The sequence below is a fragment of the Microvirga lotononidis genome (assembly GCF_034627025.1).
Taxonomy (GTDB): domain Bacteria; phylum Pseudomonadota; class Alphaproteobacteria; order Rhizobiales; family Beijerinckiaceae; genus Microvirga; species Microvirga lotononidis.
The window spans coordinates 279,972-333,686 of the sequence record NZ_CP141050.1 but is presented as its reverse complement, the minus strand read 5'-3'; the positions used below and the strand labels follow the sequence as shown (position 1 = coordinate 333,686).

Annotated in this window: 66 protein-coding genes and 3 pseudogenes (2 of these 69 running past the window's edge); 27 read left to right on the top strand and 42 right to left on the bottom strand. The window is 60.7% G+C overall.

Annotated features, from left to right (window positions below; all coding sequences use genetic code 11):
- Positions 1-1,283, bottom strand: the 5' portion of a protein-coding gene (locus U0023_RS31265; protein ID WP_009490389.1) for an autotransporter family protein. 1,492 nt of this gene lie to the left of the window's left edge; 1,283 of the gene's 2,775 nt are visible here — the first part of the coding sequence; the start codon lies at positions 1,281-1,283; the stop codon falls past the left edge of the window.
- Between the two features lie 892 nt (positions 1,284-2,175).
- Positions 2,176-2,277 (bottom strand): hypothetical protein, encoded by a 102-nt coding sequence (locus tag U0023_RS35820; protein ID WP_407667469.1) that lies wholly within the window; start codon positions 2,275-2,277, stop codon positions 2,176-2,178.
- A 213-nt stretch (positions 2,278-2,490) separates the two neighbouring features.
- Here U0023_RS35820 and U0023_RS31260 point away from each other — a divergent pair, with 213 nt between their 5' ends.
- The 6 genes from U0023_RS31260 (at position 2,491) to U0023_RS31235 (ending at position 7,969) form a co-directional block, all read left to right on the top strand.
- Positions 2,491-3,468 carry an AraC family transcriptional regulator gene (locus tag U0023_RS31260; RefSeq protein ID WP_083861336.1) on the top strand — a complete coding sequence of 326 codons (978 nt, stop codon included), beginning with the start codon at positions 2,491-2,493 and terminating at the stop codon, positions 3,466-3,468.
- Between the two features lie 84 nt (positions 3,469-3,552).
- Complete coding sequence (locus U0023_RS31255; protein WP_009490391.1) at positions 3,553-4,629, top strand: ABC transporter substrate-binding protein; 1,077 nt, start codon at positions 3,553-3,555, stop codon at positions 4,627-4,629.
- 82 nt (positions 4,630-4,711) lie between these two features.
- Positions 4,712-5,536 carry an ATP-binding cassette domain-containing protein gene (locus U0023_RS31250; protein ID WP_009490392.1) on the top strand — a complete coding sequence of 275 codons (825 nt, stop codon included), beginning with the start codon at positions 4,712-4,714 and terminating at the stop codon, positions 5,534-5,536.
- Complete coding sequence (locus U0023_RS31245) at positions 5,533-6,792, top strand: sugar ABC transporter permease (protein ID WP_009490393.1); 1,260 nt, start codon at positions 5,533-5,535, stop codon at positions 6,790-6,792. Before U0023_RS31250 ends, U0023_RS31245 begins: the two co-directional genes overlap by 4 nt.
- Before the next feature lie 21 nt (positions 6,793-6,813).
- The gene (locus tag U0023_RS31240; protein ID WP_009490394.1) at positions 6,814-7,542 is read left to right on the top strand and encodes an SDR family oxidoreductase; all 729 of its coding nucleotides are present in this window, start codon (positions 6,814-6,816) and stop codon (positions 7,540-7,542) included.
- A 106-nt stretch (positions 7,543-7,648) separates the two neighbouring features.
- Positions 7,649-7,969 carry a hypothetical protein gene (locus U0023_RS31235; protein WP_009490395.1) on the top strand — a complete coding sequence of 107 codons (321 nt, stop codon included), beginning with the start codon at positions 7,649-7,651 and terminating at the stop codon, positions 7,967-7,969.
- A gap of 161 nt (positions 7,970-8,130) precedes the next feature.
- Here U0023_RS31235 and U0023_RS31230 read toward each other — a convergent pair whose 3' ends face one another.
- On the bottom strand, positions 8,131-8,415 hold the full coding sequence (locus U0023_RS31230; RefSeq protein WP_009490396.1) for a response regulator: 285 nt from the start codon (positions 8,413-8,415) through the stop codon (positions 8,131-8,133).
- A gap of 103 nt (positions 8,416-8,518) precedes the next feature.
- Here U0023_RS31230 and U0023_RS31225 point away from each other — a divergent pair, with 103 nt between their 5' ends.
- Entirely contained in the window at positions 8,519-9,724 is a 1,206-nt protein-coding gene (locus U0023_RS31225; protein ID WP_009490397.1) for an IS701 family transposase, read from the top strand.
- Between the two features lie 159 nt (positions 9,725-9,883).
- On the opposite strand, the gene U0023_RS31220 is transcribed toward U0023_RS31225, so the two are convergent.
- Positions 9,884-10,189, bottom strand: coding sequence for a hypothetical protein (locus U0023_RS31220; RefSeq protein ID WP_009489038.1), 306 nt, complete (start codon positions 10,187-10,189; stop codon positions 9,884-9,886).
- 254 nt (positions 10,190-10,443) lie between these two features.
- On the opposite strand from U0023_RS31220, the gene U0023_RS31215 reads away from it, so the two are divergent.
- From U0023_RS31215 to U0023_RS31205, 3 genes are all read left to right on the top strand, one after another.
- Positions 10,444-11,667: a lanthionine synthetase C family protein gene (locus tag U0023_RS31215; RefSeq protein WP_009489037.1), complete on the top strand. Its 1,224-nt coding sequence runs from the start codon at positions 10,444-10,446 to the stop codon at positions 11,665-11,667.
- Positions 11,668-12,569: 902 nt separating this feature from the next.
- Entirely contained in the window at positions 12,570-12,713 is a 144-nt protein-coding gene (locus tag U0023_RS31210; protein WP_009489035.1) for a hypothetical protein, read from the top strand.
- A gap of 337 nt (positions 12,714-13,050) precedes the next feature.
- Complete coding sequence (locus U0023_RS31205; protein WP_083861264.1) at positions 13,051-13,266, top strand: HNH endonuclease signature motif containing protein; 216 nt, start codon at positions 13,051-13,053, stop codon at positions 13,264-13,266.
- Between the two features lie 702 nt (positions 13,267-13,968).
- Here the strand turns inward: U0023_RS31205 and U0023_RS31200 are convergent.
- Positions 13,969-14,367 (bottom strand): annotated as a pseudogene (locus U0023_RS31200) (IS256 family transposase); the annotation flags it as partial.
- A 542-nt stretch (positions 14,368-14,909) separates the two neighbouring features.
- Here U0023_RS31200 and U0023_RS31195 point away from each other — a divergent pair.
- Complete coding sequence (locus U0023_RS31195) at positions 14,910-15,248, top strand: hypothetical protein (RefSeq protein ID WP_040637815.1); 339 nt, start codon at positions 14,910-14,912, stop codon at positions 15,246-15,248.
- Between the two features lie 596 nt (positions 15,249-15,844).
- Positions 15,845-16,489: a recombinase family protein gene (locus U0023_RS31190; protein ID WP_009489032.1), complete on the top strand. Its 645-nt coding sequence runs from the start codon at positions 15,845-15,847 to the stop codon at positions 16,487-16,489.
- Positions 16,490-16,491: 2 nt separating this feature from the next.
- Here U0023_RS31190 and U0023_RS31185 read toward each other — a convergent pair whose 3' ends face one another.
- From U0023_RS31185 to U0023_RS31160, 6 genes are all read right to left on the bottom strand, one after another.
- Positions 16,492-16,749 carry a hypothetical protein gene (locus tag U0023_RS31185; RefSeq protein WP_009489031.1) on the bottom strand — a complete coding sequence of 86 codons (258 nt, stop codon included), beginning with the start codon at positions 16,747-16,749 and terminating at the stop codon, positions 16,492-16,494.
- A 353-nt stretch (positions 16,750-17,102) separates the two neighbouring features.
- On the bottom strand, positions 17,103-17,387 hold the full coding sequence (gene hfq, locus U0023_RS31180; protein ID WP_009489030.1) for an RNA chaperone Hfq: 285 nt from the start codon (positions 17,385-17,387) through the stop codon (positions 17,103-17,105).
- Between the two features lie 81 nt (positions 17,388-17,468).
- Positions 17,469-17,675, bottom strand: coding sequence for a hypothetical protein (locus U0023_RS31175; protein ID WP_009489029.1), 207 nt, complete (start codon positions 17,673-17,675; stop codon positions 17,469-17,471).
- Positions 17,676-17,970: 295 nt separating this feature from the next.
- A complete protein-coding gene (locus U0023_RS31170) occupies positions 17,971-18,192 on the bottom strand; it encodes a hypothetical protein (RefSeq protein WP_009489028.1) in 222 nt (73 codons plus the stop codon).
- A gap of 88 nt (positions 18,193-18,280) precedes the next feature.
- Positions 18,281-18,787: a hypothetical protein gene (locus U0023_RS31165; protein ID WP_009489027.1), complete on the bottom strand. Its 507-nt coding sequence runs from the start codon at positions 18,785-18,787 to the stop codon at positions 18,281-18,283.
- A gap of 121 nt (positions 18,788-18,908) precedes the next feature.
- Positions 18,909-19,424 (bottom strand): hypothetical protein, encoded by a 516-nt coding sequence (locus U0023_RS31160; RefSeq protein WP_009489026.1) that lies wholly within the window; start codon positions 19,422-19,424, stop codon positions 18,909-18,911.
- 489 nt (positions 19,425-19,913) lie between these two features.
- Here U0023_RS31160 and U0023_RS31155 point away from each other — a divergent pair, with 489 nt between their 5' ends.
- Positions 19,914-20,249: a hypothetical protein gene (locus U0023_RS31155; protein WP_009489024.1), complete on the top strand. Its 336-nt coding sequence runs from the start codon at positions 19,914-19,916 to the stop codon at positions 20,247-20,249.
- Between the two features lie 21 nt (positions 20,250-20,270).
- Entirely contained in the window at positions 20,271-20,522 is a 252-nt protein-coding gene (locus tag U0023_RS31150; RefSeq protein ID WP_009489023.1) for a hypothetical protein, read from the top strand.
- A gap of 579 nt (positions 20,523-21,101) precedes the next feature.
- On the opposite strand, the gene U0023_RS35815 is transcribed toward U0023_RS31150, so the two are convergent.
- The 10 genes and pseudogenes from U0023_RS35815 to U0023_RS31110 form a co-directional block, all read right to left on the bottom strand.
- Positions 21,102-21,563: a sigma factor-like helix-turn-helix DNA-binding protein gene (locus U0023_RS35815; RefSeq protein WP_407667468.1), complete on the bottom strand. Its 462-nt coding sequence runs from the start codon at positions 21,561-21,563 to the stop codon at positions 21,102-21,104.
- 57 nt (positions 21,564-21,620) lie between these two features.
- Positions 21,621-21,788: a sigma factor gene (locus tag U0023_RS31145; RefSeq protein ID WP_280940643.1), complete on the bottom strand. Its 168-nt coding sequence runs from the start codon at positions 21,786-21,788 to the stop codon at positions 21,621-21,623.
- A gap of 24 nt (positions 21,789-21,812) precedes the next feature.
- Positions 21,813-22,052 (bottom strand): hypothetical protein, encoded by a 240-nt coding sequence (locus U0023_RS31140; RefSeq protein WP_040637813.1) that lies wholly within the window; start codon positions 22,050-22,052, stop codon positions 21,813-21,815.
- Positions 22,053-22,113: 61 nt separating this feature from the next.
- Positions 22,114-22,575: a YbhB/YbcL family Raf kinase inhibitor-like protein gene (locus tag U0023_RS31135; protein ID WP_009489020.1), complete on the bottom strand. Its 462-nt coding sequence runs from the start codon at positions 22,573-22,575 to the stop codon at positions 22,114-22,116.
- An 18-nt stretch (positions 22,576-22,593) separates the two neighbouring features.
- Positions 22,594-23,001 (bottom strand): annotated as a pseudogene (locus U0023_RS31130) (YciE/YciF ferroxidase family protein); the annotation flags it as partial.
- Positions 23,002-23,038: 37 nt separating this feature from the next.
- Positions 23,039-23,716, bottom strand: a complete 678-nt coding sequence (locus tag U0023_RS31125) for a phosphoribosyltransferase (RefSeq protein ID WP_009489018.1) — start codon at positions 23,714-23,716, stop codon at positions 23,039-23,041.
- 2 nt (positions 23,717-23,718) lie between these two features.
- Positions 23,719-23,880 carry a hypothetical protein gene (locus tag U0023_RS35810; RefSeq protein ID WP_245272837.1) on the bottom strand — a complete coding sequence of 54 codons (162 nt, stop codon included), beginning with the start codon at positions 23,878-23,880 and terminating at the stop codon, positions 23,719-23,721.
- A 23-nt stretch (positions 23,881-23,903) separates the two neighbouring features.
- Positions 23,904-24,335, bottom strand: coding sequence for a dienelactone hydrolase family protein (locus tag U0023_RS35805; RefSeq protein WP_009489016.1), 432 nt, complete (start codon positions 24,333-24,335; stop codon positions 23,904-23,906).
- A gap of 14 nt (positions 24,336-24,349) precedes the next feature.
- Entirely contained in the window at positions 24,350-24,805 is a 456-nt protein-coding gene (locus tag U0023_RS31115; protein WP_009489015.1) for a CBS domain-containing protein, read from the bottom strand.
- 53 nt (positions 24,806-24,858) lie between these two features.
- Complete coding sequence (locus tag U0023_RS31110) at positions 24,859-25,446, bottom strand: PRC-barrel domain-containing protein (protein WP_009489014.1); 588 nt, start codon at positions 25,444-25,446, stop codon at positions 24,859-24,861.
- A 505-nt stretch (positions 25,447-25,951) separates the two neighbouring features.
- Here U0023_RS31110 and U0023_RS31105 point away from each other — a divergent pair.
- Together U0023_RS31105 and U0023_RS31100 are read left to right on the top strand one after the other, a co-directional pair.
- Entirely contained in the window at positions 25,952-26,731 is a 780-nt protein-coding gene (locus U0023_RS31105; RefSeq protein ID WP_009489013.1) for an NAD-dependent epimerase/dehydratase family protein, read from the top strand.
- Positions 26,732-27,245: 514 nt separating this feature from the next.
- Positions 27,246-27,461, top strand: a complete 216-nt coding sequence (locus U0023_RS31100; RefSeq protein ID WP_009490398.1) for a hypothetical protein — start codon at positions 27,246-27,248, stop codon at positions 27,459-27,461.
- A gap of 460 nt (positions 27,462-27,921) precedes the next feature.
- Here U0023_RS31100 and U0023_RS31095 read toward each other — a convergent pair whose 3' ends face one another.
- From U0023_RS31095 to U0023_RS31070, 6 genes are all read right to left on the bottom strand, one after another.
- The gene (locus U0023_RS31095; protein WP_009489009.1) at positions 27,922-28,170 is read right to left on the bottom strand and encodes a hypothetical protein; all 249 of its coding nucleotides are present in this window, start codon (positions 28,168-28,170) and stop codon (positions 27,922-27,924) included.
- A gap of 18 nt (positions 28,171-28,188) precedes the next feature.
- Entirely contained in the window at positions 28,189-29,874 is a 1,686-nt protein-coding gene (gene tnpC / locus U0023_RS31090) for an IS66 family transposase (RefSeq protein WP_009489008.1), read from the bottom strand.
- Positions 29,875-29,919: 45 nt separating this feature from the next.
- Positions 29,920-30,273: an IS66 family insertion sequence element accessory protein TnpB gene (gene tnpB / locus U0023_RS31085; protein WP_009489007.1), complete on the bottom strand. Its 354-nt coding sequence runs from the start codon at positions 30,271-30,273 to the stop codon at positions 29,920-29,922.
- The gene (gene tnpA, locus U0023_RS31080; protein WP_040637810.1) at positions 30,270-30,698 is read right to left on the bottom strand and encodes an IS66-like element accessory protein TnpA; all 429 of its coding nucleotides are present in this window, start codon (positions 30,696-30,698) and stop codon (positions 30,270-30,272) included. The genes tnpB and tnpA overlap by 4 nt, the downstream gene beginning before the upstream one ends.
- Positions 30,699-31,276: 578 nt before the next feature.
- Entirely contained in the window at positions 31,277-31,618 is a 342-nt protein-coding gene (locus tag U0023_RS31075) for a cupin domain-containing protein (protein ID WP_009489005.1), read from the bottom strand.
- Positions 31,619-31,697: 79 nt separating this feature from the next.
- Positions 31,698-32,165, bottom strand: coding sequence for a low affinity iron permease family protein (locus tag U0023_RS31070; RefSeq protein WP_009489004.1), 468 nt, complete (start codon positions 32,163-32,165; stop codon positions 31,698-31,700).
- A gap of 382 nt (positions 32,166-32,547) precedes the next feature.
- Here U0023_RS31070 and U0023_RS31065 point away from each other — a divergent pair, with 382 nt between their 5' ends.
- Both U0023_RS31065 and U0023_RS31060 read left to right on the top strand, forming a co-directional pair.
- Positions 32,548-33,117, top strand: coding sequence for a PRC-barrel domain-containing protein (locus U0023_RS31065; RefSeq protein WP_009489003.1), 570 nt, complete (start codon positions 32,548-32,550; stop codon positions 33,115-33,117).
- Positions 33,118-33,995: 878 nt separating this feature from the next.
- Entirely contained in the window at positions 33,996-34,313 is a 318-nt protein-coding gene (locus U0023_RS31060; RefSeq protein ID WP_009489002.1) for a DUF1330 domain-containing protein, read from the top strand.
- 76 nt (positions 34,314-34,389) lie between these two features.
- Here the strand turns inward: U0023_RS31060 and U0023_RS31055 are convergent.
- Positions 34,390-34,872, bottom strand: a pseudogene (locus U0023_RS31055) (low molecular weight phosphatase family protein); the annotation flags it as partial.
- A 248-nt stretch (positions 34,873-35,120) separates the two neighbouring features.
- Positions 35,121-35,582, bottom strand: a complete 462-nt coding sequence (locus U0023_RS31050) for a YybH family protein (RefSeq protein WP_009488999.1) — start codon at positions 35,580-35,582, stop codon at positions 35,121-35,123.
- A gap of 155 nt (positions 35,583-35,737) precedes the next feature.
- Between U0023_RS31050 and U0023_RS31045 the strand changes: the two genes are divergently transcribed.
- The 3 genes from U0023_RS31045 (at position 35,738) to U0023_RS31035 (ending at position 37,810) form a co-directional block, all read left to right on the top strand.
- Entirely contained in the window at positions 35,738-36,445 is a 708-nt protein-coding gene (locus tag U0023_RS31045; protein WP_009488998.1) for a sigma-70 family RNA polymerase sigma factor, read from the top strand.
- Positions 36,446-36,478: 33 nt separating this feature from the next.
- A complete protein-coding gene (locus U0023_RS31040; RefSeq protein ID WP_009488997.1) occupies positions 36,479-36,790 on the top strand; it encodes an SWIB/MDM2 domain-containing protein in 312 nt (103 codons plus the stop codon).
- Positions 36,791-37,606: 816 nt separating this feature from the next.
- Positions 37,607-37,810: a hypothetical protein gene (locus tag U0023_RS31035; RefSeq protein ID WP_009488994.1), complete on the top strand. Its 204-nt coding sequence runs from the start codon at positions 37,607-37,609 to the stop codon at positions 37,808-37,810.
- A 227-nt stretch (positions 37,811-38,037) separates the two neighbouring features.
- Here the strand turns inward: U0023_RS31035 and U0023_RS31030 are convergent, their stop codons facing one another.
- The 3 genes from U0023_RS31030 to U0023_RS31020 all read right to left on the bottom strand — a co-directional run bounded on the left by U0023_RS31030 (position 38,038) and on the right by U0023_RS31020 (position 39,760).
- Positions 38,038-38,262 (bottom strand): hypothetical protein, encoded by a 225-nt coding sequence (locus tag U0023_RS31030; RefSeq protein WP_040637807.1) that lies wholly within the window; start codon positions 38,260-38,262, stop codon positions 38,038-38,040.
- A 437-nt stretch (positions 38,263-38,699) separates the two neighbouring features.
- The gene (locus U0023_RS31025; RefSeq protein ID WP_009488993.1) at positions 38,700-38,897 is read right to left on the bottom strand and encodes a transposase; all 198 of its coding nucleotides are present in this window, start codon (positions 38,895-38,897) and stop codon (positions 38,700-38,702) included.
- An 86-nt stretch (positions 38,898-38,983) separates the two neighbouring features.
- A complete protein-coding gene (locus U0023_RS31020) occupies positions 38,984-39,760 on the bottom strand; it encodes a hypothetical protein (protein ID WP_009488992.1) in 777 nt (258 codons plus the stop codon).
- Positions 39,761-40,230: 470 nt separating this feature from the next.
- Here U0023_RS31020 and U0023_RS31015 point away from each other — a divergent pair, with 470 nt between their 5' ends.
- Positions 40,231-41,508, top strand: a complete 1,278-nt coding sequence (locus U0023_RS31015; protein WP_009488991.1) for a type IV secretory system conjugative DNA transfer family protein — start codon at positions 40,231-40,233, stop codon at positions 41,506-41,508.
- A gap of 781 nt (positions 41,509-42,289) precedes the next feature.
- Here the strand turns inward: U0023_RS31015 and U0023_RS31010 are convergent.
- The 4 genes from U0023_RS31010 to U0023_RS30995 all read right to left on the bottom strand — a co-directional run bounded on the left by U0023_RS31010 (position 42,290) and on the right by U0023_RS30995 (position 44,723).
- Positions 42,290-42,484 carry a hypothetical protein gene (locus tag U0023_RS31010; RefSeq protein WP_009488990.1) on the bottom strand — a complete coding sequence of 65 codons (195 nt, stop codon included), beginning with the start codon at positions 42,482-42,484 and terminating at the stop codon, positions 42,290-42,292.
- 469 nt (positions 42,485-42,953) lie between these two features.
- The gene (locus U0023_RS31005) at positions 42,954-43,256 is read right to left on the bottom strand and encodes a hypothetical protein (RefSeq protein WP_009488989.1); all 303 of its coding nucleotides are present in this window, start codon (positions 43,254-43,256) and stop codon (positions 42,954-42,956) included.
- A 527-nt stretch (positions 43,257-43,783) separates the two neighbouring features.
- Positions 43,784-44,494, bottom strand: a complete 711-nt coding sequence (locus tag U0023_RS31000) for an IS6 family transposase (protein ID WP_009488988.1) — start codon at positions 44,492-44,494, stop codon at positions 43,784-43,786.
- Between the two features lie 58 nt (positions 44,495-44,552).
- On the bottom strand, positions 44,553-44,723 hold the full coding sequence (locus U0023_RS30995) for a CsbD family protein (RefSeq protein ID WP_009488987.1): 171 nt from the start codon (positions 44,721-44,723) through the stop codon (positions 44,553-44,555).
- Between the two features lie 159 nt (positions 44,724-44,882).
- Between U0023_RS30995 and U0023_RS30990 the strand changes: the two genes are divergently transcribed.
- Positions 44,883-45,260, top strand: a complete 378-nt coding sequence (locus U0023_RS30990) for a hypothetical protein (protein ID WP_009488986.1) — start codon at positions 44,883-44,885, stop codon at positions 45,258-45,260.
- A 65-nt stretch (positions 45,261-45,325) separates the two neighbouring features.
- A complete protein-coding gene (locus U0023_RS30985; protein ID WP_009488985.1) occupies positions 45,326-45,526 on the top strand; it encodes a hypothetical protein in 201 nt (66 codons plus the stop codon).
- Positions 45,527-45,557: 31 nt separating this feature from the next.
- Here the strand turns inward: U0023_RS30985 and U0023_RS30980 are convergent, their stop codons facing one another.
- Positions 45,558-46,712 carry a sensor histidine kinase gene (locus U0023_RS30980; protein WP_009488984.1) on the bottom strand — a complete coding sequence of 385 codons (1,155 nt, stop codon included), beginning with the start codon at positions 46,710-46,712 and terminating at the stop codon, positions 45,558-45,560.
- Between the two features lie 82 nt (positions 46,713-46,794).
- The gene (locus U0023_RS30975) at positions 46,795-47,172 is read right to left on the bottom strand and encodes a response regulator (protein ID WP_009488983.1); all 378 of its coding nucleotides are present in this window, start codon (positions 47,170-47,172) and stop codon (positions 46,795-46,797) included.
- Positions 47,173-47,640: 468 nt separating this feature from the next.
- Here U0023_RS30975 and U0023_RS30970 point away from each other — a divergent pair, with 468 nt between their 5' ends.
- The 3 genes from U0023_RS30970 (at position 47,641) to U0023_RS30960 (ending at position 51,466) form a co-directional block, all read left to right on the top strand.
- A complete protein-coding gene (locus U0023_RS30970) occupies positions 47,641-48,084 on the top strand; it encodes a GNAT family N-acetyltransferase (RefSeq protein ID WP_009488982.1) in 444 nt (147 codons plus the stop codon).
- 652 nt (positions 48,085-48,736) lie between these two features.
- On the top strand, positions 48,737-49,933 hold the full coding sequence (locus U0023_RS30965) for an IS256 family transposase (protein ID WP_009489732.1): 1,197 nt from the start codon (positions 48,737-48,739) through the stop codon (positions 49,931-49,933).
- A gap of 1,305 nt (positions 49,934-51,238) precedes the next feature.
- Positions 51,239-51,466, top strand: a complete 228-nt coding sequence (locus U0023_RS30960) for a hypothetical protein (RefSeq protein ID WP_154660883.1) — start codon at positions 51,239-51,241, stop codon at positions 51,464-51,466.
- A 31-nt stretch (positions 51,467-51,497) separates the two neighbouring features.
- Here U0023_RS30960 and U0023_RS30955 read toward each other — a convergent pair whose 3' ends face one another.
- The 4 genes from U0023_RS30955 to U0023_RS30940 form a co-directional block, all read right to left on the bottom strand.
- A complete protein-coding gene (locus U0023_RS30955; protein WP_009488980.1) occupies positions 51,498-52,013 on the bottom strand; it encodes a hypothetical protein in 516 nt (171 codons plus the stop codon).
- Positions 52,006-52,497, bottom strand: a complete 492-nt coding sequence (locus tag U0023_RS30950) for a LuxR C-terminal-related transcriptional regulator (protein ID WP_195904135.1) — start codon at positions 52,495-52,497, stop codon at positions 52,006-52,008. Before U0023_RS30950 ends, U0023_RS30955 begins: the two co-directional genes overlap by 8 nt.
- A 545-nt stretch (positions 52,498-53,042) precedes the next feature.
- Positions 53,043-53,318 (bottom strand): hypothetical protein, encoded by a 276-nt coding sequence (locus U0023_RS30945; RefSeq protein ID WP_322883903.1) that lies wholly within the window; start codon positions 53,316-53,318, stop codon positions 53,043-53,045.
- Positions 53,319-53,646: 328 nt separating this feature from the next.
- Positions 53,647-53,715: the 3' portion of a hypothetical protein gene (locus U0023_RS30940; RefSeq protein ID WP_009488977.1), read on the bottom strand. The gene runs 321 nt beyond the window's last position; 69 of the gene's 390 nt are visible here — the last part of the coding sequence; its start codon lies beyond the right edge, outside the window; it ends in the stop codon at positions 53,647-53,649.

Genomic DNA, 53,715 nt, shown 5'->3' with positions numbered 1-53,715 from the left:
AGTGTGCCGATCGAGTTGCCTGGGGCGACCATGCCGCCACTCTGGACCGCGATCCCGCCCACTGTACCGCTGCCGCTCAATGAGCCGCCTGAGACCGTGATGATGGACTGTGACAGCGAGCCGTCCACTGCTAGGCGGCCCTCGTCGATGATGGTGGTTCCGGAAAAGCTGCTTGGCCCAGTCAGGGTCAATACGCCTAGTCCGTTCTTGGTGAGAGAGCCGGAGCCAGAAATGCCGCCTTGTAGCGTCTGACCAGACGCGTTTGTAACCGTAAGACTGCCCGTGGCGAGGTTCACCCCTCCGTTGATAACGGAGCCGTCCATGAGGGTGAGCGTATTGGTTCCGCCCGTGAAGTTGATTGCGGTCCCGTAGGTCATGCCAACGTTGTAGCCACCCGAGATCTTGCCAGAGTTGGTGATCGACAGGTCTGCTCCTGCAATACCAGCACCGGCAATTCCGTTGATACCGGGATCGCGCGGGCCTTTTGCACCGTATCCGGCATCGCCGCCGAGGACGGTGCCCTGGTTGGTGATGACGGTGTGGCTGGCTTCGATGCCCGCCCCACCATCTCCTCCGTCGCCGGCTTGCCAAAGAAATGCATCGCCACCTGTGCCACCACTTCCGCCCGCTACGGTGCCGGAGCGTGTGACCATAACAGTGTTAGAAGCGCCCTCAAGATAAAGGCCGACCCCACCATCCCCGCCTGCACCACCAAGATCCCCTCTACCGCCCCAGCCGCCGCTGCCGCCGACGTAATCGTGACCGACAATCACGTGTGCTGTGGACCTGACGACCGCACCGAACCCGCCGGCCCCGCCTCCACCGCCGCCAGCCCCCATACTGTCTCCGCCGTTGCCGCCTCTGCCACCCCAGAGATCTCGGGTCGGCAGGGGACCTGCTGCAACATCAGCCGCGTGCGCGCCCCCGCCCCCGCCCCCGCCCCCGGTGTAGGCATCGGAAGACGAAACACCATTGGCGCCACGCGAAGAGCCCGCCGTTCCGCCGGCGCCGCCAGCGGACGGGTTGCGCGGGAGGCCTTCGCGTGTGCCGGGCTGGCCGCCCTTACCGCCGCCAGCCGCTCCTCCGCCCCCGCCCCCGCCGCCATCAGCGCCAGCCTGCCACTCGGCGCCGATCCCGCCGTTTGCTCCAGTGCTGCCACTGCCTCCGGACCCACCGGATACCTTGCCGGCCGAATCGCCAGCGCCGCCGCGGCCGCCATCCGCCCTCGCCGACATGGGGCTGGTAGCGGCAAGGATGACGATGCCCACCAGAGCAGTTGTCATGAACAGCGCGTGGCGGAACGCACGTCGCAGACGCAGCGCCGCTGCTGGCCTGACAAGGTGGGCACCAGGAGTGCTTACTCTCAGAGGGAAAAATGATAACTGGTCCTGCGAGTTGCGGTTGTGCCCCACGCTTGCCCCCGTTCGGAAAACTCTGTTCGCTCATACCTTCGCGGCGAATGGCCGCGACGCGTTTGGCGAGCTTTGGAGGCGCTATAGCACTATTTTCCTGAGACCACTTGTCCGTGCGCCTCAGGAACTTGTTCGTATACCTCAAAATAAGTGTCTGAGCGTGTCTGTCTCGATTAGCGGATGAAGAATTCGACCGAACTTGCCCTGGGGCTTATTGCGTCATCGCCAGTCGGATCGGTGGTTGCAGCCAAATTTTTGCGCTTTTGTGGAGATCATCCTAGGACATGAGAGCCGCGGGAGTGCCGAGCGCCTTCGAATACGACGGCGACGAGCGACCCGCGGCTGGCCTATCGCGTCGCTCCTTTGCCCCGGAGATCCTGGTGGCGGAGTCGTTCGGCCCCAGGATAGAGTGGAGGGCGCTCCTGCCAGCCTGACGTTCCTGACATACTCATCCCAGTAGACCAGCGGCCTCATCACGTGGATGCTGCTAAGGTCTGGATCGGGTCAAAATTTCACGTTCCGGCCGCTTTGCGAACGTCGGCACTTCAGTGTGCTACTCAAAGGTGGCGTGGCGCAGGTGATGTGCGGCGTCGCGGCTACGCACCACTACGATTCCTTTGCGTTCCGTGAATATGCCGGTCTACGACGGAGATAGTTCTTGGATTGCCAGGGCGCGATGGCCTTTTCTTAATATTATAACAGATACGAAGGACTCGGAACATCTTGGGTGGTCACGAGGGTATCGATGGCGCCAGCCGGTTGCCTAAGGCAACGTGAGCACGACAAGGAGAATACGGGCCAAATGGAGGAGTGCGATTGCGTGAGCATCGCCGTCCTTGTCCTCACAAGCAATCACCGTCTCCATCAGGCCGCCCGGCCTTCCGGAAAAGCATGCTGCATCCATATTGATGAGATCTTCGTCGCCGAATGTCAAAAAAGTATCGGCGAGAACTTAAAAACGTGCTGGCACGTGCCGGTGCCGGAGATTACCGTCAGTGCCAGCAAGAGCCGAGACAAAGTCGGCCGGCTGGGAGCGAAGGGCGCTGCGGCCATCCGCATCGACCTGGAGGAAACGGACATGGAGCCGGATCTAGAAGTCGTTCAGATAAGGCCTGGCGAGTCGTTCGCCGCCTGGTCGCACGGCTATCCCTATCGCACGGTGCGCTGGCACTTTCATCCCGAATACGAACTGCATCAGGTGGTTGCCACCAAGGGGCGCTATTTCGTCGGCGACTTCATCGGCGAATTCGATCCCTGCAATCTGGTGCTCACCGGACCGAACCTTCCGCACAACTGGGTGAGCGATGTTCCAAAGGACAGGGTCGTTCCCCTCCGCTGCCGCATCATCCAGTTCAGCGAGGGCTTCATCAGCGGAGCCATGACGGCGCTGCCTGAACTCGCAGCGCTGTCGCCGGTCCTGGAATCCTCCCGGCGCGGGGTTCTCTTCAGCCGGGAGACGAGCCATGAGATTGCTCCTCTGATGGCCGAGATGATGGACGCACAGGGCGTGCGCCGCATTGAATTGTTCATGTTGATCGCCGGATTGCTGAGCCGTGTGACGGGATCGCGGATGCTGGCCAGCGCCAGCTACCTGCCTGACCCGTCGGGGTACATGTCTGTCGGGATTAACAAGGCGCTTGCCTTTATCCGCGAGAACCTGACACAGCCCTTCGGCGAGGCGAATCTTGCGGCGATTGCCAGCCAATCGACAAGCAGTTTCTCGCGCGCCTTTCGCCAGCACACGGGCATGTCCCTGGTGCAGTACGTCAAGCGATTACGCATCAATCTCGCATGCCAAATCCTGATGAGTGACGAGCAGGCCTCGATCATCAGCATCTGCTATGAGGTCGGCTACAATAATCTGTCCAATTTCAACCGCCAATTCTTGGCCGAAAAAGGCATGACGCCCTCTCAGTTCCGGCGTCTTCTGCTCGACAACGGCAACGCGGCCAAGACGGCCATGTCTTCTCAGGGAGGCGCCAGACAATACCACCTCAATCCACGAGAGAACGGCCGGGCCCCGCACGAGGGCCCGCAGGAAGAAGTGCTCTGCTGAGGGCGCACCGGGGAGCGGCATGGTCCTGTCCACGAGACAGGCGGTTCGCCTGCCCTACAACAAGTACAAATGGGAGAGAAACGAATGATCAAGTCTTCATGGAAACTCGGCGGCCTCGCGACGCTGACTCTGTCCCTGCTCGTCGGAACCGGCGTTGCCATGGCCCAGAACGCGAAGCTGACCAACGCCACGGTGGCGTTCCTGATGCCCGATCAGGCCTCCACCCGCTATGAGGAGCACGACTTCCCCGGCTTCAAGGCCGAGATGGAAAAGCTCTGCCCGACCTGCAAGGTCATCTATCAGAATGCCGATGCGAACGTGTCGCGCCAGCAGCAGCAATTCAACTCCGCGGTCTCGCAGGGTGCGAAGGTGATCGTGCTCGACCCGGTCGATTCCGCCGCAGCCGCCTCGCTGGTGAAGCAAGCGCAGGGCCAGGGCATCAAGGTGATTGCCTATGATCGCCCAATCCCCGATGCGAAGGCCGATTTCTACGTCTCGTTCGACAATCAGGCCATCGGCAAGTCCATCGCGGATTCGCTGGTGCAGCACCTGAAGAAATCCAATGTCACGGCCGGGAGCGGCATGGGAGTTCTGCAGATCAACGGCTCACCGACCGACGCGGCTGCGGGCCTGATCAAGAAGGGTATCCACGAGGGTCTCGACAACAGCGGCTACCCGATACTGGCGGAATTCGACACGCCGGAATGGGCGCCCCCGAAGGCGCAGCAATGGGCCAGCGGCCAGATCACCCGCTTCAACAAGAACATTCTCGGCGTGGTGGCGGCAAATGACGGCACGGCAGGCGGCGCCATCGCGGCGTTCAAGGCTGCCGGCATGAACCCGGTTCCGCCCGTCACCGGCAACGATGCGACGATTGCGGCCCTGCAGCTGATCATCGCCGGCGATCAGTACAACACGATCTCCAAGCCGAGCGAGATCGTGGCCGCCGCCGCTGCGAATGTCGCCATTCAACTCCTGGGCGGCGAAACGCCGAAAGCCGACACGACGCTCTTCAACACGCCGTCCAAGCTGTTCGTGCCTGCCGTAATCACGGCGGATAACCTGAAGGCGGAGATCATCAACAAGAACATCAATACAGCCGAACAGCTCTGCTCGGGCCGTTATGCGGAAGGCTGCAAGAAGCTGGGCATCACCCAGTAAACAGCGAACTCCGTCCGGCTGCCTTACGGGCAGCCGGACGTCATGCGTGGCGCCGGCAAGGCGCTTGCGGAGTTGAGGAAGAATGGCCAGAACCCAGGAGCCGCGCAATACGCGCGAACCAGTGCTCAGCCTGCGCGGCATCTCGAAGCATTTCGGTGCCGTTTCGGCTTTGACCGACATCGATCTGGACGTGCATGCAGGTGAGGTCGTGGCCCTTGTCGGCGACAACGGCGCGGGCAAGTCGACGCTCGTCAAGATCCTGGCGGGAGTGCACCAGCCGAGCTCCGGATCGATCACCTTCCGCGGCAAGCCGGTGACACTCCCCGATCCCAGCGCGGCGCTCGCCCTCGGGATCGCGACCGTATTTCAGGATCTCGCCCTGTGCGAAAACCTCGATGTGGTCGCCAACATCTTCCTCGGCCGCGAGCTCAGCCCCTACCGGCTCGACGAGGTGTCCATGGAGCTGAAGGCTTGGACCCTGCTCAACGAATTGTCCGCGCGCATCCCCAGCGTGCGGGAGCCCGTAGCCTCCCTCTCGGGCGGCCAGCGCCAAACCGTCGCCATCGCGCGCTCGCTGCTGCTCGAGCCCAAGCTCATTCTGCTGGACGAGCCCACGGCCGCCCTCGGCGTCGCGCAGACGGCCGAGGTGCTCGACCTGATCGAGCGCATCAGCGATCGGGGCCTCGGGGTCATCATGATCAGCCACAACATGGAGGACGTGCGCGCCGTCGCGGACCGCATCGTCGTGCTCAGGCTCGGCCGCAACAACGGCGTCTTCGAGCCCGATTCGTCGAACCAGGAACTCGTCAGCGCCATCACGGGCGCGGCGAACAACTCGGTCTCGCGCCGCGCCAGCCGACGCCAAGCGCAAAGCACGCAAGGCCCGGCACTGGAGGAACGCCCATGACCAAGGGTGCAGAGCAGAACGCGCAGGCCGCTCCGCTTCTCGACCGCAGGGACGAGCGCGTGAAGCACGCGGAAGGCATCGGTGGCTCGGCCCGCGCTTTTTGGGACAGGATCCGCTCCGGCGATCTCGGCTCGCTTCCGGTGGTGGTCGGCCTGGCGATCATCTGGACAGTCTTTCAAAGCCTCAATCCGGTGTTCTTGGCGCCGAACAATCTCGTCAATCTTCTGTTCGATTGCTCGACGGTCGGCGTGATCGCGCTCGGAATCGTGTGCATCCTGATTGTCGGCGAAATCGATCTGTCGGTGGGATCGGTCAGCGGATTCGCATCCGCGCTCATCGGCGTGCTGTGGGTCAACCAGGGCTGGCCCGTCGCGATCGCTATTCTGGCGGCGCTCGTCTTCGGCGTTCTGATAGGCGCGCTCTATGCGGTCCTGTTCAACCGCTTCGGTATGCCGAGCTTCGTGGTGACCCTCGCGGGCCTTCTGTCCATCCTGGGCCTGCAGCTCTACCTGCTCGGCTCCACCGGCTCGATCAACCTGCCCTATGAAGCGCCCCTGGTGAACTTCGGCCAGTTGCTCGTGATGCCGGATCCCGTTTCCTACGCCCTTGCGGCTCTCCCCGGGATCGTGATGTTCGTGCTGGGCTACCGCACTGCAGCCCGGAGGCGCGAAGCAGGATTGTCGCCTCAGCCGCTGACCAGCCTGCTCCTGCGCTGCGTTCTGGTCACCGTCGTTCTCGGATTCGTCGTCTATTACCTCAACCTCGATCGCGGTATCCCGTGGATGTTCGGCCTCTTCGTGGGCCTCGTCGTGATAATGAACTATGCCCTCACGCGCACGAAATGGGGCCGCCAGATGCTGGCGGTCGGCGGCAATCGTGAGGCCGCGCGCCGCGCGGGCATCAATGTGCGCTTCATCTACATGACCGCGTTCATGCTCTGCTCGGGCCTTGCCGCGGCCGGAGGCATTCTCTCCGCCGCGCGTCTTGCGTCCGCGAGCCAGCAGGCGGGCACCGGCGACATCAATCTGAACGCCATCGCCGCCGCCGTCATCGGTGGGACCAGCCTGTTCGGCGGCCGCGGCAGCGCCTATTCGGCCCTGCTCGGCATCATCGTCATCCAGTCGATCGCAAGCGGACTGACGCTCCTCGATCTCTCCTCATCGCTCCGGTACATGATCACTGGCGCCGTGCTGGCCATTGCAGTCATCGTCGACTCCTTAGCGCGTCGCTCGCGCGTATCCCATGGTCGGGCCTGAAACCAAGACGAAGGAAAAATCATGAGTGAGAAACTATCCGGAAAAGTTGCCGCCATCACCGGAGCGGCCTCCGGCATCGGCCTCGAATGCGCCCGGATCCTCCTCGCCGAAGGTGCGCGGGTCGTGCTGGTCGACCGCGACGAGGAAGCGTTGAAAACCGTCTGCGCCGAACTTGGCCCGCAGGCCCTTCCCCTGCGCACCGACGTCACCGATCCGGCGAGCGTCTCGCGCATGATGCCGCAGATCCTCGAGCAGGCAGGCCAGCTCGACATCTTTCACGCTAATGCCGGCTCCTATGTTGGCGGTGAGATTCTGAAAGGCGATCCCGATGCTTGGGACCGCATGCTGAATCTCAACATCAATGCTGTGTTCCGCTCCGTCCATGCCGTGCTTCCGCATATGGTGGAGCGCAAGACCGGCGACATCATCGTGACAAGCTCCATCGCAGGCCTGGTCCCCGTGGTGTGGGAGCCGATCTACACCGCCTCCAAACACGCCATACAGGCCTTCGTGCATACGGTCCGACGACAGGTCGCCCCGTACGGCCTACGCGTCGGCGCCGTCGCACCCGGACCTGTGGTCACGGCCCTGATCAAGGACTGGCCAAAGGACAAGCTGGATGCGGAGCTGGCCGCAGGCGGCCTGATGCAGCCCATGGAAGTGGCCGAAGCGGTCCTCTTCATGCTGACGAGACCCCGCAACGTCACCATTCGCGATCTAGTCATCCTGCCGCAGAGCAACGACCTGTAGTGCGCGCCTGCGCAAGACATCGTCTCTCACAACCTTCTCTGGATGAGTGAACGCTCATGGCAAACCATTTTCTCGGCATCGATGTCGGCACCGGTAGGAGAAAGCCATGTTCACCCTTGAGATCGACGGTACGGCCATCGCCATCACGGATGCGAACGGGTCCCTGGCATGGGAGATCGTCAACAGCAATGCCTTCCGGCAGGACCTGATGGCGATGACCAGCGACGGGACGCCGCTGTGGGACGGGCGAGTCCCAATGGTCATCCGGCCGGCCCCACCGCAGGAGACCGAAGCCTTCGGCGCTCCGAGTCTCGACCTTGACGGGACGGACGGCGACGAGGATGGCGTGTTCATGATCTTCCTCGTGCCGATCGACCACGATCATGAACCGACGTCCGCCATTCCGCCAGAGCTTCGGGGGTCATGAGCCGACAGCCCGGCGGAGAGGTTCTCCCGGACGTCAGGCCTGATCCAAGGGCAGGAGTGTTTTGAGCAGCCGCACGAGCGTCTCGGGATGAACCGGCTTGCCGAGGAACAGGGCTCCTTCCGGCAGGTCACCGGCTTTGGGCGCGGCTCGTCCCGACGCGATCAGGACCCGATGTCCTGCCGATCCAAACAGACCCTGCGGGCCAGCTCAAAGCCATCGATGCTGCCCCGTGGTATCTCCACGTCGGTGACCACCGCATGGATGTCGGAGACGGTACTCAGCACCCGCAGCGCCTCGTCGGCATGAGCGGCCTCGATCACCTTGAAGCCGACATCTTCCAGCACATCCACGAGGGTCATCCGGACGAGTGTCTCGTCCTCGACGACCAGAATGAGAGCACGCGGGTGGGGATTCGGGCCAGGCATGCCCGACGAAAGCGCAAGCAACGGTCTTTGTTCCTAAGGGCTAGATCTCAAACAATGCCTCCTAATACTACAGCGGGACTACAGCGGGGTTTGTGCGTTGTCTTTGACACGGAGGTGTCAGGCCATGACGCGCACAAGCGAGGTCCATCGTTGGGCCGATCAGTTGGATGATCTGTGCAGCCGCCTTGCTCCCCGGTTCAGCCGGGTCGAGCCGCGCCGACGAGCCCGCGCCTATTTGCAGGGCCTGCTTGCGCCGCTCGAGCGCAAGAACGGCTGGCACCTGGCGGAAGCCGCCGGCGACATGACGCCGGATGGCGTGCAGGATTTCCTCGCCCGCATGCACTGGGATGCCGATGCGGTCCGCGATGACCTACAGGCTTATGTGGTCGAGCATCTCGGCGATCCTGACGCCGTGCTGGTGCTGGATGAGACCGGCTTTCTCAAGAAGGGCGACAAGTCGGCCGGCGTCAAACGCCAGTACTCCGGCACCGCCGGCCGCATCGAGAACAGCCAGATTGGAGTATTCCTCGCCTATGCCAGCCGGCATGGCCATGCGCTGATCGACCGGGCGCTGTACCTGCCCGAGACCTGGGCCTTCGATGCGGCCCGCCGTGCGGAAGCGGGCGTGCCGGAGGAGATCAGCTTCACCACCAAGCCGAAGCTCGGACAGGCGATGCTCAAGCGCGCGTTCGAGGCCGGCGTGCCCTGCCGGTGGGTGGTGGGCAACTGCGTGTACGGCGCCGATTCTCAGACGCGGCGCCTGATCGAGGCGCACGGGCGCGGCTACGTGCTGGCGGTCACCTCGGCCCAGCGGCTCGGGTTCAAGCCTGTCGAGGACTGGCTTGAGGATGTGCCGGCGCGAGGGTGGAAACGCCTGAGTGCGGGTGATGGGGCCAAGGGCCCGCGGCTGTATGACTGGGCCTATCTGCCGTATCGCACGCCGCCGGTGCCGGGCTGGAAGACCGGCCTGCTGATCCGCCGCAAGAAGGGCCAGCCGCATCAGTTCACGTTCTATCTCACCCGTTCGCCGGAAGAGACCTCTCTCGCCGAGCTGGTGCAGATTGCGGGAATGCGCTGGCGGATCGAGAGCTGCTTTGAGGAGGCTAAAGGCGAGACCGGACTGGACGAATACGAGGTGCGCTCGTGGACGGGCTGGCACCGGCACATCACCCTCTCCATGCTGGCGCATGCCTATCTCACCATCGTGCGTCAGCACGCCATCGGGGGGAGAAGCCCCCGTCGTGCAGGCCGCGGGGCTGCTGCCGTTCACCGTGCCCGAAGTGCGGCGGCTGCTCTGGCATCTGGTGTGGGAGCGGCCGCCTTCGGTTGAGGCGGTCGAGCACTGGTCCGTCTGGCGCCGGCGGCATCAGCAGCGCGCTCGCGAATGTCACTGGCGCCAACGCACCCGCCGCCGACGTAAATCCCGGCTGTAGTATTAGGCCCGGCGACATGATCGCGCGGGGCTTTTTCATGAGCCTCAGTCTCTCATTCACCAGCCACGGCCGTAGTACTCGCGCCCTTCCCAGTATGGCCGCTCGTAACTGCGATGCCACCAGGGCCGCGCCCATGGCGGAGGGCCATCGCCGCGGCGCCAGTACGGACGTTCATAGTAGCCACGCGGTGGGCCTTCGTACCGCCGCTCATAACGAGGCGGGTCGTAGTACTGGATGCTCTGCACCAAAGCACGCGAAGCCTCGGGGATCACGGCAGGGCTGCCTAGCGGGTTCGCAGAGGCTGCCTGGGCTCCGAAGCCGGCGGCGGAAAGCGCGAGAGCAAAGACCACTTTCTTCAACATGTTACCCTCCTCAAGGGATGCACAGAGATTGCTCCCGAAGGAGTGAACCCACTCTGAATATACCTCTGTCTAAGCGTTCATCTTTCCTCATACCCAATCGCGAAACCTGCCGCCGAGACGACAGCTGTCTCATGATAGAGATCTGTCGTCATAAGGTCGACGAGGATCGTTGGGCTCAGAATATGGTGGTTGAGCTTTAGAGGGAGTGATATGAAGTCCTCGCAAAGGCCCCCTCAGGTAAACTTGTAGCGGCAATGGCGGCACTATTCGACCCATCTCGTCACCAGCCAATCGAGGCCATTGTATGGGATCCAAGTGTCGCTAGGGATGCCATCGAGCGCATCGTCACAGACACTCGCGATACTTTCACTACGAAAGAGCTGTGGCCCATCCATCCCAACGATCAAGAAGGAAATGAGACGGGCCCACATACACCACTTTATTTCGGCGCTGCTGGCGTAGTGTGGGGGCTCGATCATCTAGTTCGAGAGGGTGCAGCAAGCCCAGGAAGGTGTTTCGCCGAGTTCCTTCCAGACATTCAGCGCCGGAACCGCCAAATGCTTGAAAGCGAGGCATGGCGAAAGGCTCTTGGGACTGGATGGCAAACCCGTTCGTGGTTGCTGGGCGACGCTGGCATCCTGTTCACAGACTGGAAGATCTCGCTGTCTGATGAGATCCTGTTACACCTCGCAGATACGGTTGCGAAGAATACAGACGATCCATCGTTAGAGCTTATGTGGGGAGCTCCGGGCACGATGCTCGTTGCTCTCGAAGTGTACCGGTCAACCAACTCGGCCAAGTGGCGAGATCTTTATTGCGCAGGAGCTGGATCACTCGAGGCTTCGTTCGCATATGATGAGCGAGTAGGCTGCCATATATGGACACAGATCCTTTATGGCAGAAGCGGGCAATACCTTGGTCCCGTGCACGGATATGCCGGGAACGCCTACGTTCTGAATAAGGGAAGAGACCTCTTAGGCGAAGGGCGTTGGACTCAACTTTCAACTCAGATTGCACGGACTCTCGAAGTTACAGCGATCAGAAGCTCGCAGGGTGTGAATTGGGCCCCACGGGCAGGAGCCGAGCGGGCCGACGCCCCTCCCTTAGTTCAGCATTGCCATGGAGCTCCTGGAATGGTGACGGCTCTCGCTGGTTTAGACCAGCCCATCGATGAGTTGCTCTTAGGTGGCGGTGAGTTGACTTGGAACGCCGGTCCACTGGCGAAGGGATCAAATCTCTGCCATGGAACTGCGGGCAATGGATTTGCTTTTCTAAAGCTCTTCGACCGGACTGGGGATAGCAGGTGGCTCGATAGAGCTCGGTCGTTTGCAATGCACGCTATCATGCAAAGCGACGCTGAAGCTTCTCAGTTCGGGCGCCGCCGTTTCTCGTTGTGGACAGGGGATATCGGGCTGGCTTGTTTCCTCTGGGAGTGTATTCAAGAAAAGGCAAGGTTCCCCACTGTCGACGTGCTTTAAACAAGAGCGTTCAGACAGTAGGAACAGCCTGTTGATCGCCTCGACCTCTACGTGGAAGAGAGCATGGCTGAGGAGCTGGGTCTCCTTCGTTTAGAGGCTTGGAGCGTAAAGCAGATAAGCCCATCCGCATATCGAAGCGAGTACAAGTACAGCTAGCCAGTTCAATGAGCGGTCAAACCAAAGATTGAACGTAGCTTCATGTGAGCGTGACGGCATTCTACTTGGTGGCATATCGACGGGCATAACAGAGCCTCATATTGGTAGGGGAGAAAGGGTGCCGACCATCTTCAAGCGGGATTGGGATTGTCTGGACCAACTGGTGGCGTGCAGCAACCAACCATCTTTTCATTGTACCAGAGTTCGACACGGCAGGTGTGCGCGAGGCTACAGGCCCACTCTCGAGCCTGCACTTCGGTGTCCCAAACCATAGTTTTGATCGTAGCGAGCCCAGTTGATGGGTCCACAAGGACGGCTTGGTAGGGTTGCGCTGATTTAGAAGAATTGTTCATAGCACACCTCTGAGCCTGAAAAGCTTCGAGGTGCGAGATTGCGCCCAAAAGGGCAGCGGTCGACTAGGGAGCCGCTGATCCCGATACCTTAGGCGAACAATACGCCTTTTGAAAGGCTCGATCGCGACGGTGGAGCTATTATGGTAGAGCTTAGCCCAGGATGTAGAATATGCCCGACAGGCACAGGAGCGCGCCGGAGAGGAGGCCGAGCCGATTCAGCGACCAGAAAAACAGCTGCCTCGTAGCTTCTCTTCTGGTCGGCACTCCGTCGCGCATGTCTACCTCAAGGCTGGAAAAACCTGCGAGGCGAAAGTACGCCCAAAAGGTCAACGGTCAGATAAAGGCCCGCTGATTTCTCCACATATCGTAGCAACGAGTCTATTTGAGGGCGCCATGGACATCCGTCGTCGCTTCCTCACCCGTTCATTCAGGGAAAACCTGAAAGAGCTACGTCGCTCCGAGATGCTGAAGAAGCAGAAGCACATGATCCAGTTCGACAACTGGCAGACCATAAAGCGGGAACTGAAGCTCACCTAAAGGAGCACATGCAACGCCCTGGTTCTGACGTCACCCTCCTTCAGCGTGAGGGAAAGCGCCGCCCGAGTATCTTCGTTGACTGCGTGGCCATGACAGGTGTCGTGAGCGCCGAGTATACGGTGGTCAGATGGGCGACATGCCTACCTTGACGATCAAGGTGATCATCCCGAAGCTCGGTTACGGGAAGCCCAGAGTAAGGCGCAAGTGCTTGACCCGCCCTCACGTTGCCTGAATGCTCAAGCCCTTCAACTTCTAGTCAAGGCCAAGAGAGAGCAGAGGCTCAGCCCGAGAGAGAGGCTACACCACACGCTGGGACAAAGCCCGCAAGACCTACCTGATGAGCCATCCCCTGTGCGTCATGTGCAAGAAGGATGGGCGAGTAACGCCGGCAACCGTGGTCGATCACATCATTCCCCATAAGGGCGATCAGCAGTTGTTCTGGGATACGAGCAACTGGCAGAGCCTCTGCGCTCCGCACCATAACGGAGACAAGCAACGAGAGGAGCGAGGACGCTTCCAGGCTGTGGGAGAGGATGGATGGCCTTCAAGTTAGGAGACTCGAGCGAATGCCTCTATGGTGACTCTGGGGCAGCCTGAAGAGCTCCGGAAGGAACATTCCAATGCGGGTTCTCCCGATCGTCGTTATCATTACTTCGGCCGTGTTGTCGCATGCAGCACTTGCCAATGACAAGACAGCCACCGGAACTGCACTGCAAAAGCCGGTAGCGCAGACTTACTCGGCGGAGGAGTCTTCGGCAGCTGGTGCCGCCCGTCGAAAGGCTGATGAACAACAACGCGCATGGGATAGGAAGACAAAGAGCATCACGCGCGGCATCTGCATCGGATGTTAGTCAAGGCAAGGGGACCCGGATCTTAGCCCTATTTAAGTATCCAAGAGGGTGCATCAGTACCATACGTCCAAGCAGTATAGATGTGGCCGTCTTCATCCGCGGCCATAACCCGAGCGTGCCCATGCAAGCGTCCTGCTTCGCTTGCCGCTGCTACCGCCTCGCCCATGGCATGGGCTTTCGAGCTATATGGGCCGAAGTGCTTCTCATGGTGAGAGTACTCCCATCGGCCGTCTTTAAAGGCCACAAAGAACGTTCGGTCGGCCATGAGCGAACTCCATACGCCACAATGCTACTAAGTAGCGTGCGCCTGAATTATGGCCGGAGGGGGGCGCCGGTCGCTTCGCTGATTTCGCGGGCGAACGGATGGCCTGCAAGGGGAATGCAGACATTGCGGAGTAGGACAGTGAGACCTGGCTCTTGGAGATGCCGGACGCGCCCATGGCTTTGACCAGATCGTCCACGGCGCGGGTCGAGATGCCCTGGACATAGGCTTCCTGGGTCACGGCGATGAGCGCCTTCTCGGCGATGCGACGCGGCTCGAGAAAGACTGGAAAGTAGGAGCCCTTGCGCAGCTTGGGGATGGCAAGATCGATCCGGCCGGCGCGGGTGTCCCAGGCGCGCTCGCGATAGCCATTGCGGTGAGTGAGACGATCCGGACCGCGCACGCCAGCCGGGGCGCCGGTCAGGGCCTCCACCTCCAGGTTCATCAGGCGGTCGGCGGCAAAGGCGAGCATGTCGCGGATCAGATCGGCATCGGCCCCCTTTTCGATCAGCTCGATCAGGGCCATTCTCTCGTCGGTCATCGTCGTCTCCGGGGTCAGGATCAGGTGTCGCAACCCGAATTCTAACCGAAGACTGGCGATGTCCACCTCCCGGGCGGCATGCTGCGCTATGGGGAGCTTCGCACGCCGCCCTCGCGGCCTGCTCCTACACCACGTCCCGGGACGCTACCCAGGCACCTGCCGCCGCGCCCGCCCTTCAACCCCTCCGGTATAGACAAAGCCACCCAGCCGCGACCCACGGATCCAGGCCACCCCAGGCGCGGCGCCAAACGGGATCGAGTCACGCGCGAGGTCACGCCCGAGCCGAAGCGCCACCCGGCTCGCGCTTCAAAGGCTGCAAGGGGGTGATCAGTGGGTCACTTCCACCCCACAGCGGCCTCATGGAGTTCTTACAGACCTTCTCTCCCGGCCGGTACCCTGAGTGCGATGGAATGCTCTGGAGCAGTGCAGGCGCGTTTTTCGGATGCCTATAAGGCGCTCGGCTTCGATCCCGTATGCGCTGAAATTTACCTCCATCCGTGTACAGTGCCGCGAGGTCCGCTCACACTCGACAGGAAAGTATCATGAAAAGAATCGTGTTGCCGGTAATTGCTTTGGGGTTCGCAGGGCCCGTGTGGGCACAAGATAATCAAGCTGGCATGATCCCAATCGTCAGCACAAAATACGGTGAGAAGATTTGTGGTTACAAAGTAAATCTGGAAAAGCTAGCAGATCACATTGAGCGAGTGTCAGGCAACCCTGTGGTCTCTGCTTTCACAGATCCTGATCTGCCAGAGATAATGGATCGAATGTGGAAGCAATATAATGAGATTGGCAAGGCGAAAGCTTGCTCTGGGATACTTAAGGAGTATGGGCCTCGAGGCACCGTGGCCCGGGGGATCGTTAGTGGCAGCAGTCGCTAATTAAATATCAATCGGTATCAAGCCAGGCGAGAAGGCATACGAGCATTCCCATTAGAAAAGCCATATTGGGTCGATTGTCTACTCACGCACTGTAGGTCGTCTTGTCACGGTTTCTGAGGAGACCGCAACTTTCTCGAGATCAGGCTAGAAGCGCCCTCTGCGCTCGTACTCTCGCCTGAGTTCATCAAGCTTCCGGGTCAGTCCTTCGATGGCCCGTGTGACATCCCGAACATCATCATGGGTGATTGAGCCTGTTTGGTCAGGAGGAGACAAGGATGGGTTTGTCTCCTGTCTCGCATCGGGACAGTCTGGCAGCCCATCCCGCTGATAGCGGAGGCTGAGGGTGTCCCCGAGCTTGAGGTAGGTGCATCCACCTTCAGGATCTCGCCACACCGACGGAGCCTCCTGAGCAGTGGCAGGAGCGACGCTGAGAAGGCTAGCAACGAGGATCACGGTTCGCATCGTCCCAGCATGAACCGACAACCCGGCCCCGTCTAACATTCTCATGGGTAAGAGCACCCTTGGCACCGGTTCTGGGGATGTCACCTTCGCCGCAACGAACGAACATTGCTTCAGATGCGACGAGGGAGGATGCCATGGCCGAAGGCCGGTTCGTGTCGTATCTGCCGGTATCCACGGCCAAGCAGGGCCGCAGCGATCTCGGGCTGGAGGCGCAGCGCCAGGCGGTGGCCGACTACCTGAACGGTGGGCAATGGCAGCTCGTCACCGAGGTGCTGGAGATCGAGAGCGGCAAGCGGGCTGACCGGCTCAGGCTGGCTGAGGCGCTGCGATTATGCCGCCTGCACCAGGCCGCCCTTGTCATCGCCAAGCTGGATCGCCTCAGCCGCGATGCGCATTTCCTGCTCGGGTTGAAGAAGGCCGGCGTGGATTTCGTGGCGGCCGACATGCAAAGCGCCAGTCGTCTGACGGTCGGCATCATGGCTATGGTGGACGAGGAGCGGAGGATGATCTCCAAGTGCACCAAGGGCGCTCTGGCCGCTGCCAAGGCCCGGGCGATTAGCCTCGCGACACGCCAGGCCAAGGCTCGGAGCTGCGCCACGGACTTGGCTCTGATCATCGAGGAGCTGCGGACCTCTGGTACTGTCACGCTCCAGCGGATCGCCGAGGGACTGAATGCCAAGGGGCTCAGGACGGCCCGCGGTGGCGCATGGAGCCGCGAACAGGTGCGGCGGGTGCTCGATAGGACTGTCGCAGGGGGGATGAGGTGGGTTGGGCCTTGATCTTAGCCACGCAACTTCACGTTATCCACGCCGCTGGAAAGTTGACACTCACCTTTCATATGTTTCGCGATGGCCGACATGACGCTGTCGAGTGAGGAGAAGGTGGCAGTCTCCATTCCCGCCAGCCCAGGATTGCCCTCTGCATGGATGATAAAGAGGGACAGAGAGACTTCCGTAATGGTTCCAAGAGGGCGCTGGAGCCTATCGCTCAATATCCAAGTGCCTGGTCTGAACTCCGCAGGCGTCACGACCACATCCACGGCAACTTCTCCGTCAAGGCAGGATAATGTAGATGCCCGCTGCGCTAGCTTTTTCCAGGGAAGCGTTGCTCCAGTGATACGGGTTATGGGCATGAAAAAGCCACGTTGGGATTGGTCTGAACGGGGCTGAGTTTACGGAGGTTGTGTGCCTGTTCACGCACAAGGAAGGGCCTTTGCGCTACTCCAACTCCCACCCTCTCGGAGATTTGCATCACGATGCTGGTGCGCAGGCATGCTGTTCTCGATCCGATCACCGGCAATCGCGTCGCAAGCGACACCTCGAGCAGTCCCTGCCGCTGGAATCCTGAGCACCTGGAAGGTGGTGATGAAACGATCCTATCTCGGGTGAGCGCTTATTGTACCTTGTGTTCCAGATCCGGGTGTGACCGATCATCGTCACTCTCGGCTTCCGGAACAAACAGGGGGATCGGCTCTGCCGGGAGAATGGTCGAAATGGCATGCTTGTAGACGACCTGCGAGCTGCTGCCTCGCACAAGCTGAACCGTGAAGCTGTCAAACCGTTTGATCCAGCCCAGAAGCCTGATCCCGTTCACGAGGAACATCGTCACCTCGATGTTGCCGTCGCGCAGGTGCTGGAGGAGCGTATCCTGCAGGGGTGAGGTGCTTTTTGCGGTCACGGTCTGCTCCTTCGTGTCCTTTTATTAGGATATTCCACGAGAGGATGGCGAGATCCCAGAACTGACCGAGATGGCGTACGATCAGAGGGTCGAGCCCTTGCGGGCCTTTTCCTGCTGGATCAGTTCCTGCAAGAGTTGGTGGGCCAGGGTGTCGTGCGCCACCCGCGGGGCGATCTCAGCCGACTTCCGGCCGTAGGGCGTTGTGACGGTGAGAATCTTGCGGTCGATCTGGTAGGTGCCCGCGTAGGTTCGTCCATCGATCTTGATGTGAATGGCATGGCCTGACATGGGAAAAGACCTCCTCATGAGAGCTTACCCAACGCCTGAGCACGAGCATACGATCTCAAAGGATGGCAGACCACAGGACAGGAGCCGCACTAGCGCGCGCGTGGCACCGAACAGTCGCTTGGAGCGGAGTTGGCTTCGTTTAAGTCTTTATCGAGTCATGGTCTGTCCTACAGCATGACCGTGGGAAGGTCCGCATTTCACTCCTGACCTGCCCTCCCCCGATCGCCGCAGCGGAAGTAGCATGGCTCCCGGCAAGGAATGGGAGCGAAGCGGGTCCGACAAACCGTTCGCTGCTCTAATGCTCAGGCCTTGCGCTGATCCTCTCCTCAGGATTGAACCGCTGGATGTCCAGCGTGTAGCGCTCGCCGACGTGCAAATCGACCTCCTGGGCATCGATGTTGTTCAGGATCAGGGTGACCTCCTGTCCACCTTCGGCTCCGGTTCCCTCGAACTCGGCTTCGGTGCGGTGCTCGTCCTGAACCATGCGAACGAGCTTGAAAGCCGTCAGAGTTTTCATGGGCGTGATCTCCTGTCAGAAAGACAGCCAGCCCAGACCAGATCAGGTTCGTGAATGAGCCCCGCGCAGTGGCAACCGCGACTAGCTCCTAAAAAATACCAGCGAACCACCCCTGGAATTGGGAGCACAGAGGATACTCCTCCACAGAGGTGGCTGTTGCCGCATTCTGCTGGACTGTCGCCATCCGGCTGCTGATCACCTCCGGCCTCGACATGTCAGCCGGCCGGCCGATCGCGAGGGCGCCTTCGAGAATGGCCAGCCGGTCCCGGAAGGATAGACGCCAGCTCAAGCGCGCGGCGATGTAGGCCTCCCGCTCCTGCTCCACCGGTGGTGTATCGGCACAGGCCAGGCGGGTGACGAACGGCAGCAGGAGCTGCCGCTCCTCATCGTCGGCCTCATCGTTCAGGTGCATCGCGAACCGACAGATCGGGCGCGAGAAGCAGTCCGGCATGGTCTCGACCGACCCGACCGGTTGGTACGGAAAGCCCGCCGCGACAACGGCCGCCTCGTTGATGCAGGTGCCGCCGTCTTGGCCCGGGAACGTGTGCGAGCCTTGCTTCAGCTTCCAGTGCAGGATGTGGTCGAAGCGGTCCATCGTAGCCATCCTTGTGGCGCACCCCCACGTGGAGAGGGTGCTCCTTGGGCGCTAGTCCTGTCAATCGATCGGGCGCACGTTCATCCGGCCCCTCGTTTCGCACCGGACTAATCCTGGGCGGCTATCGACCGAGCTGGAATGTGTCGAGCTTTGGCGGATTGCCGTCGGTCACGAACGCTCCCTCATACAGACCTGCCCGGGTATGGGCCACGCACTCGATCGTCGAGCCTCTCTCGGTCATATCGCTAAAACGGCAGAAGCCGATTGCTGTCTCCTCCGTAGCATCCTCTTCCTGGGCAGGCTTCGCTGTGTCGGTCAGGAACACCCGCTCGATGGACTGGATCACATGGCCGGAGGCTTGTTCAAGCCGGCGGGCGCCGTCGCCGGCAAAGGACACAATGCTGTTGCCGGTCATGAACCAATACCCGCTCACGCCCGTGCTGTAGTTCGTATTCACCAGGATGTTCTTGCATCCCGCGACGGGCTGCCCGGCCTGAACCAGTCGGGTGCATTCCCCGGAAACGGTAACTGTCTGGGCGAGCTGACCAGCTCTGGGTGTCGTCTTCGACTTTGCCGGGGCGGCATCCGCACCGAGTGTGGCTGCCAAGAAAAATGCGAGCGCAAGAGACAGCGTCATCGCCTGCCTCCATCCTAACCCAGCCCTAGATACTATAGATGCGTCTGACATCTGCTGTCGATCCGACGGAACGAGCGAGCATCTTGGCTCATGATCGAAGAGGAGGGGGATGAATGACCGAGAGTTTCTCTCCGGTGATCCTTCTTTATGGGATGGCCATCATCCTTGCGGTCGGTAAGGCCTGTACGCTGTTCATCTGGCAGGCCCTGCCCAAGCCGAGGCCACCCTTGCGGCAGGAGATGATCGAGGTATGGCGCGGCTGGAGGACCCGCATTCGGGCATCGGACGTGGCCAGGCCCGATCCTCAAGGCCCAGCCTCGGATCAGCGCCCTGACGTGTCGGCCTCTGAGGCATCCGTGGCTGATGTACACGGACGAGCGACACAGGGGTGTTGAGAAGAATGCGTCCGCCACCAGACGATCAGGGGAACGGTGGCCGGTGAGGCCGCGTTGGAGAACAGAGCTTAACATGAGTTTAGGGAGGCCACACATGCGCCTCAAACCAAGACAGCTTTGGCTGACTACAATCGTCATGGCTGGCGGGGTCGCCAGCACGCCCCTGGCACATGCACAGGGCCAGCCTCAGACCTCCGAGACGCTCAAAACCGAGAGCACCGGGCCACAGGATCCCCGCTCCACCGGCTCAGTGGGTCGCTCGACCGCGCCGCTGAGCGACAAACTGGAACGTACAGACGGCATGATCCGCCCGCCGGCCGACATCGCCTCCGACATGGCGGTCCGCCCGCCGGTGCCGAATCCCGGCACGACGCGGGTCATCCCGCCTCCAGGATCGCCTGGCGGCGATCAGTCCATTGAGCCGAAGTGACAAACGCCTCCTGAATCCGCCATGCCGATCGCCCCTGACGCTGCCCCGCTCGACCACATCAGCGAACTCGCCAACGGAATCATCGACGCGTGCCCGTCCTGCGCGAGCACAGCGCCGGAGATTGTCATGTGGGTCAACGAGATCCGGGAACGCCGGCCCGGCCGCGAGGAGCTGACAGCTCTGGTTGATACCACCTACCCCGGCCTACCGGCCGATCAGAGGGCGCTGCTGATCGCCGGTCTGCGGGCGTTTGTTCGCTTCGCCGAGACCTGAACCGTTCCGCGGAACAGGTTCTGGACCGGTCCGGTTTGGCGCCTGAGGGCTGTCCCAAAGGCCCATCATGACGCCCGCCGGGCTATAGCGTGCAATCAGGCGAGGCAGGTTTGGCGAACGAACCGCCGCGTGGTCGGCGATGGCACAGAGCAAACAATAAGAGTTGGCGTTCTGGAGGAGAGTTGCGGCTTCCATTTCATCCACGTCAGGGGACAGTTCATGGTCGACCTGGGCTCATGGCACGACATCGTCCTCCTTGGTGGCGCCGTCCTCGTCATGGTGGCGATCTGCAGCCTGGAAGGATGGATGCGGTAGCCGAAAGCACCTTGGATGGATCGCGAAGACGGCAGGAGACAGCCGGGCCGCGCTCGACGAACCGAACCAGAGGAGGGCTGGACTCACATTCGAAGCAGTCGATGCTGATGGAACGTCATCCGCCGCGGAGGCCTATCACGATGCCGGCGCGATCCACCTCAATGTTCTGCCGATCAGCATTGAGGTCGGTCGTGTAGGCGCGCCCCGGCTCGATCGTTTGGACCTCGCGAGCCCCGACTGCCCCGGCGGGCTCTCTCGGCCAGCTCAGGCGAGTAGTGTTGCCCGATGATGGCTTGAGCCTCGCCCCTCGCACAGGCCTGCCGATCCGGAGCCGGTTGGGCGTGCCCTCCGACCGGGACCAGAGCGAGAGTGGTCAGAAGGACCGCCGAGAACCGGACTACACGCACGCTCATGCGATGCCTTTGCTCCCAGATCAACCGAGGTGATGCAAGCTCTCTGCGCCTCGGCGTCCGCCCGCTCAGGGTGCGAGAACCGGCTGCCGATGGCATCATCTGGTCCCAGACTAAGGATCTGTGCGAGATGGTGACGCACGCGGTTGACCCGGCTGTTGACGGTGCCCACCGTGACATGCTGACGGGCGGCAATTTCCTCGTAGCTCAGGCCCTCCACACCAACCAGCAGGAGGACCTCGCGCTGCCACGCTGGTAGCTTCGACAGTGCCTGCAAGAGATCCTGGAGCTCCAGCTCATCCAGCTGCTCCGGCAGTGCAATCAGGCCCGCGGCATAGGCGCCTTCGACATCCTCGACCTCCCGCTGCCGTTTTCAGTGCTCGGTGTGAAAGTCGTTCTTCAGGATCGTAAAGAGCCAGGCTTGAAGGCAGGTGCCCGGCTCGAACCGGTTGCGCCGGTCACAGGCTTTCAGCAGCGTGCTCTGCAACAGGTCTTCCGCACGGTTCACGTCATGGGTGAGCGAAATAGCAAAGGCACGCAGGTGACAGATGGAGTTCAGGAGATCCTAGACGAAGCCTGGATCATGCGGATCGTGGGGGATCCGGATGGAATTCTCCAGGCGTCCGATCAGCCTGACCAGATCCGAAGGCAGATCGGAGACCATCAAGTCGGAATAGACGCCACGCAACTGTTGTCCCAGGTGCTCCCGGACCACGTCGCCAAGAGCAATGGGGTTGGGTGGCCTGAACTTGGAGCCAGCCATAAGAAAGAGATGTTGTCCGATCTTTGCGACATCAACCTGCAAGCCTGTGGCAAGCTCACGCAGTCTCCTGCAGGACCGACAACACCCTGGCGCCTCATCAGCTTTACCGCTCGTAGACGCCGACCACCTCCGCCTCGGCGATGATGTGGGGCTGCACCTTCGCCCAGACGTCCTCGGCCCTTGTCGAAGCTGGGATGTCGAGCCTTGGCGCATCAAGGGCGGCCAAGCGGAAATGGTAGTGATGCGGCCCATGACCCTTTGGTGGCTGGGGACCGTCATAGCGGGTTTTCCCAAACCCGTTCACACACTCCCCTGCTCCGCGCAGAACCTGGGCAGATGTTCCCTCCGGCAGGCCCGTTTCGCCAGCTGGAATGTTGTACAACACCCAATGCCGGAACGTACCCGAGGGCGCGTCGGGATCCTCGACGATCAGCACGTAGCTCCTGGTTTCGGGCGGAGCATCTCGCCACGCCAGCGGCGGCGACAGGTTCTCGCCGTCGCGGGTGTGCCGGATCGGGATGACCTCGCCGTCCCGGAAAGCCGGACTAGTGATGGTAAGCGACATGGCTCCTCTCCTTCAGCGTTAGGTCGCGGCATCCGGATTGATCATGCGCTTGGCGAGCAGGCTCAGCCGCCCGTCCGTGCGTTTCTCCTCCAGGATGGCCAACAGCGCCTGCACATCCTCGTCTAGCCCGAGCTGCTTGGCCCAGCTTGCAAGCGAACCGTACACCGCGATCTCGTAGTGCTCGACCCGCTGCGTCGAGGCGATGATGCCGGCATCGCGCAGACCACGGTCCTGGACTATGGCCTGGTCGACGTGCTCGCGCGGCTCGGGCTTGTGCCGGCGCAGGATCTCCTCCACGCGGGATTGCTGCGCGCGGGTCTCCTCCAGGTGGGTTTGGATCCCCTGCCTGAGTTCGGCATGGCCGACCACATCGGCCATCCGCGGCAGAGCCGCGACGAGCTGCTCCTCGACGCTGCGGATTTCCTGGAGCTCGGCATGTACAGGTCACGCAGACTGGTGACGTTCATGGGACATCCTCCCTTTTCCAGCGTTGGGCCTCGTCCAGAAGCCTCATGACCTCCCGGTCCGAGATCTGGCGGAAGTCATCGTAATACTCGCCGACGGCGTAAAATTCCTCTGGTGTCATCAGGCAGATCACCTCGTCGGCTTCGCTCGCGAGGCGCGCGAGGGTGTCCTGTGGCGCGACCGGAACGGTCAGGACAAGGCGGGCCGGCCGGGCACGGGACAGGCCCTTCAAGGCCGCCCGAACGGTGCTGCCCGTGGCGATCCCATCGTCGACCACGATAGCGATACGCCCCTCCACGTCGACCGGGCGCCGGCCCGCCAGATAGTGCTCGCGTCGCCGTTCGATCTCCTTCAGCTGCCGTTCGGTTTCGTCTTCGATGTAGCCTGGCGGCACTTTGACGTGGCGAAGGGCCTCTTCATTGAGCACGACCTGGGGGTGGGCGCCGTCGACCACCGCGCCGAGGCCGAATTCGGCGTGGCCAGGAGCCCCGATCTTGCGCACGAAGATGAGGTCGAGCGGTGCCTGCAAAGCCTGGGCTATCTCGAATGCCACTGGTACGCCGCCGCGTGGAAGCGCCAGTACAATGGGGTTCTCAGCCACAAAGGCCATCAGACGCGGAACGAGTTGGCGGCCGGCCTCGGCGCGGTTGCGAAAGCTCAGATCATCCGGCTGCATGTTCAACCTCTCTGGCTCAGGCGCGGGACGAACCAACCGCGTGCCAAGATCACCACCTGATCGAGCGTGCCGGGCTCCTCGAACAGATGCCCGGCCCCGGGCACAATCGCCATGTGCTTCTCGCAGGTGAGCTGCTCAAGTGGTTCCTCGTTCAGATCGATCACCCCATGATCGTCGCCGCCAACAATCAGGAGCGTTGGCGCCCGGACCCGCGGCAGCGCTGCGCCCGCCAAATCCGGGCGGCGGCCGCGCCCGTGCTCGCCCCAAAATAGCCGATGGGCCTGTTGCGCAACTCTCCGGAGCGAACCCAGTCCGTCGCAAGCGCCAGCCGCTCGGCGAGCAGGCGGATGTCGAAGACGTGGCCGCGGTTGCTCGCCTCCTCACGCTGGAGTAGATCGAACAGCAGCGTGCCGAGCCCTGCCCTTTGCAGGCGCTCGGCCACCAGCCGGTTGCGCGGGCTCAGGCGGCTGCTGCCGCTGCCATGGGCGAACAGGACAATGCCCTGCCCGGCTGCCGGATGCACCAGCGTTCCCGGCAGGCTAAGCGGCGCAATCGAGACCTCGACCTCAGACCGGTCGTTCCGCTGGTCCAACGGCGCGTTGCGGTTCCCGCCTGTCATGGCAAGTGTCCGGGCTATGCCGATCTCGCTGTACCAAGACTCAGGGCTGGGGGACTGCCGGTTTGGCTGTGCTGACCGCCAGGCTGCGAAATGCCGGCTACGGCTTCGCCGGCCTTGCCAGCCTCGTCCGACACCGCCATGTCGCCGAGCGAGATGATGCCGACCAGGCGCTTGTCCCGGGCGAGCACCGGCAGGCGGCGGACCCGGATGTCAGCCCTGTTGCGAGCGACGTTCTCCGTGTCGTCGTCCTCGTAGCAATACTTCACGTCCTGCGTCATCACCTCGCGGATCGGTGTCTCGGGTCCCCTCCCTTCGGCGACGACCCTGACCGCAATATCCCGGTTGGTGATCATGCCGACCAGCCGATCACCCTCACGGGTGGGCATGATGCCGGCATCCATCTTGGCCATCAGCTTCGCCGCCTCGCGGATGGTCTGGGTGGGCTCGATCAGCCGCACGTCCCGTGTCATGACATCACTGACTTTCCTGGCTTCCTCTTCTTGAGCGCCTCTGCCAGGCTTGGTTACGGCGGTTCAGACTGCCCCCTGGGCAGGTCGCGCCAATAATCCCACAGCTCCTGCTCACGCTTCTTGTCGGGCCAGACCTCGTCCTCGCCATGGAAGGCGGGAGCGCCACGAACCTGCTCTTCGGTGATGTCGGTGCGATACCCGTGAAGTCCTGTCTCGTAAGTGAGCTTCTCCCATGGAATGGTGTGATGGTGGACACCAACACCCAGGAAGCCGCCGAACGTCACATCGACGTACACCACCCGGCCGCTCACCTTCTCGATCAGCAGCCGCTTGATGGCCCCGATCCGATGCCCCTGGAGATCGAACACTGCGGTGCCCTCGACACGGTCACTTTCGATGACAGGCTTGGATGAGGCATGTTGGGGGATCAGACCCCAGAGATAGAAGCCGTTCTCCAGAATCCCGAACTCCACGACGTGTTCGTTGACGTCGAGGGGCCAAGGCCTGTCTGGATCGATCTGCCGCTCACGGTTCCAGGGCCCGTCCGAAGCGGGGAGCGTGGCACCGTCCGGATCGCCGGTGATCCCGCGCAGATCAGGTGCCGTTGTCGAGTGGAACACGTAACACGTGGTTCGTTTCATGAGCACCTCCCTTGCTCGGGATGGATCGCCTCTGGGCATCAACTCATGATCGAAATGATAACGCAAAGGCTGGTCCTTCGGGTCCGGTCGCGAGAATCAGAAATCCGGCAGTCCAGCCCCGCCATACCGGTTGCGAAGATGATGGGGATCCCGCGGCCGCGGATTACCGCAGCGACGGGATAGCTGAGCCTTCCATTCAGATCGAGAACGGCGACGTCGAACTCGGCATCCTGGGCCAGTGGCAGAGCCGTCTCGAAGACGGCACGGCCCGATGGGGCTCTCTTCACCGGCGACGTTGATCCGATTGCTCAAGACGCTTCTGCCCCAGTCCAATGTCAAAAGCCTGACGCGCCTCAACCAGCCTCCGCCCATTGAACCGCCCCTCAAGTCGATAGAATCCGATCAACCGCGCAGAGAGGCTCTGCCATCCGTGAGCGGAGGGCCAAGTTAGTCAGAACTGATGCCAATAGGTTTGCATTGATCCGGGTAGGGCACGGCGGCAGCGATGCAGCACGTCACGGTTTTCGGCGGGTCGGGCTTTCTCGGTCGGCACTTGGTCGAGCATCTCGCCAGAACGGGAGCGTCCGTGCGGATCGCGGCGCGCCATCCGCTCACCACAGCAGAGCCTCCGAGGCTGGCCCGGATCCAATACGTCGCGGCCGACATTCTCGATGATGCGGCGGTGCAGGCGGCGATCCAAGAAGCCGACACGGTCATCAACCTGGTCGGCATTCTCTCGCAGGTACGCCGGCAAACCTTCACGGCCCTTTATGAGGAGGGAGCTCGCCGGGTGGCCGCCACCGCTGGGCGCTTGCGGGTCCGGCAACTGGTGCACGTGTCGGCGCTTGGGGCCAGCCGCACGGCACCCGCGCTGGCGGACCGCTCCAAAGCGGCCGGCGAAGCGGCGGTGCGTGCCGCTTTCCTCGGGGCGACGATCATCCGGCCCAGCCTGGTTTACGGACCAGACGATCACTTTTTCAACGGCTTTGCCGCGCTGGCGCTGCCGCTGATCGGCAGCGGACGAACGCGATTTCAGCCCGTCTATGTTGAGGATTTGGTGGCGGGCGTTGGGCCATTCTGGCAAACCCCGCCAGCCGCAGCCAAACCTACGAGTTCGGCGGCCCCCGGGTCTATACCTTCAAAGAGCTGCTTGAGTTTGTCTGCGCGACCATCGGCGCCCGGCCGCTGCTGGTGTCCCTGCGGTTCTGGGCGGCTGAGCTGTTGGGCTGGTTGCTGCAGGTGTTCCCCCATGCGCCGCTCACTCGCGATCAGGTCCGGCTGCTGAGGACCGACAAGGTGGTCAGCGGTTCCGGGCCGACGCTTGGTGACCTTGGTGTCAAGCCCCAAGCGCTCGAGACGATCGTCCCTGAGTATCTCGCGGCCTATCGACAAGTAGGATGGGGCTGACGTCTCAGGCCTAAAAGGCAGACTCTCATATCCGTGCACAGGCTTACTGAACCCTCTGGACCATCCTGTCGATCTGGCGCCCTGGCCGGAGCTGATGACTGAAACTCGCGTAGGTGCGGGCATTGCGAGGCAGGTGGATTGGTGCAAGCTCATGCACAGAGGGCCGCGCTCACTATGCGCCGGCCGGTCCCGCCCCAACGTCTCGATCACGTCCTGGGACTGGTGCGCTTCTTGGCCGAAACCAGCGCCTGCCAGCGATCTCTTGCAGCGGTTGCCCAAACACGGGCCCGCGACTGCGAGAAGTGGTATAGTGCTGTAATCAGGCATGTTGTCGAGATCACTCACAGTTAGAAAGTATCGAAGTGATGCGTTCGCATTGAAGGAGATCGCAGATGCAGATCACTCCACTCGGCCCCCTCGAGCGCGAGGCAGAAGGCAGCAGCAATACGGCTATCGTTACGAACTTGGAGCCTACTGCATTCGGACGAGTGATCTTCGCCGGTGACCATACCCTGCACGCCGATCGCCCTTGGGCGCTGGCGGACAAGCCGCCGGCCCTGATCCCTATCAGTACCTTCTGGCGGCGCTCGGGGCGTGTACGTAAATGATCGTGGGAGCCTTCGCTCGGCGTAAGGCCTGGCCTCTCGAACAAGTTGTTGTGCGCCTCACCCATTCTCAAACTCACCCGAGAGGTGCGGACGGCCGACCGTCGGGAAAGATCTCCGACCGCATCGAGCGAAGCGTTGATCTTGTCGGGCCACTTTCGGATACCCAACGTGACCTCCTCCTCAAAGTTGCAGACATGTGCCCGCTGGTTGGCATGCTCCCCTCGGGGATCGACATCGTCACGACCTTGGCCGCACACGCCCCGGGGTGAGAGCTTTGATCCGGTCGACCGCGACTCTGACCAGAGCTTCCCGGCAAGCGACCCTCCCGGCTGGATCCGGATGACTGGAGCAGGAAGTCCCCTCCACATCAACGCCTCACCCATTTAGTGTACGCATCCGAGGAAGACCGCAGGATCAGGCCTCGCGCGTCGATGGGATCGTGGCTAACGTTGGTGCAGGTTTAAGGGGCGGCTTTTTGTGATGCGACGGTCCTGCGAGCCTCGATGATGTACTTGAGGTTCTCGATGCCATCCTCGGTGAAGAGGACAATGTGCTCGGTCAATTCGGAGGCTGGGTAGTTGTCGTAGGCACTGAGGCGGCCGTCTTCCGGGAACATTTCGATCGAGCACTCGTGCAGGACGTCCTCGTCTTCGCCGAGCATGTCAGCCACGTATTTCAGCGTGTACAGCGTTGAGTTGCGATATCCCATTCGTCGGTCCCTTTTCTGTCACGCGGCCAGCTGGGAGGCCGGGTTCTCGGCCTGCCGTAGCCTTTTCCATTCCCAGGGAAGCAATTCGTGCAGGCGGGCGACAGGAAGATCGGCAATCCGGGCCAGTACGTCGGCGAGCCAGGCTTTTGGATCGACGTCGTTAAGACGACAGGTCGTGATGAGGGTGAGCATGACGGCGGCACGATCCGCCCCGCGCTGGGACCCGGCGAAGGTCCAGTTGCGGCGCCCCAGGGCGATCCCTCTCAAGGCCCGTTCGGCGGCATTGTTCGTCAGACACACCCGGCCATCCTCCAGGAACCGGGCAAAGCCATCCCAGCGCTTCAGCATGTAGTCGATGGCGCCGATCACCTCGGACGATCGCGTGAGCGTGGCACGCTCCCGCTTCAGCCACTCGTGCATGTCATCGAACAGCGGCTTGCTCTTCTCCTGCCGCACAGCCAGTCGTTCCGCGGCGCTCAAGCCGTTGATCTGACGCTCGATGTCAAACAGCGCGTCGAACCGCTTGACGGCCTCCAACGCGATCGGGGAGATCGGCTTGCCGTTTCTTTTGCGATCCCGAGCCCTTTTCTCGATATCGGCCAGTTCAAAGAATTTCCGTCGCGCATGCGCGTGGCAGAAGGCAAAGGTAAGGGGCACCGCTTTCTGTTCGGCAACACTGATCGGCTCAAAGCCATTGTAACAGTCACTCTGCAGAATGCCGCCATACCCGGCCAGGTGTTTCTGCGGATGCTCGCCGCGGCGGTCACCTGAGGCGTAGTAGACCGCGGCTGGCGGCGCAGGCCCACCAAACGGCTGGTCGTCCCGCACGTAAGTCCAGATCCGTCCAGTCGTGCACTTGCTTTTGGCCCGGATGGGGATGGTCGTATCGTCGCCGTGAAGGCGCTCGGCCGCAAAGACATGCGTCTCGATCAGATCGAAGACCGGCCTGAGAGCGGAGGTTCCAAACCCAACCTGATCGGCCAGCGTCGAGGTCGACAGCGCGATGCCTTCGCAGGTGAGCCGGGCGCTCTGGCGATTGAGCGGACTGTGCATGCCGAACTTGTCGAACAGAATCGTCGCCAGCAGATGAGGGCCGATGAAGCCGCGCGGCGTGGCATGGAACGGCGCCGGCGGCTGGCTGATCGCCTCACAGTCCCGACACGTGAACTTCTCCCGGACCGTCTCGATCACCTTGAACCGACGCGGGATCTCCTCCAGCGTCTCGGTGATGTCCTCGCCCAGTTTCGCCAGGCGCGAGCCGCCGCAGCAGGCACAGGTCGCCGGGGGAGAGATCACCACACGTTCGCGCTCGATCGTCTCCGGCCAGGGCTTTCGGACCGGCCGCCGGCGCACAAAGGAGCGCCCGTTTGAGCTCCTGGCCGCGGCTTGCGCCGCAACTTCATCCTCAGTCGCGGCCATCACCAGTTCTTCGAGCTGTAATTCGAGCTGGTCGATCAGTCGCGCCGCGCGCTCAGACCGCTGGCCGTGCAGTTCGCGCTTCAGCTTTTCGATCGCCAGTTCCAGACTGGCGATCAGGGCCTCGCTGTCGGACAACAGGGCCTGCGCCTTGGCGGCTTGCGCCACAGCCCTGTCCCTCTCGGCGACAACGACATCCCGTTCAGCCTGCAACCCCTCACGCTCGGACAGCAGCGCCAGATAGGCGCTCACAAGGTCGTCTGGAAGATCGACAGGCGTTGACGGCATGACGCCATTCGAACAGAATTTCCCTGTCTTTTCAATCGAATAATGCTACCCAACCCGTGTCGGACGCCAGGTTTCCTGCGGATTGCGCCAGTCGATTCCGGACAACAAGTAAGACAGCTGCGCCGGCGAGATCGCAACAGCGCCGCCCTCCACATTGGGCCAGATGAACCGGCCTTTCTCCAATTTTCGCGTGAACAGGCAGGCTCCCTGGCCGTCATGCCAAATCACTTTGATCAGATCACCTTTGCGCCCCCGGAAGCAAAAAAGGTGGCCGCCCAGAGGGTCATGCTTCAAAATCTCCTGCACCCGAAGAGCCAGAGTGGGGAAGCCACAGCGCATATCGGTATGCCCGGTTGCCAGCCATACCTTCACAGCCTGACCCATCGGAAACGGGTTCATGGCAACGTCTCCAGACCACGTATGATCCGCAGCAACACCTCAACGTCGACATCCCGGTCCACAATCACACGCCTGCCGTTCGCGCTCATGACCTCCATGCGACCGTGGTCGGGTGTGAGAGGCTGCATAGGTGCAGCCGATGCAGGCTGCGCGACTGCACCACGAGACGCGGGAACGATCAGTGCCGGAACAAAGCCGTCCGTCGAACGGCTGACGAGCCTTCCTTCCCGCGCGGCCCTGCGCCACCCGTTCAACTGCCAGCGCGTGATCCCATGGCGCTGCGCCGTTGCGGTGACCTGGCGCAGGCCGCTATAGCTTTCCGCCACAATCGCCAGCTTCGCCTCATCAGTGAACCGCCGCCGGCGACCGCTCTCGACGATCTCCATCCTGCTGACGCGCCCCGGGCGAGCATCCATCATGTCCATGGCTAAAGCACTGTCTATATTGACGTCTATATAGACAGACCATCCACAGTCTCACTCACTAGCGCAATGCGTCCTTCCTCGGATGCGTACCATTTAGTCGAGCACGCAGATAACACTCTGGCACCATCAGAGCTTCGAGCGCGTTAACCTGCCGGGGCCCGATCTGCGGATGCATCAGGACAGGTGCTTACATGAGCCGCATTAATTAGTGTTCAATGATCCGGCTGGCTGGCACTGTCAACTTAACGCGTTTTCCTTAGTTTTTGCGGTTTTCCGGCTCGGGCAGGTAACGTATTTTCAATGGCTTTGGGTCGGGGGTGATGACCTCAAGCGGCTCTTACTCGCTTAAGCTGACAATACCCTCTGAAGCCCTTGCAGTCCATGTGGCGCAAGGGCTCTCTTTGCTCCAGTCGCTCCACACACAGGGGATCCAATAAAGACGGCGGCCCAATGCAACTTCCGTGGCGGAATGCTATTTTCGAAACCGGGCAACAACCACAACTATTTACGTTGCCAAACCCTATGAACCTATGAATGCCCTGCCTTTGCGCAGGAGCGAGGGCAAAACTCGAGGGACGCTACGCCTTTTCGCGGCCATGCACCTTAGCAGGAGGAGCAGTCGCTTCGACTGCGGTGAACGTCTCCAAAATACGGTAGGTATGCTCAGACCCTGCGGGCACGACCCAGGAGTCTCCCGGTTCCAGCCGCACAGTCTGGCCCTCGATCTCCAGTTCCGCTCTGCCTGCAATCACATACCCAACCACCTCATACTCGTGCCTGTGCTTGGGTTTGTCCTGCGTGGGCTCCTCATCGCGCCAGAGCCGCATCGATACTCGCTTGCCAGACGCAAGATACACCTCGCCTTGGCTGCCAGTCGGCGAATGAGCGCTGCTTACCTTGGTCACCGTTGTGTCGGCCATCTCCCTCTCCTGTGCTCAGCCTTGTGAAGAAGCATCGCAATCGCGACGGCCTGTCCGCCGCTCTGTTCTGGATCGGCCCTCACTTGCGGGGTTTGAATGGCACTGGTCCGCTGGTGGCCTCGTCAGCCGCCTGGGCGGCTTTCTGGTTCACTGCTCCTTCTGCGGCATCGGCAGCTTGAATTGCGCCCTTCAGTTTCTTGGCCCGTGCCTCACGGTGCTTGCGAAGCTCGTTCAGTTCTTCTTCGGTGAGATGCTCGATGCCGATGTATTTGTTCTGGGCCGCACTGGTCCGGATCAATTCGTCGAGCTTGGTCTGAACCGCTGCTCCGTCGCGGTTCTGGGTGTTCTGGATCAGGAACACCATCAGGAACGTCACGATGGTGGTGCCCGTGTTGATGACAAGCTGCCACGCATCAGAGAACTGGAACAGTGGTCCGGTCACAGCCCAGAGCAACACCACGATCACACACAGGGCGAAGGTGATCGGCTTGCCGGTCGCATGCGCCACATGTTCGGCCAGGTCACTGAAGCTGCGAGACAGCGACATCTGCGCCTCCGTCGCGGGAGCCGCGACAGACGGCTGTGCTGCGGCGGCTCTCAAGAGCCGATTGTCAGCCCACGCGAGTGATAAGGCAAGCGTGGCGCTCAATCCTGTGCGCTGGTCCGGCGAAGCGGGGACATGGCCGCTAAGCGACAATGCTTGGAGAGCTTTGCCATGATTTGACGTCAAGACTGACCGAGCGCCGCCAACAAAACCCCGTTCTGGGACGCGGTTCAAGGTTCAGGAGAAAACATGCTCTCGAGGGAAATGCTGCTTCACCTGGGCCAGCCCCTCCCTCTCAAGAAAGAAAGTTTAGCCGAACGAAGGGCTTAGCTTCCCGTTATTATGGTATGCGCGGCATAGCGCAGACAAGACGATGGAGGAACACATGGCTGCACAGCATCTTGCGTTAGTTCTTCTTGGTACAACCCTGATCGCAGTCCCGGCTCTGGCCCAAACCAATCCGTCCGTAGGCTCGACCACCGCTCCTCCCGCACGCTCAATGCCTGCACCTTCGGCGGATGACCCCAGCTTCGGCGCGAAGGAACCAGTACGCATGGACCCTGGCAACTGGATGACCCAGGAGCAGCCGGGGCAATGGCGGGCCTCCAAGCTCGACGGCCTGAACGTCTACAGCCAGGACAATGAGAAGATTGGCGACATCAGCGAACTGATCGTGGACAGCAGCGGCACAATCCAGGCCGTGGTGGTGGGCGTCGGCGGGTTCCTCGGCCTCGGCGAACGGGACGTGGCCATCCCGTTCGACCAGATCAAGTTCGTGAACGAGCCTCTAGCTGTTGGCACTGTCAGTCCGACTGCGCCGACCACCACAGGCACAGTGGCGACGGACCGGACCGCTGCTGCCGCGAACCGCTCAGCGCCCGATCATGCGATGCTCACAACGACCATGACCAAGGATCAGCTAAAGGCGGCTCCCGAGTTCAAATACGCTCGGTAGAAGCATTGATCGTGACGGAGGGGCTCAGCGCCCCTCCAGCTTTCTACTGTTGCCTCAGAAGCGCAAAAATTCTTTCCGTGTTGAGCGGATGGGCACATCTACCCGTGGCGGATAGCGTCGTGGCGCTTCTGCTCTGGCGCAGAGGCAGGTTTTGCAGCGATCACCCAGTGCCCCTGACGCCACTCCCACCAGATGCGGCCTGGGCCAATGTCGGTGACACAGCAGGGCACTAAATTCGAGGTGTGGTCAGGCATACACAGCTTCTCCGTGTTCCCGCATGGGTGTTGGATCAGTCGCCGACTGGGGTTTGGTCTCGTGCCGGACTATCGGCATTGCCATAGCCACACCGTCCGTGGAGTTTGCCCTTTGAGGCCAGCACGGCTTTCCAAACCGAGTTTGCCGCCATCTGGATCCGACTAAGCGGCGTGTTGTCCATACTGGAATTGGGCAACCGAGAGCAGGCTTTTTGATGACGGTGAGGACTGAGGCGATCTGAGGTAGCGTCCCAACCATGCTCGCCGTTGAGAACGAAGGTGACGTTTGCTCTCAGGCATATTCATGCCGTCAGCAAACATATCGCTGCGCTTAAGAAGGGCGTATACTCCCGAACTTGGGAGGACATCAGAATGCAGCGAATCCGGTCCTATCTTTCTCAAGGCAACGAAGCGGTCTTTGCTACTGCTCTGGCATTTTTGTTCTGCGGAGCAGTGATCCTGGGATTCATGTAGTGCTCTCCGAAGCCTTGATCGCGCTGCTCCTGATGGCTGCTGTCGTGGCGATCTACGTGCTCGCGGTCAGGTCTGGGTAGCGGGAAAGCTCTGATATCTCCGGATGCGGTGATTGCCCGAACTGTCGCAGTGCGAGCCCCGGAGGTGACCATGGCTTATGTCATGTTCCAGTACGACCGCCCGACCGACACGCCAAACTGGAACAATTACAACCGGCATGTTCGCGACTGGATCACCCAGCTTCTACATATGCCTGGGGCTGTGTCCTTCATGGCCTGTCGCACAGCGGATAAGGCCAGCCCGGACACCTTCACAATGCTGGAGTTCCGCACCCTGGAGGAGGCGCGGCAAGCCGCAGCATCTGAACAAATGAAGATCATCCTTCAGGAACTGCGATCAGTTGGAGCCGCAGCAGGGGTCTTGCTGGTGGAGCGATCCCCATTCAAGCCAGAGCCCCTCTTCGCCTGAAGTCCAGAATCCAGAGAGTGCCGCAGCCACTTCGCCTTCGATTCATTGCCCCTGCGCCTTATGGTGTTACTATATTCTAATTCTGGTGCATGTCGGCCCCACCTGCCCGCACTGTACTGGTCCCTTCCAGATGACCAATAGCCTGAAGCCGAGTGCCTATCGTGAACTGATCAAGGCTGGCGAGCGGCAGGTGGAGAAACGTACTGATCCGGTTCTTCAGGAACTGGAAGGCGCGAACAAAGGCTTGCTCCTTATCAGCATCAGAGCCTTCGACAGCGGCTGGATCGCTGATGCCCCAATGAGCGATTGAGACATGTCCTGGCCACACTGGAGACGCCTCACCAGCCGGGCTGTCGCAGACGGTGAGCACAAAATCCATCACAGGCGCTCCAGGAGCCGCGAACTCGTCCCAGCTTTTCGAGCGGTAGCCGTCTGTTGGGTGGCCGTGGTCGCCCAGCACCTTTAGGACCAGCGCGTTGACCGTGCCCCTTGGCTGACTGCTTGCCGAATACGCCCGGAAGTGCCCCTCACCGTCCTTGCGCAGGATGCCTTCGGCTAGAGCGTCGGACCATTAAGTGGACGCACCAACGGCGGCTTCGAGATGGCTCCAGGACTGCTGAGATGCAGAACGTATCGGATCCGACTTCTCGTCCGATGCTCTAGGATCGAGCGGGCAGAGTTGCCGGTGCAGAGGAACAGGACGGTGTAGATTCGCTCGGTCATGGGAGAACTTCCTGTGCCAGACATGGCAACTGGGCTACCAATGCTCCAGAGCGCCAACCCTTGCGGCGGGCTGTGGAGTTGGCGCTAGAGCGCCGCAGGCGGGTGCTCCCGCTTGGTGCCGAAGGAGCGGGACGGAGTGCCAGGGAACAGCGACACGTGCGTGTGCTGCGCCACCCACTCCTCACCCACAGCCTTTCGCCCCAGCACCACCGTCGCGCGTCCGGGGCGGTCAAACGCCCTGCCATCTTCGGTGTAGCCGGTGGACTCGAACACCGCCATGCCAACCGCCGTGAGACGGTCGCCCGAGATGAGGGTACGCAGATCGTCCAGATGCCAGCGGAACCGGTCGATATGACCCCAGACATGACGCCACTGCTCGTGTTCGGTGGCCTCGCGTCCCACAGTGAAAGCCGTGAAGGTGCCAAAGGTGAGCATATCGTCAGCGAAAAGCGGGCGAGAGCCGACGAAATCCACCGTCTGGATACAGACCTGGAGGCGCTGAAACCAGCGCCGGATCAAGATGACATCATCATCGCGTTCAGCCATGGCAACCTCCAAGGGCCGAGGCTTGGAGCCAGGATGGTGCGCTTGCCCCGGCAAGGGGTCAAGCTGCCAGCAGACATCAGTTCTATGGTCGAATGGGCTGGCTGACCGGCAACCGTAGGTGTATGTTGAAGCTGTCGCCAAGGTGGAGCGAGGCCATGACCACCGCCGCTCGCCAACACAGCCAGCCCACTTCCATAGATACGGGTCGCAGCCGGTCCGCACGGGGCAAGCGGGCACGGCTGCGGCACATCCATCCGCTCCCGCACGCGCAGCAACTGGCCCTTGTCGAGGAGGTCCGCGCAGGCCGCCGCTCGAAGCATATGCGAGACCAGCTTTCCGCCTTTCTGCCGCACCTGCGGAACTTTGTGCTGCATCTCACCCGCGATCCGGTCCGGAGTGATGATCTTGTGCAGAGTATCGTCCTGCGGGCTTGGGCCAACCTGGATCATTTCCAGCACGGCACCAACCTGGAGGCGTGGCTGTTCACCATTCTGCGCAACAGCTTCTACTCCGAGCATCGAAAGTACAGACGCGAGATCGAAGACCCAGAGAGCGGCTTTGCCAGACGGCTGATGGTTTACCCTGGGCAGGAATCCAGGCTGATGCTCGAAGACCTTCGCAAGGCGCTGGCGCGTCTGCCGCCAGGACAACGCGAGGCTCTCGTCCTGGTGGCCGAGCAAGGCGACAGCTATGAGGATGCGGCGGCTGCCTGCGGGGTGGCAGTTGGCACGCTCAAGAGCCGTGTCAACCGACACCGCACCCAGCTTGCGGCGATGTTGCAGATGGAAAATCGGCACGATCTTGGCCCGGATGGAATGCTGCTGGCCGCGCTGCAACAATCGAGGGTCGCGGCTGCCATCTAAATCCGTTCTTGGTTCCGCCCAAGGGAGAATCACATGCCGCCTTCAACACCAGAGAAGCCGGAGGATCAGGCGAATGCAGCCGAGGGTACGGCCCAAGAGCCAACCTCGGCCTTTCTAAAACCGTTACAGCCTTCGCAGGAATTGGCTGCCGTCGTGGGCTCGGCTCCGTTGTCGCGCCCGGAGGCGGTGAGCAAGATTTGGGAGTACATCAAGACACACAAGCTCCAGAACCCGCAGAATAAGCGCGAGATCATGGCGGACCAGAAGCTTCAGGCGGTGTTCGGGGGAAAGAACAAGGTCAGCATGTTTGAGATGAACAAATACCTCGCCCAGCATCTCAAGTGAAATGCCTAAATGGCAAACTTCGCAAGCTTCTGAAGATCGTAATCTGAGTGTAGTTTATCGCTGAGTCGCCCGCCTCAGTTCAGCGGCATGAAGGCGGTCGCGGAGCGCTGCTTGGCGGAGGTATTGAGCTGCAAATCGCAGACGGGTCGCCTGATCCGCTCGCTTCTGAGCGAGCAAGCGCTCGACTTTACGCTCAAGTCTCGCGACAGCACGCTCACGACAGTCAGCCCAGTGCTCAAGGGCTTGCGCCTGCTGGAAGGGTTCTGGCGGATGGCAAGTTTTGATCATCTGCACACCAAGCAAAGCTGCTCAGCATCATGTACTAATTATGTCTTGCTCAAGTTGCCCCGCCCTCCCGCTCCTGTAAGCGGAGAATGAGAGCGGCAAGCGCGTCGGGAAGTGGTTCCTTGAGCAGCACCGGATGCTGGGCTTGGAGACAGCGCCCAATCTCGGCTGTGCGCTCGGCAGGTATCAGTGCGCCTCTGAACGGGCTATTGGTCCCGCCGTTGGGCTTCGCGGAATTTGGTCCGCCTTCGTCTGGTGAACCCGCAGCCATTGCGCTCTTCCGGCTGCCCCAAACCCTTGAAACCGTTTGACTTGGTATCAGAGACAACCCTCAGCAGGCGCTCTGGTTTCGGCAAACGGTTTACATAAGTTAAGAAAAATGCAACCGTGGCCGTCAACTGAATGCTAGTCTTGCCGCAGAGCATTTGTGCCGCTTCACGCCCCAATGGGGAGCTTCGACCAGCGTCCAGTCGTCATCGTAGGTCCAGTGCAGATTCGAGTTCCAGTGGGGTTTTCGAAGCGAGGTGTCCTATGACGCACAAGTTCCAGGTCGGCCAGACGGTTCTCCCAGCCCACCCCAGGGGAGCTAATCCCAGTACCTACGTGATCGTTCAAGTGCTGCCTGAGACCTCGCATGAGCGCCAGTACCGGATCAGGGCGCTATCCAGCGCAACCGAGTGCATCGTTGGCGAGACACAGATCAAGGCGCGGAAAACAGAGCCGAGCCTCTCGTGAGGTTCCGGCCCCGGTGAGGGATGTGCCATGCCCGTAGACATGCGTCCGACACCGAGTGGTCGTGGGATCGCTTCGGCACGTGGACTGTTCGCTCGTATTCTGAATTGGACAGCCGTCGTGGTCGCAATCGGCTTGTGCTGGTGGGCTGCTGCCGTTTTGCTCTAGGCTGATCGCCAACCGGAGCACGGGGCCAAACGCAAATGCTGCTTGACCTAGATCGAGAGCAATCAGGCGTTCTCAGGCGCGCCCTCGAAGCGCGGGTGCGGGACATGCACACGCGTTTGGGCGGTGACCCTGGTGATGAGGGATTCCGGCGTGAAGCAACACTCGCGACACAGCTTCTCCGGCAGGTCGAGGCCCTGGAGCGACGCGCTGGCCATCGTGCTTGGGGCATTGGCGATATCGAGTCTCTGCCGGAAGAAGATGAGAACTGAGCAATCGCTGACGCTCAATAACAGACCACGGCCTCAAGATGAGGGGAACTCTGTTCGCACAACTTTGTTGGCCCGACATATTCGCTCTCATAAAGGGGCCAGTCTGATGATCTGCGTATTTTGCAAGCAAGAGGTCGATGAGCCCTGCCAGAGTGCCATTGAGACGTAGCGGCGGGCCAGCGAACACATCGAGCAGTGCGATAGGGCTCTCAAGAACCTGAAAGTGTGATTCAGCATCGAATATGTACCCTTGAGCCGACTGCCGTTACGCACATGACATTGATCGAGAATTCGTCGTGTGTAAATCGGCGTGGAAATCCTGACCCCTTCCGGAACCGACGCAAACTCCTGAACACTCAGGGCAAATGGCCACGGTGAGAGGGTCACGATCGGCGCCGTTCGTGACCCTCTCATTCTCAGCGAAGAATGTAATTCGCTCAGGAGGTTGCGTCTCATCAGTGGAGGGGTTCCGGTTCAGAGCCGAATAACAGGTCCTCGTCGAGGGCGCCGGCCTTGTACTTCCGGACCCAGATCCGGATCAGGTTGCGCGACAGGTCGTAGCGCCGGGCCAGGCTGTGCAGGGGCTCACCAGCGAGGTAATCCTGCGCAACCTGCCGTTTGAAGTCGATGCTGTGAGTGCGGTTCTTCACCATGGGCTTCAGTCTCCGAAAACCCGGCAGACCTGGTCAACTCCTCAGTGTCGATCTGTCCACCTCAAGGGGCGCCTGCAGTCTTCGGATCAGTATCGCCGCCCTAAGACCCAATCGCCTACCTCATCAAGGGCATCGAAGGCGCGGTTGGTCAGGCGGCGCGGACCAGCCAGCAGCCTCTCGTCCCGCTCCACAACATCAGGCTGTGGCTGGGGTGGCATTGCCTGACGGTATCCTCCGAATTCGCCAGCCGGCTCGTCGATAGCCCAGTCCCGCTGAGCCACGGCAGGCGGCATGCTCACCGGTGGAACCGGGCGCATGTCATGTCGAGCCTCGGCTGAGCGCCGGCTCTCGGGCGGCAGGATATCCTCGACCCGGCTCAGGGCTACGGACTGCGACTGGGGCAGAGCAACTCTGTAGCCAAGCTCCTGAGCGACACGCGGCAAGTTCTGAACCGCCGCTCGGCCCGCTTCCATGCCATGGCAGATGCTGAAGTACAGGGCATGGAAGTTGGCGTTCTGGCGGATGGTCTCGCGGCTCTCTTGGGTGGCGAACGGCGCGAGATAGAAGGCCATGGCACGTCCACTCTTTTCAGCCACGATCGCCGGCTTGGTTTGTGAGCAGTACACATACCCGTTTTCCTCGCTGAGTTCCCTGCGTCCAGATGTACTGGCGTGGAAGGTCTTCACCCGGGTCTGCATGAGTGTGCCCTCTCCTGTCCTGGTCAGAGGGGAGGCTGCCAGGATGGCGAACTCGTCGCAGCCATCAGGGCGGCAGAGGCCGCGGATGATGTCGGGACGGCTATTGGTCTGAGCGAAGGCTGGGGGCGCGAGCACGAGGGCCAGGGCAGCAAGAGTTCTGAGCATTGGTGGCCTTGGGCGGAGGGATGGTTAATGAAGCGTCACCCCCGAGGTCGCGCAAGAATGTGACGATTTCAGGCCGGTCCACCCACGGTATCTGGCGGCGATAGCCACGACGCCCCTTCGGCCGCGAAGAGCTCCAGGACGTTCGGAAGTCCTGCCGTGGGCTTGGACAAGTGCGAGTGTTTTTGGCCTGATGAGAACCCGAGCATCAGGAGCGCCTTTCATATCGGGCGATCTGAGCGGCCTTGGCCTGCTCGCGACCGCGGCCATCAGGGGCTGTGTCGCAGATTCTGTGCGAGCGGGGTGGCGTACCCCAGCGATGGACGCCGAGCCTGTTGTTGTTCTCGCTTACCTGCGAAAACCTGCCGCAAAGTTCTGCAAAACGTGGACCTGTGTGCTCCTCTGCCGTGTAACAGAATTTCGAATTTCTCAGTCGCCTTCTCCTTCTTGTCCACCCGAACGGATCAGACCACGTGAAAGACCTTCTCAAAAAACTCTTTGGATTTGGACTCCCGAAAGATGTCATCATCGCCCCCCACGGGGCGATCCTCACGCTCGGGGAGGACCGCCGGGGCGTTCCTCACGGCACAACCCGGAACGCCAATACCCTTCTTCTCGGAGCCAGTTCGCGCCAGCGGATGGAGAGGGTGATCGTCCCGACCCTTCTGCGGGGCACATCGGCCAGCTACATCGTCGACGACCCGACCGGAGAGGTTTACGACCTCACGGCTGCGACCCGAGCCAAACTGGGACCCGTCTCACGTATTCGGTGGCACAGCGGGAGCTCTTATAATCCACTCGCTGACATCAATCTGGGTACCGACCCGGAAACCCGCTCCCGACGGCTGCGCAACATCGCGGAAGCGTTCATCATCCAAGGGACAGAAGGATACGACTGGATTCCAGAGATCAGAACGAACGATGGCAATGACACCATCGAGCAGGAAGCGATCTCCGCTCTCTGGGGCCTTCTGGAGCTCGCCACCGCTCAGGTTGCGAACGGCAGCGGACTGCGTCTAGCCGAGCCGACCTTGATGGGGCTGTGCACGGCCCTCATCGAGCGCCGTCTTGACGATAGAGCTACTGATTATGTTGCCGCCGCCGACAGCTCCGGGAGCCCGAGGGCACTGTTCGAATTGCGCGCCTATGCGGCCCTTTCCGATGAGCGCCGCCGGGTGATCCATGACGCGATCGTGCAACGGCTGGTGCCCTTCCATACTCCCGAAACCTCCTGGGTTTCCGGCGATCCGCGTGGCCAGTGGGCGGCCCACCGGAAAATCAGCACCTCTGTGGGGGTCGAGATCAGTGGCCCGGCGACCGTTTATGTGTGCTGCCCGACCCGACACGGCCAGCATGCCGCGGCCTACAATCTCCTGACACGCCTCCTGTGGCAGCAGATCATTGATGAGGCGATCCATGGCCGCAACGAACAGGCGGCCGGCAAGCCTCAGCGGGCAGCCGTGTTCATCTTCACAAACACCGATCAGGCCGAGCCGATTTCGGGAATGACAGAGCTGGCGGCAGCCGCCAAGAAGACGGACCTTTCAATCCTCGTTTCCGCTGACGATACGGCGTCTCTTGACCGGCTCTATGGACCGGCTAACGCTGAAGCCCTCAAGGCCGCGATGGACCTGGAACTCGACTTCGATCCAGCCGCCACCCGATTCATGGTCAAAGGGCCTGAAAAGCCTGTCCTGCGGCCTTCCCAGGCAATGGGGTCATTCCTCCTGCCCGCGCCCCGTGATTTCTAGAAAAACCGCCAGAGATTTCAGATGCGGGCAATCTCTGGCGCATTCTGCAACAAGTCCGCTTCTGGCCTCACGCCACCAAAAGTACTTAGGATTTCCAATTTGCCAGGATCTGTCGCAGGTTCAGCCAAGCGTCAAAGTGAGACAGGTTTGCCTATGATTATTCACGCCTCGCGTTAAGGCATGTGGACCGTCAGGTGATCCGAGGGATTCCCGCTCCAGTCGAATTTTGATTGGTCGTCCTGATCGAGGAGGCCGCTCAGAACGCCCTGGCGATCGAGTACAAGTGCAGCACGGAAGGACTGCACGATCCGTCATGCTCCTGAAGAAGCCCGTCGGGATTGGTCTAAATGGGGCTGAAGTCTACGGATGTGAATCAGCATCGAATGCAGACCCTTTTGCCGTTTGCAGTTAGGCATATGACGTCGCTAGCGAATTCATGGCGTCAGCGGGGTCATCGTCGGCGCCGATCGTAACCCCGCTGGATTTCTGGGTTGGGTCGCTCAACCAAGGCGTTGCGCTTCCCCAAGCAGGGGTCGAAGCTTCGGTGCCGATTCACACACTAGTGGTTGAACGTCATGGACGTGCTCAACAGGCTGATGGGAGAGACCAAAAGGAACTGCCGGGCAATCATTCCGCCCATAGTCCAAGCTCAGTTGCACTACCGTCGATCGGGCTTGCTCATCTCCTCCCAAGGGAGCCCTCTCACTGGCCGCCCTATAGATCCTTATGGCTCGCGAGGCACGAGCGGTCCCAAGTGAAGGTCGTGGTCTGATAACACCGGTCAGGGTTTATCGATGAGCCGCTTGATCTCAAAGATCGCTCCAATCAGGAAGATTGTGAACACGATGCCGCCGAAGATCACCGAGATGACGCTGCCGCTGACATTCGGATTGTGCGCCACCGCGATCATGAACAGGAACAGCGGCAGGACCACGGTAATCCCACCCAACAGAACGAGAATGCGTGGCGTGCTCATGTCCCCGACCCCTCCAATCATTGCGGGACCGAGTATGCCGTGCGCCCTCGCCAATGGCCAGGACCCATCGGGCTGATCCAGGAGAGCCTCCGAAACTGGGGGCAGCGAGTTCACCCACGGCCTTGGTTTTCGCTGCACTGCCGTCAATCGAGCTTGATCCTCCCCTCGCGGATACGCCCTCCTACTGACCTTCCACAGTTCCTCACGCTCTCCTACTGTCAATTGACGTCCAAGTTTGGCTCTGACGTAGTTTGGGTGCCGCAGCTGTGATTGGCTTAGTGACACAACATGGAAATCCGGTAGGGTCAGAATCGGCGCTGATGATGACCCGGCCCCCGCTATGAATTTGCAGCAACGTCATACATTTGGTGGCAGTCGGCTCAGAGGTTAGCGTTCGACGCTGATTCAAAAGTGGATCGCATCTCTGCTTGCACAAGCGGCGACAGGTGTAGTTTAGCATCGTCGGTTGTCAGTGAACCCGCCAAGAGCGGAACAGGATCTTACCCAAGACAGTACGGTGATCCTGTTGCGCCTCCCAAGCCCACTTGAACTGCGCCGCTACTAGATCACTCCAGCGCCTGCAGGCGCTCAAGTCCTGGGCGGCTTGGATATCTTTTCTCCAGCGATGAAGCAGAAACTCCACAAGATCCTGCTGGTACGCGCTCGCAAGCAACCAGGAGACCGGAGCCTCAAAGCTCTGGATTTCTACGAGCGAGATTGGATTGCTATCGATGGCATGTCCCCCGGATCGGCTGGGAGTCTGCATCAGCATTCCGGCCTCCTGTACGTATTGAAGGAACAGTCATGATTCTATCATGGCGTTGCTTTTTCGCTAAAACAACAGCAGTTCAGCTTCCGGCAATTAGGTCGGATGGCAGCAGAGACGACTAATCCTTATGGATGAAGGAGTGTTCACCGCAGCTGCAGTGGATCATCTTCAGGATGTCGCCGGACATCGCTCTATGAATGCTTGTTCCGCTGTAGCTCCCGGGCATACTTCTCGATCCTGGCAGCGAACTTCTTGAGCTGGCATCGAACATCCCGATGCTGTCCCGCAAGGGGCAAGTCGTCGGGACGAGCGGTGGTCTGGTAGCTCAGAGAGGTCGGTGTTATCACGTTAACCCGCATCGGGCACATCGAGGCAAATTCGGCCGCGTGACAGGTTCAAGCGGCGACGTTCGCTGCGACTTTCCACGCTGCCATGGCGTTGACGTGGTGAAGGTGGGTCGCGCGGGGTATTGTCAACTTAGCGCCGAAGAAGCAAAGCGGCCGCAAGTGCAGCCCTCACGTCAGTCCACATCAGCCCACGACGGCAACGCCGGTCGCATGGCGCCAGGTGAGGAAGGCGCGATCGCGGGTGGTCCTGTACTCACTGGCCGAGAGGCGATGACGGCGGAGCTGGAAGTGGTTGTGGATTGGAGTGTGAGTGGCGAGGAACTGCTGGGCGTGCCGGACTGACTTGAACCGCCTCATGGGGCGTTCTCGCCGTCGGGTGGGTTGGTGCGAGACCTCACAGCGGTTGTTCAGGTATCGGCTCTGCCGATGCTCGACGCCCGGGAGGATCTCGCGTTTGGCGGCACAATAGGATCCGAGTTTATCCGTCACGATGACCCTCGGTACATAGCGCAATCCCTTCAGAAGCTTGCGGAAGAACCGTTTGGCCGCCTTCGCGTTGCGACGGCTCTGGACCAGCACATCGAGCACATTTCGATGCTGGTCAACAGCCCGCCAGAGGTAGTGCAGTTTGCCTCGGATGCGGACAAAGACCTCATCCAGAAACCACTTGTCGCCGGGTTGCGGCCGGCGCCGCTTGAGGGTCTTGGCGTAGGTTCGTCCGAAGCGCAGGCTCCACTCGCGGATGGTCTCGTAGCTGACCACAACTCCGCGCGCTGCCAGGATCAACTCGACCTCCCGTAGGCTCAAACTAAAGCAGTGATACAACCAGACTGCCTGGTTGATGATTTCAGCCGGATAGCGGAAGCCCCAGTAGGGATTGGACATCATGCTCATGCCCGAGACCCTGCCACAGACCCGATCTCTGGCCAACTTGACAGTACCCCGCAGCGGCTTACTTCTTGAACGCGTCCTTGATGCCGCCCACAGCGTTTTGGATCTTGCCTTTGGCTTGGTCCATCTTGCCTTCACTCTTCATCTTGGAATCGCCGGTAAGGTCACCAGCAGCTTCTTTGGCCTTGCCACCGATGTTGGTCGCTGAGCCCTTCACGCGGTCCTTATCCATAGCCATCTCCTGAAACAATAGACGCCAGTCTGTGTCCACCAAAGCAACGAGGTCCGGTCAGGCTCGTTCCTGTGACACCGCCGCGCATGGATAGGTGTTGCGCTGCTCCGCAGAACCAGATTCTGCCACCTGCGTTACTCCTCCCTCATGGAGACATAGATGAAGAAAGTTGCCATCGCCCTTGCCAGTCTGCTCGTTCTCGGAGCTTATGGTCCCAATCAGGCGCGTGCCGAGCCGGGCGGATGTCTGAAGTATGGTCTTGGTGGTGCAATCATCGGCCACTTTGCCGTGGGAAATCGTTGGAAGGGCGCTGCGGCGGGCTGTGCAGTCGGCGTGCTGCGCAGGCGTCAAGCCGAGAAGCAAGAACGTTTAGAGCAACAACGCATCCAAGAGGAACGGATCGCCCGCCAGCGCGGACAGGACCGCGTGGCCCGTCAGCGCGATCCTTATCAGGACCGAGGGCAGTCCCAGCCCCGACAGTACGATCCGGACGAGACCGGAAGCTTCGCTCCACAGAGACGATCCTATTCTTACTGATCGGGATGTTCCTTTCAGTCGTCCAATGAGCATCGAGATAGCGGCCACTTATCGAGGAAGTCGAGATGATGAAGAACCCTTGGATGAGCCTTTGGCTGAGTGCGGCAAACACTTGGGCGGGTGCTGCCCGTGGCTTCTGGACGGCAGAGATGCACCGTCAGCAGAAGGCGATCTTGAATGACATGACCAAGCCAAAACGGCAGCCCGCCGCTAAAAACTCGCCGAGAAAAGAGTCAGCCGGAGCGAGAAGGAAATCCAATGGCTGATCTTGGCGCGTCGTTTTATCTGGGGCAGCCCTCAGTAAGCGGGGACTAATCGCTGCTCGACCAGCGGCGCTTCCATCGCAAACCGAAGCCCGCCCTTGTCATACTGGACTTCCACTTCGGCGTTGCACTGCATGGGTAGAACCCGCTGAAGCAGGGTCGAGCCAAAGCCTTGGTGCTGCGGCTCGCTCACGGGCGGACCACCGAACTCCTTCCACTCCAGATGGAGCGTCCTGGCACCCTCGTTCTCGGCCACACTCCACCGAACCTGGACGTAGCCAGTCGGAGCCGACAGTGCCCCGTACCGGACAGCATTCGTGGACAATTCGTGAAGGGCCATACCAACCGGCACCGCCAAATCCGCCGCTAACTCGACGGGTGGCCCCAGGAGCATGAACCGGGGCTGTCTGCTCTCGGCGAACGGCTTGAGTTCATTGAGGGCGATCTCTCGCAGTGAGGCTGTTTGCCAGTAGTCCTCGGTCAAGAGATTATGGGTCTTCGCTAAGGATGTGACGCGCTTCGAGAAAGAGCGATAGAACTCGTCAAAGCTGCCGGTGGACCGGCCAGTGGCTCCAACCAGCGCCTGAACCGTGGCCAGCGTATTCTTCACCCGATGATGAAGCTCACGAACCAGCAAAGCTTGGCGCTGCTCGATCTGGTGGCTAGCCTCCAGCTTCTCGTCCCGCTCTGCAATGGCGCGGCGCAGTTCCAGTTGTGACATGACCTGTCGCGCCAGCATTGTGAGGGTGGATGCCGGCTCCTCGGTTACACAACGCGGAACATAGTCAAGAACGCACAGCGCACCCAACGGCACTCCGTCAGGCGTTCGCAGCACCGCTCCAGCATAGAAGCGCAAATACGGCTCCCCTGCGACCAGAGGATTGCGGGCGAAGCGAGGGTCCTCCGTGAGGTCAGAGACGATGGTCAGTCCCGGCTGAAGCATGGCCGTGAGGCAGATCGAGCGGTCGAGCGGCGTCTCCCGCGCCCCCAGTCCAACCTCGGCCTTGAACCACTGCCTGCGCTCGTCGATCAGGCTGATGAGGGCAATGGGCGTCCCACAGGCACGGGCGGCAAGCTGCACAAGATCGTCAAACTCTGACTCTGGCGGCGTGTCGAGAACCCGGTAGCTGCGCAGAGATGCGAGCCGGTCACGTTCTGTCCAGGCTGGGAGCAATTTGTCGTTCAACACGCGTCAGTTACCGCTGAGACCACCCGTGGGAACGCGATTAACCCATGTTAGTTCGAGCGAGGCGGCTGATTTCCCCTGAAATTTAGTAGCAGCCGACCAGAAGCTGCTGACAGGCTTGGACCAGAACCGCAGACGGAACTGGCTTCTCAATCCAGACCACATGATCAAACTCTGATAGAAGCTGGCGGTCCTCATGGTGACCTGAATAGATCAGGAACGGCACCTCACGGCGGCTAAGCTCCAGAGCGACCTCGCGGCACGGACCATCCTTGAGCGTGGCATCCAGAATGGCTGTGTTGGGTGAGTTGGTCCCGAGCCATTCCAGGGCAGCGGCACAGGTCACGAAGGGACCGGCTACACCATAGCCTGCGTCCTGCAACTCATCCTGAAGATTGAGCGCAATCAGGGCCTCGTCCTCCAGAACGAGCACAAGTGGTTTGCCGTTGGCCTGCGTAGTCATCTGATAAGCTTTTGCCTATTCGGCTTGAATCTATCCTGAACAGCAAAACTTGGCCATTGAGATTCAGGATCGTACGGCAGTACGCGTCGGCTGTGTGTATAGGGATGTAAAAAAGTACCCGGCGGCTCGGATGAGCGCCGGATCGAGCAATCTCTCGCAAGTCTTGGACCCACTGCACAAGGGGAATGCGGGGATCAATAGAGGGTCCGAATGTTTCAATAATTCGATCGCCACTGATGGGTTCCACCTCTGCCAACTCGCCCATGCCTGCTCTTCTGAAGCTCATTGGCATCATTGCCGAGATTAACGGGGCTGAGCGTGTGACGCCGACAGAGCCCACATGGAATCCCGCTTGTACTCCACAGTGTTGATCCCTCGTGGTAAGAAGAGATCAACGCGAAGTTCAAAAGCAACTGCTCAAGACACGCCCTCTGATTTCCACCTCCGCATTCCTGAACCGATCCCACAATGATTGCTTTCCGACCGGCCTGTTCGGACGACTATTCCTTTGCCCTCGGACTTTACACCGAAGCGATCAGACCTCTTGCAAGTGCCTGGATGAAGTGGGTCGATGTCGACCAGGAGGCTCTGTTTGCCAGTCTATGGCATCCGAACGATACCATGATCATTACGCTCGATGACCGGGATATCGGGTGGGTTGAATTTCGACAGGCCGAGGACGAATTGTTTCTGAAGCAACTCTATATCTCTCCTGCGTATCAGCGGCGTGGAATTGGCTCACGGGTGATGCGGTTGCTCCTGGAGGAGCGTTGCAGGATGGCAAAGTCGATGGCGCTGTTCGTGCTGAAGAATAACCCTGCTCTTCGATTCTACACTCGGCATGGCTTCCAGATCGTCCGGGAGACACACACCACGTTGGTGATGCGCTGTGCGATGGCTGAAGCGGCTTGATCCGACCGATTGAGTATCGGTTTAGCGGACGACATGATCCAGGCTGGTACAAGTAGGGTGCAGCGAGCCAGATGATGGAATCCATGAGCCACCCCGTACGCGAAAACCGGCTCTGGGACGCAGATCAAAGACCAGTTATGAGACCGTCATTCCGCAACTACTTTCAATAATCCTGTTCATTACGAGCGCGAATTGACGCGGGACCTCCTCTGCATCGTTTTTCTTCGCTAACCTGATGAGCAGATCAGGGGAGATGGCAAGGGCATGCATAAGTTTGGGGTGTTTACCGCCCTTACTTTGAGTTGGATCACCGCATCTTGCGCTGAACGAATAATGCATTCGGCTGTTATCCCCCAGCCACCGCCACTAAGAGCCACACCCAAACCATCGCCTAACAATGGGGAGGCGAGGCATCGATCTGAGACAATTGCAAACGATGCCAGAATGCGTTCGGCCGTCCGCTCCCGTCAGGTCACTCTAAGCGCCAGCGTGAAGCCAGAGCCGTCGCCTGAAGCCCAGGCTCCGCTCCCGCAAGTATCGCAACCGCCGAAGCAAACCCCAGTAGTGTGGTGAAGGTTCTGCAAATCGCCTGATCGGGGCGGTCATGGCAGGATGGTGATGTTCAACGTCACCCTCCGAGAGGAGCCCCACCATGACCAACTCCAAGGATAAACCTGCCGCGGCCGCCATCAAGGACCTTCTGAGCCAGAACCCGGACGGGCTGCGCGAGATCGTGCGGGCCGTCATGCAGGAGATGCTCGAAGCCGAGATGACCGATGCGCTCCAGGCCGAGAAGGGCGAGCGCACCGCCTCCCGCCTCGGCTACCGCTCGGGCTATTACACCCGCACCCTGGTGACCCGCGTGGGCAAACTCGAGCTGCGGGTGCCGCAGGACCGGGACGGGCGCTTCTCGACCGAGCTGTTCGAGCGCTATCAGCGCTCCGAGCAGGCGCTGGTCGCCACCCTGGCCGAGATGTACGTGCAGGGGGTCTCTACCCGCAAGGTCAAGGCCATCACCGAGGAGCTGTGCGGCCACAGCTTCTCGGCTTCCGCCATCTCCTCGATCAACAAGCGGCTCGACGACAGCCTGGCCCAGTTCGCCTCCCGCCGGCTCGAGGAGCCGTTCCCATACCTGATCCTGGATGCCCGTTACGAGAAGGTGCGCGAGGGCGGCATCGTCCGCTCGCAGGCGGTGCTGATTGCGGTGGGCATCGACTGGGATGGCCGGCGCCAGATCCTGGGCGTCGAGATGGCCAACCGGGAAAGCCAGTCCTCCTGGCGCACGTTTCTGCTGGGCCTGCGCGAGCGCGGGCTGTCCGGGGTCGAGCTGGTGGTGGCCGATGATCATGCCGGGCTGAGAGCGGCGATCCGCGAAGTGCTGAGTGAGGCCGCCTACCAGCGCTGCTATGTGCACTTCCTCCGCAACGCGCTCGATCACCTGCCGCGCAAGGCCGATGACGACTGCCTGCAGGAGCTGCGCTGGCTCTACGACCGGCGTTCGGTCGAGGAGGCGCGGCGGGATCTCTCCGCCTGGATCGCCAAGTGGGAGGCGCGCTACCCGCGCCTGATCGCCTGGGCCGAGGAAACAATCGAGGAGACGTTCACGTTCTACCGGCTGCCGCGCCAGCACCATAAGCATCTCAAGAGCACCAACATGCTCGAGCGCCTGAACGAGGAGATCCGCCGACGCACCTACGTGGTGCGGATCTTCCCCAATGCCGCCTCATGCTGCCGGCTGGTGCGGGCGCTAGCGGTGGAGATGCACGAGAACTGGCTCGAAGCTCACCGCTACCTCAACATGGACGATCTGAAGGAGCACAAAAAGGATCAACTCCGCCAAGCCGCTTAGCCAGCCTGTCGGCCGCCCGCTTTGCAGAACTTGACGCACACAATCCAAACCCCAATTTCGCGCGAACCGCCTGCTACTGTGGCGCTTCCTCCCCCGCAGCCTGCCGAACCCAATTCCCCGGTCCCAGCGCTCATGCCGCCACCCCTGGAACCCGCTGAACCGACATTCTCCTCCGTCTCGCCAATCGTTGAACTGCCGCCCCCACCTGATCCTGCCGCCCCCATCCTACCCGAGGTGCCTATAGAAACCTCGCTGCCCCCGCCGCCCGAGCCTGCTGAGCCGGGTTTTCCCATCGCCACACTGATGCCTCCACCTTCAGAACCAGCTGAACCTTTCCTACCATCGCAAGAAAAGGTCGGCGCTGAAAACCCGATCTCAGTCCCGTTTCCAGATCTTGCGTCGTATCTCTCGCTACGCCCGCGTTTTGATTGGGTAGATACAGTGGGTGCTATCGAAATTCCGCAAGGTCCGCGATCCGAGGCTCTTGAAACGAACCCGGAGGAACAAATCCCGAGCCTGACCCGAAATCCATGGCCACTCGCAACTGATGCTCCGTAAGAAGATGCTGGGAAGCGCCTGCTCAAATTGCGCCAGCACCTTTGCTTTGAGCGCCGTCCGATGGTTCAGACCCGTCCGGAACTAACGCGTCTGGGACGGTGTGAACACTGACGAGAACAACGAGGCGAGCGACGGAGAGAGAGTCGAAACAGAACCCGTCATGACCGGTACGAAGCCCCCGCAGTAGACCTTTGCGCTCGGCTGCGTAGTAGCCTCCGGAGTACAAGGACACAGCGCAGTCTGTATTGCCTCGGCCACCTTGTAGGTGTTGGCGAAATACGGGACCGCATAGGCGGATCGACCAATGGCGCAGCCTACCAAGTCTCCAACAGCCCTGATGTGCTGGAGCAGCCTATCCCGTCACCGCATGTCTGATCCGAGCGGCAGCCTCTATGGGTTCGGTGCCATCGGTATACCAGTCTAAGATCGCCAGATAGATTCCATTCCGCAGAAGGGGACGGTGCTCGGAGGGAAGGTGTTCCTCGACAGCGGTCAGGTATCGCGAGAAAGGCTTTAGCATCGAACCGACCTCCGCTGATGTTCCTCACTCTGGGACAGTGCTCTTCCAGGTAGAGCACCAATGGAGCAGCATTTTGGCTTTCACCCTCTGCCCAAACTTCGGGCTTTTACTCCTGCAACTCCACCCAATGGCGCCTGTCCCCCTTCTTGGGTAGGGCACGGAATGGAACCTCCCCTTCCCTTGAGCGATGACTCGGATTGGTCGCTCTTCAGGCTGCGGGATCAGCCATGCCCGACGACCCCGAAACAACTTTGCAGGAGTTGCGCCATCGGTTAGCCACCGAAGGTCTGCCCAAGCTCTCTGCCGAGGCATTGCGCTCGTTCAAGCGGGAGGATCGGCGTGATCTCAAGCTCGCGCAGCCGCCTCTTTCCAGAACTGTACTCAGCCTGTCGCAAAAGGCACGGCGTCTGTTCGTCAGGAAGAGCGATCCAGAGTGGCCGTGGCGGCGACGATAATCGTACTCCGGAAAATCCTGTCGCGTCCCTCTTACTCTCTTCGTCCGAACAATGCAGAAATCAGGCCACCCTGTTTGTGGACGGGCTGAGGCTCAACATCAACCTGATCCGGTTCAGAATCGCCTGCCGCTTCAGGTGTTCGCTCCGTCTCAGATTCTGAGGAGAGATCCAGTTCATCCAAATACTGCTCGTCTGCTCCTCGCAGGGAGACTGCAGGCGCTTTTACCGATGCCGGAAGGGACGCGGGTTCCGTCTCTGGGTCCTGTGCTTCCAGGTACTGGGCTGCGGGGGTCAATACCTCGATCCGGCCAGGGAAATCGCTCCGGCCCTCATACGGAACGTAATCGTGAAAATCGGGCCTGATCCGGTGCGGTCGGTCTAGAAGGACCTCATTCCGGACTTCGAGCACGAAGAAGCGCCCTTCCGGAGTGGTCACATCCACCCGCCTGACCACGCCCTCCGAGAAGCTCTTCCACGAACCGGGCGGATGGAAATGGACGCGAACTTCATCGCCAACAGCAATCTTCATCGGCAACGTCTCAGACATTCAGGGTCGATCCTTCTGTCCTTGGTAGGCGCTGAGAGGCCCACATGGCAGCCTGGGTACGATTGGTGGCCCCGATCTTGCGCAGAATGGCTTTGACGTGGACCTTGATCGTGGCTTCCGTGATCTCCAGCTTGCGGGCGATGACCTTGTTGGGCTCGCCTTTGGTCAAGCATCCCAGGATCTCTCTTTCCCGCATGGAGAGCTTGCAAGCCTCCAGAGCAGGCAGCTTCGCCTCTGCTACACTGTTGACATGGAGCGACTGATCCTGATCCGAGGCTGCACCGCTCGTAAGAGAGCGAAAGATCGCCGAAGGCAGCACAGTCTCGCCAAGCATCACCAGTTCAAACGATTTGATCAGAACCTCAGGAGCCGAGGCTGTGAGACAGAAGCCATTCACGCCCGCCGCGTGCCCGAGCCGCACCACGCTGAGGTCGAACTGATCCGCCAGAGCCACGATCCGAGCCTGCGGGAACTGCTCTTTCACTTGTCGGACGGCTTCAACCCAGCGACTGGCGTTCTGCTTGGCCTCGATAAGCACCAGTGCGGGCTGCGATCCTCGCGGATGAAGCCGTCCTGAGACAGGGGCCGAAGCGGCTTCCGCAAGAGCGAACAAAGTCCCCTGGAGGATGTTTCGAAGCCCTGACTGTAAGAGGAAGCTGTCGCAGATCAGAGCGGTAGAGATTGCTGGAATAAGATTGCTGGATGGAAGGTCTGGGGCCGACGAGCGATTATGAACAAGCGTCAGCGTTTGTGCAGTCATCTTTGCCCCCTATTGGCTCTCAAGTTAAGCAAAGGTAAATAGGTTGCGGGAGAACCGTCTGTCGGCAACCAGACAAAACCCAATTATCCCATAGTCTAACGCAATATGCCGATCGGCATGCTCTGCTCCCTAAACTTAGCGATAAAGGGCGACGACTGGCAACGCACTCACCTTAATCCTCAAGGCTCCGGGAGAACGTACGAAAAGCGCCCATCGAGGGCGCTTGAAGTCGCAGTCCGTAGGAGGTGGCCCGTTAAGTCGAAAATCCGTCAACCCACGGCATGAAGGTCGTCCGCCATCGCCGACGACAGGTGCTTCTGGAGTTCAGCAATCAGCATCGTATAGGGCTGACGCCGCTCGCGATGCCTGCGCTGAAGGTTCCCAATGATCTGCTTCTTCAGCACAGGATCAGTTCGGCTTCGTTCCACGCGCTGCACCTCGTGCAGATGCTCGAAATCAAGGTTCGCCAGAGTCCGCGACGTGCTCTGCAACAGTCCATGCAAGTCGAAGCTTTGGTTTGTCCCGACGATCAGGCGGTCCAGCAAAGATGAGATATGCTGTTGGTTCTGCATGAGAGCCCCCGATTGGCCTGTGCCGAGCCGCACCCGCGGTCCGGGAACTAAGCTCGGCACAGGCACAACTTCAAGAAACGTTCATCCCTAAACTATCCCGCCCCAGCATACATCAGTTATGAAACCGCTCTGACCACCTCGGTATGAGACTACTGATCGGTATCGCACCACACTGCTTGGATGTTTTTGCTGAAGGCGCAGCACGAAATACTGGAGAAGAGAGCATCTGTCTGTTGGAAACCCGACAAAGATGCTCACTATTTTGTATAGTTCAGCTTGTCGCAGATGTACTGCCTCAGTTCTACTCTCGCACTGGTCCAGCCAGGGGTGTGCCGGGAGCAAGGCGGCAGCGCTCCCGAAACACCTGTTG

Excerpts from the sequence above, each read along its gene's own strand:
- U0023_RS35820 (WP_407667469.1), bottom strand. The coding sequence starts at position 2,277 with ATGGAGACGGTGATTGCTTGTGAGGACAAGGACGGCGATGCTCACGCA.
- U0023_RS31260 (WP_083861336.1), top strand. The coding sequence starts at position 2,491 with ATGGAGCCGGATCTAGAAGTCGTTCAGATAAGGCCTGGCGAGTCGTTC.
- U0023_RS31255 (WP_009490391.1), top strand. The coding sequence starts at position 3,553 with ATGATCAAGTCTTCATGGAAACTCGGCGGCCTCGCGACGCTGACTCTG.
- U0023_RS31250 (WP_009490392.1), top strand. The coding sequence starts at position 4,712 with ATGGCCAGAACCCAGGAGCCGCGCAATACGCGCGAACCAGTGCTCAGC.
- U0023_RS31245 (WP_009490393.1), top strand. The coding sequence starts at position 5,533 with ATGACCAAGGGTGCAGAGCAGAACGCGCAGGCCGCTCCGCTTCTCGAC.
- U0023_RS31240 (WP_009490394.1), top strand. The coding sequence starts at position 6,814 with ATGAGTGAGAAACTATCCGGAAAAGTTGCCGCCATCACCGGAGCGGCC.
- U0023_RS31235 (WP_009490395.1), top strand. The coding sequence starts at position 7,649 with ATGTTCACCCTTGAGATCGACGGTACGGCCATCGCCATCACGGATGCG.
- U0023_RS31225 (WP_009490397.1), top strand. The coding sequence starts at position 8,519 with ATGACGCGCACAAGCGAGGTCCATCGTTGGGCCGATCAGTTGGATGAT.
- U0023_RS31220 (WP_009489038.1), bottom strand. The coding sequence starts at position 10,189 with ATGTTGAAGAAAGTGGTCTTTGCTCTCGCGCTTTCCGCCGCCGGCTTC.
- U0023_RS31215 (WP_009489037.1), top strand. The coding sequence starts at position 10,444 with ATGGCGGCACTATTCGACCCATCTCGTCACCAGCCAATCGAGGCCATT.
- U0023_RS31210 (WP_009489035.1), top strand. The coding sequence starts at position 12,570 with ATGGACATCCGTCGTCGCTTCCTCACCCGTTCATTCAGGGAAAACCTG.
- U0023_RS31205 (WP_083861264.1), top strand. The coding sequence starts at position 13,051 with ATGAGCCATCCCCTGTGCGTCATGTGCAAGAAGGATGGGCGAGTAACG.
- U0023_RS31195 (WP_040637815.1), top strand. The coding sequence starts at position 14,910 with ATGAAAAGAATCGTGTTGCCGGTAATTGCTTTGGGGTTCGCAGGGCCC.
- U0023_RS31190 (WP_009489032.1), top strand. The coding sequence starts at position 15,845 with ATGGCCGAAGGCCGGTTCGTGTCGTATCTGCCGGTATCCACGGCCAAG.
- U0023_RS31175 (WP_009489029.1), bottom strand. The coding sequence starts at position 17,675 with ATGTCAGGCCATGCCATTCACATCAAGATCGATGGACGAACCTACGCG.
- U0023_RS31170 (WP_009489028.1), bottom strand. The coding sequence starts at position 18,192 with ATGAAAACTCTGACGGCTTTCAAGCTCGTTCGCATGGTTCAGGACGAG.
- U0023_RS31165 (WP_009489027.1), bottom strand. The coding sequence starts at position 18,787 with ATGGACCGCTTCGACCACATCCTGCACTGGAAGCTGAAGCAAGGCTCG.
- U0023_RS31160 (WP_009489026.1), bottom strand. The coding sequence starts at position 19,424 with ATGACGCTGTCTCTTGCGCTCGCATTTTTCTTGGCAGCCACACTCGGT.
- U0023_RS31155 (WP_009489024.1), top strand. The coding sequence starts at position 19,914 with ATGCGCCTCAAACCAAGACAGCTTTGGCTGACTACAATCGTCATGGCT.
- U0023_RS31150 (WP_009489023.1), top strand. The coding sequence starts at position 20,271 with ATGCCGATCGCCCCTGACGCTGCCCCGCTCGACCACATCAGCGAACTC.
- U0023_RS31135 (WP_009489020.1), bottom strand. The coding sequence starts at position 22,575 with ATGTCGCTTACCATCACTAGTCCGGCTTTCCGGGACGGCGAGGTCATC.
- U0023_RS31125 (WP_009489018.1), bottom strand. The coding sequence starts at position 23,716 with ATGCAGCCGGATGATCTGAGCTTTCGCAACCGCGCCGAGGCCGGCCGC.
- U0023_RS35805 (WP_009489016.1), bottom strand. The coding sequence starts at position 24,335 with ATGACAGGCGGGAACCGCAACGCGCCGTTGGACCAGCGGAACGACCGG.
- U0023_RS31115 (WP_009489015.1), bottom strand. The coding sequence starts at position 24,805 with ATGACACGGGACGTGCGGCTGATCGAGCCCACCCAGACCATCCGCGAG.
- U0023_RS31110 (WP_009489014.1), bottom strand. The coding sequence starts at position 25,446 with ATGAAACGAACCACGTGTTACGTGTTCCACTCGACAACGGCACCTGAT.
- U0023_RS31105 (WP_009489013.1), top strand. The coding sequence starts at position 25,952 with ATGCAGCACGTCACGGTTTTCGGCGGGTCGGGCTTTCTCGGTCGGCAC.
- U0023_RS31100 (WP_009490398.1), top strand. The coding sequence starts at position 27,246 with ATGCAGATCACTCCACTCGGCCCCCTCGAGCGCGAGGCAGAAGGCAGC.
- U0023_RS31095 (WP_009489009.1), bottom strand. The coding sequence starts at position 28,170 with ATGGGATATCGCAACTCAACGCTGTACACGCTGAAATACGTGGCTGAC.
- tnpC (WP_009489008.1), bottom strand. The coding sequence starts at position 29,874 with ATGCCGTCAACGCCTGTCGATCTTCCAGACGACCTTGTGAGCGCCTAT.
- tnpB (WP_009489007.1), bottom strand. The coding sequence starts at position 30,273 with ATGAACCCGTTTCCGATGGGTCAGGCTGTGAAGGTATGGCTGGCAACC.
- tnpA (WP_040637810.1), bottom strand. The coding sequence starts at position 30,698 with ATGGACATGATGGATGCTCGCCCGGGGCGCGTCAGCAGGATGGAGATC.
- U0023_RS31075 (WP_009489005.1), bottom strand. The coding sequence starts at position 31,618 with ATGGCCGACACAACGGTGACCAAGGTAAGCAGCGCTCATTCGCCGACT.
- U0023_RS31070 (WP_009489004.1), bottom strand. The coding sequence starts at position 32,165 with ATGTCGCTGTCTCGCAGCTTCAGTGACCTGGCCGAACATGTGGCGCAT.
- U0023_RS31065 (WP_009489003.1), top strand. The coding sequence starts at position 32,548 with ATGGCTGCACAGCATCTTGCGTTAGTTCTTCTTGGTACAACCCTGATC.
- U0023_RS31060 (WP_009489002.1), top strand. The coding sequence starts at position 33,996 with ATGGCTTATGTCATGTTCCAGTACGACCGCCCGACCGACACGCCAAAC.
- U0023_RS31050 (WP_009488999.1), bottom strand. The coding sequence starts at position 35,582 with ATGGCTGAACGCGATGATGATGTCATCTTGATCCGGCGCTGGTTTCAG.
- U0023_RS31045 (WP_009488998.1), top strand. The coding sequence starts at position 35,738 with ATGACCACCGCCGCTCGCCAACACAGCCAGCCCACTTCCATAGATACG.
- U0023_RS31040 (WP_009488997.1), top strand. The coding sequence starts at position 36,479 with ATGCCGCCTTCAACACCAGAGAAGCCGGAGGATCAGGCGAATGCAGCC.
- U0023_RS31035 (WP_009488994.1), top strand. The coding sequence starts at position 37,607 with ATGACGCACAAGTTCCAGGTCGGCCAGACGGTTCTCCCAGCCCACCCC.
- U0023_RS31025 (WP_009488993.1), bottom strand. The coding sequence starts at position 38,897 with ATGGTGAAGAACCGCACTCACAGCATCGACTTCAAACGGCAGGTTGCG.
- U0023_RS31020 (WP_009488992.1), bottom strand. The coding sequence starts at position 39,760 with ATGCTCAGAACTCTTGCTGCCCTGGCCCTCGTGCTCGCGCCCCCAGCC.
- U0023_RS31010 (WP_009488990.1), bottom strand. The coding sequence starts at position 42,484 with ATGAGCACGCCACGCATTCTCGTTCTGTTGGGTGGGATTACCGTGGTC.
- U0023_RS31005 (WP_009488989.1), bottom strand. The coding sequence starts at position 43,256 with ATGCTGATGCAGACTCCCAGCCGATCCGGGGGACATGCCATCGATAGC.
- U0023_RS31000 (WP_009488988.1), bottom strand. The coding sequence starts at position 44,494 with ATGAGCATGATGTCCAATCCCTACTGGGGCTTCCGCTATCCGGCTGAA.
- U0023_RS30995 (WP_009488987.1), bottom strand. The coding sequence starts at position 44,723 with ATGGATAAGGACCGCGTGAAGGGCTCAGCGACCAACATCGGTGGCAAG.
- U0023_RS30990 (WP_009488986.1), top strand. The coding sequence starts at position 44,883 with ATGAAGAAAGTTGCCATCGCCCTTGCCAGTCTGCTCGTTCTCGGAGCT.
- U0023_RS30985 (WP_009488985.1), top strand. The coding sequence starts at position 45,326 with ATGATGAAGAACCCTTGGATGAGCCTTTGGCTGAGTGCGGCAAACACT.
- U0023_RS30975 (WP_009488983.1), bottom strand. The coding sequence starts at position 47,172 with ATGACTACGCAGGCCAACGGCAAACCACTTGTGCTCGTTCTGGAGGAC.
- U0023_RS30970 (WP_009488982.1), top strand. The coding sequence starts at position 47,641 with ATGATTGCTTTCCGACCGGCCTGTTCGGACGACTATTCCTTTGCCCTC.
- U0023_RS30965 (WP_009489732.1), top strand. The coding sequence starts at position 48,737 with ATGACCAACTCCAAGGATAAACCTGCCGCGGCCGCCATCAAGGACCTT.
- U0023_RS30960 (WP_154660883.1), top strand. The coding sequence starts at position 51,239 with ATGCCCGACGACCCCGAAACAACTTTGCAGGAGTTGCGCCATCGGTTA.
- U0023_RS30955 (WP_009488980.1), bottom strand. The coding sequence starts at position 52,013 with ATGTCTGAGACGTTGCCGATGAAGATTGCTGTTGGCGATGAAGTTCGC.